Annotated in this window: 59 protein-coding genes and 1 pseudogene (2 of these 60 running past the window's edge); 20 read left to right on the forward strand and 40 right to left on the reverse strand. The window is 70.2% G+C overall.

Translation table 11 applies throughout. From position 1 onward, the window contains the following. From STARVERO_RS14000 to STARVERO_RS14015, 4 genes are all read right to left on the reverse strand, one after another. Positions 1 to 744: the beginning of an EAL domain-containing protein gene (locus STARVERO_RS14000; protein ID WP_159599527.1), read on the reverse strand. The gene continues 987 nt to the left of window position 1, outside the view; the window shows 744 of its 1,731 coding nt (coding positions 1-744); it begins with the start codon at positions 742 to 744; the stop codon falls past the left edge of the window. Positions 745 to 872: 128 nt separating this feature from the next. After that, positions 873 to 2,090, reverse strand: coding sequence for an alpha/beta hydrolase (locus STARVERO_RS14005; RefSeq protein WP_244616767.1), 1,218 nt, complete (start codon positions 2,088 to 2,090; stop codon positions 873 to 875). Between the two features lie 290 nt (positions 2,091 to 2,380). After that, entirely contained in the window at positions 2,381 to 2,566 is a 186-nt protein-coding gene (rpmF, locus tag STARVERO_RS14010) for a 50S ribosomal protein L32 (protein WP_144344354.1), read from the reverse strand. Between the two features lie 158 nt (positions 2,567 to 2,724). Then, entirely contained in the window at positions 2,725 to 3,393 is a 669-nt protein-coding gene (locus STARVERO_RS14015) for a transglycosylase domain-containing protein (protein WP_159599531.1), read from the reverse strand. Positions 3,394 to 3,565: 172 nt separating this feature from the next. Between STARVERO_RS14015 and STARVERO_RS14020 the strand changes: the two genes are divergently transcribed. Then, the gene (locus STARVERO_RS14020) at positions 3,566 to 4,498 is read left to right on the forward strand and encodes a polyprenyl synthetase family protein (protein WP_144344352.1); all 933 of its coding nucleotides are present in this window, start codon (positions 3,566 to 3,568) and stop codon (positions 4,496 to 4,498) included. Positions 4,499 to 4,597: 99 nt separating this feature from the next. Further along, positions 4,598 to 4,873, forward strand: coding sequence for a hypothetical protein (locus STARVERO_RS14025; protein ID WP_144344351.1), 276 nt, complete (start codon positions 4,598 to 4,600; stop codon positions 4,871 to 4,873). 234 nt (positions 4,874 to 5,107) lie between these two features. On the opposite strand, the gene leuB is transcribed toward STARVERO_RS14025, so the two are convergent. The 10 genes from leuB to leuC form a co-directional block, all read right to left on the reverse strand. Further along, positions 5,108 to 6,217 (reverse strand): 3-isopropylmalate dehydrogenase, encoded by a 1,110-nt coding sequence (gene leuB / locus STARVERO_RS14030; protein WP_144344350.1) that lies wholly within the window; start codon positions 6,215 to 6,217, stop codon positions 5,108 to 5,110. A 218-nt stretch (positions 6,218 to 6,435) separates the two neighbouring features. Then, entirely contained in the window at positions 6,436 to 8,007 is a 1,572-nt protein-coding gene (locus tag STARVERO_RS14035; protein WP_144344349.1) for a GMC family oxidoreductase, read from the reverse strand. Between the two features lie 15 nt (positions 8,008 to 8,022). Further along, positions 8,023 to 8,559, reverse strand: a complete 537-nt coding sequence (locus tag STARVERO_RS14040; RefSeq protein WP_159599533.1) for a Twin-arginine translocation pathway signal — start codon at positions 8,557 to 8,559, stop codon at positions 8,023 to 8,025. A 57-nt stretch (positions 8,560 to 8,616) separates the two neighbouring features. Beyond that, complete coding sequence (locus STARVERO_RS14045; RefSeq protein WP_144344347.1) at positions 8,617 to 9,012, reverse strand: VOC family protein; 396 nt, start codon at positions 9,010 to 9,012, stop codon at positions 8,617 to 8,619. Between the two features lie 336 nt (positions 9,013 to 9,348). Then, positions 9,349 to 9,690 carry a ribbon-helix-helix domain-containing protein gene (locus STARVERO_RS14050; RefSeq protein WP_144344345.1) on the reverse strand — a complete coding sequence of 114 codons (342 nt, stop codon included), beginning with the start codon at positions 9,688 to 9,690 and terminating at the stop codon, positions 9,349 to 9,351. Between the two features lie 90 nt (positions 9,691 to 9,780). Next, complete coding sequence (locus STARVERO_RS14055; protein WP_144344344.1) at positions 9,781 to 10,167, reverse strand: RidA family protein; 387 nt, start codon at positions 10,165 to 10,167, stop codon at positions 9,781 to 9,783. Beyond that, entirely contained in the window at positions 10,164 to 10,769 is a 606-nt protein-coding gene (gene leuD, locus STARVERO_RS14060; protein ID WP_144344343.1) for a 3-isopropylmalate dehydratase small subunit, read from the reverse strand. The genes STARVERO_RS14055 and leuD overlap by 4 nt, the downstream gene beginning before the upstream one ends. A 66-nt stretch (positions 10,770 to 10,835) precedes the next feature. Continuing rightward, positions 10,836 to 11,255 carry a metallopeptidase family protein gene (locus tag STARVERO_RS14065; protein WP_159599535.1) on the reverse strand — a complete coding sequence of 140 codons (420 nt, stop codon included), beginning with the start codon at positions 11,253 to 11,255 and terminating at the stop codon, positions 10,836 to 10,838. 4 nt (positions 11,256 to 11,259) lie between these two features. Further along, the gene (locus tag STARVERO_RS14070; protein WP_159599537.1) at positions 11,260 to 11,400 is read right to left on the reverse strand and encodes a hypothetical protein; all 141 of its coding nucleotides are present in this window, start codon (positions 11,398 to 11,400) and stop codon (positions 11,260 to 11,262) included. A 70-nt stretch (positions 11,401 to 11,470) separates the two neighbouring features. Continuing rightward, positions 11,471 to 12,892 (reverse strand): 3-isopropylmalate dehydratase large subunit, encoded by a 1,422-nt coding sequence (gene leuC, locus STARVERO_RS14075; RefSeq protein ID WP_144344341.1) that lies wholly within the window; start codon positions 12,890 to 12,892, stop codon positions 11,471 to 11,473. A 499-nt stretch (positions 12,893 to 13,391) separates the two neighbouring features. Here leuC and STARVERO_RS14085 point away from each other — a divergent pair, with 499 nt between their 5' ends. Then, on the forward strand, positions 13,392 to 13,637 hold the full coding sequence (locus STARVERO_RS14085; protein ID WP_144344339.1) for a hypothetical protein: 246 nt from the start codon (positions 13,392 to 13,394) through the stop codon (positions 13,635 to 13,637). A 93-nt stretch (positions 13,638 to 13,730) separates the two neighbouring features. Here the strand turns inward: STARVERO_RS14085 and rplS are convergent, their stop codons facing one another. The 5 genes from rplS to ffh form a co-directional block, all read right to left on the reverse strand. Next, on the reverse strand, positions 13,731 to 14,138 hold the full coding sequence (gene rplS / locus STARVERO_RS14090; RefSeq protein ID WP_144344338.1) for a 50S ribosomal protein L19: 408 nt from the start codon (positions 14,136 to 14,138) through the stop codon (positions 13,731 to 13,733). Positions 14,139 to 14,232: 94 nt separating this feature from the next. After that, positions 14,233 to 14,949, reverse strand: coding sequence for a tRNA (guanosine(37)-N1)-methyltransferase TrmD (gene trmD, locus STARVERO_RS14095; protein ID WP_159599539.1), 717 nt, complete (start codon positions 14,947 to 14,949; stop codon positions 14,233 to 14,235). An 11-nt stretch (positions 14,950 to 14,960) separates the two neighbouring features. Then, positions 14,961 to 15,515: a ribosome maturation factor RimM gene (gene rimM / locus STARVERO_RS14100; protein ID WP_159599541.1), complete on the reverse strand. Its 555-nt coding sequence runs from the start codon at positions 15,513 to 15,515 to the stop codon at positions 14,961 to 14,963. A 345-nt stretch (positions 15,516 to 15,860) separates the two neighbouring features. Then, positions 15,861 to 16,238 carry a 30S ribosomal protein S16 gene (rpsP, locus tag STARVERO_RS14105; RefSeq protein WP_144344335.1) on the reverse strand — a complete coding sequence of 126 codons (378 nt, stop codon included), beginning with the start codon at positions 16,236 to 16,238 and terminating at the stop codon, positions 15,861 to 15,863. Between the two features lie 163 nt (positions 16,239 to 16,401). Then, positions 16,402 to 17,967, reverse strand: a complete 1,566-nt coding sequence (gene ffh, locus STARVERO_RS14110; RefSeq protein WP_159599543.1) for a signal recognition particle protein — start codon at positions 17,965 to 17,967, stop codon at positions 16,402 to 16,404. Positions 17,968 to 18,227: 260 nt separating this feature from the next. Between ffh and STARVERO_RS14115 the strand changes: the two genes are divergently transcribed. Then, positions 18,228 to 19,736 carry a pyruvate kinase gene (locus tag STARVERO_RS14115; RefSeq protein ID WP_159599545.1) on the forward strand — a complete coding sequence of 503 codons (1,509 nt, stop codon included), beginning with the start codon at positions 18,228 to 18,230 and terminating at the stop codon, positions 19,734 to 19,736. Between the two features lie 179 nt (positions 19,737 to 19,915). On the opposite strand, the gene STARVERO_RS14120 is transcribed toward STARVERO_RS14115, so the two are convergent. Further along, entirely contained in the window at positions 19,916 to 20,335 is a 420-nt protein-coding gene (locus STARVERO_RS14120) for a DUF930 domain-containing protein (protein WP_244616768.1), read from the reverse strand. A gap of 132 nt (positions 20,336 to 20,467) precedes the next feature. Between STARVERO_RS14120 and STARVERO_RS14125 the strand changes: the two genes are divergently transcribed. From STARVERO_RS14125 to STARVERO_RS14135, 3 genes are read left to right on the forward strand one after another with little or no spacing between them, the layout of a single operon-like run. Continuing rightward, the gene (locus STARVERO_RS14125) at positions 20,468 to 21,202 is read left to right on the forward strand and encodes a heme ABC transporter permease (RefSeq protein ID WP_159599547.1); all 735 of its coding nucleotides are present in this window, start codon (positions 20,468 to 20,470) and stop codon (positions 21,200 to 21,202) included. Positions 21,203 to 21,212: 10 nt separating this feature from the next. Next, positions 21,213 to 21,383: a heme exporter protein CcmD gene (gene ccmD / locus STARVERO_RS14130; protein ID WP_159599549.1), complete on the forward strand. Its 171-nt coding sequence runs from the start codon at positions 21,213 to 21,215 to the stop codon at positions 21,381 to 21,383. A 10-nt stretch (positions 21,384 to 21,393) separates the two neighbouring features. Further along, positions 21,394 to 21,996, forward strand: a complete 603-nt coding sequence (locus STARVERO_RS14135; RefSeq protein WP_159599551.1) for a DsbE family thiol:disulfide interchange protein — start codon at positions 21,394 to 21,396, stop codon at positions 21,994 to 21,996. Between the two features lie 3 nt (positions 21,997 to 21,999). Here the strand turns inward: STARVERO_RS14135 and STARVERO_RS14140 are convergent, their stop codons facing one another. The 5 genes from STARVERO_RS14140 to STARVERO_RS14160 form a co-directional block, all read right to left on the reverse strand. Continuing rightward, entirely contained in the window at positions 22,000 to 22,392 is a 393-nt protein-coding gene (locus STARVERO_RS14140) for an Ivy family c-type lysozyme inhibitor (protein WP_159599553.1), read from the reverse strand. A 17-nt stretch (positions 22,393 to 22,409) separates the two neighbouring features. Then, the gene (locus STARVERO_RS14145; RefSeq protein ID WP_159599555.1) at positions 22,410 to 22,877 is read right to left on the reverse strand and encodes a DUF1178 family protein; all 468 of its coding nucleotides are present in this window, start codon (positions 22,875 to 22,877) and stop codon (positions 22,410 to 22,412) included. Further along, complete coding sequence (locus STARVERO_RS14150) at positions 22,874 to 23,800, reverse strand: carbon-nitrogen hydrolase family protein (protein ID WP_159599557.1); 927 nt, start codon at positions 23,798 to 23,800, stop codon at positions 22,874 to 22,876. Before STARVERO_RS14150 ends, STARVERO_RS14145 begins: the two co-directional genes overlap by 4 nt. Before the next feature lie 13 nt (positions 23,801 to 23,813). After that, entirely contained in the window at positions 23,814 to 24,071 is a 258-nt protein-coding gene (gene grxC / locus STARVERO_RS14155; protein ID WP_144344326.1) for a glutaredoxin 3, read from the reverse strand. Between the two features lie 61 nt (positions 24,072 to 24,132). Then, the gene (locus STARVERO_RS14160; protein WP_159599559.1) at positions 24,133 to 24,969 is read right to left on the reverse strand and encodes a ComF family protein; all 837 of its coding nucleotides are present in this window, start codon (positions 24,967 to 24,969) and stop codon (positions 24,133 to 24,135) included. A gap of 97 nt (positions 24,970 to 25,066) precedes the next feature. On the opposite strand from STARVERO_RS14160, the gene STARVERO_RS14165 reads away from it, so the two are divergent. Next, on the forward strand, positions 25,067 to 25,960 hold the full coding sequence (locus tag STARVERO_RS14165) for a methyltransferase domain-containing protein (protein ID WP_159599561.1): 894 nt from the start codon (positions 25,067 to 25,069) through the stop codon (positions 25,958 to 25,960). 11 nt (positions 25,961 to 25,971) lie between these two features. On the opposite strand, the gene STARVERO_RS14170 is transcribed toward STARVERO_RS14165, so the two are convergent. The 5 genes from STARVERO_RS14170 to STARVERO_RS14190 all read right to left on the reverse strand — a co-directional run bounded on the left by STARVERO_RS14170 (position 25,972) and on the right by STARVERO_RS14190 (position 29,355). Continuing rightward, positions 25,972 to 26,460 carry a hypothetical protein gene (locus STARVERO_RS14170; RefSeq protein WP_159599563.1) on the reverse strand — a complete coding sequence of 163 codons (489 nt, stop codon included), beginning with the start codon at positions 26,458 to 26,460 and terminating at the stop codon, positions 25,972 to 25,974. Positions 26,461 to 26,557: 97 nt separating this feature from the next. Next, positions 26,558 to 27,136, reverse strand: a complete 579-nt coding sequence (locus tag STARVERO_RS14175; protein ID WP_159599565.1) for a TetR/AcrR family transcriptional regulator — start codon at positions 27,134 to 27,136, stop codon at positions 26,558 to 26,560. A 101-nt stretch (positions 27,137 to 27,237) separates the two neighbouring features. Beyond that, positions 27,238 to 27,648 carry an 8-oxo-dGTP diphosphatase MutT gene (mutT, locus tag STARVERO_RS14180; protein ID WP_144344321.1) on the reverse strand — a complete coding sequence of 137 codons (411 nt, stop codon included), beginning with the start codon at positions 27,646 to 27,648 and terminating at the stop codon, positions 27,238 to 27,240. Positions 27,649 to 27,739: 91 nt separating this feature from the next. Next, the gene (argJ, locus tag STARVERO_RS14185; protein WP_159599567.1) at positions 27,740 to 28,978 is read right to left on the reverse strand and encodes a bifunctional glutamate N-acetyltransferase/amino-acid acetyltransferase ArgJ; all 1,239 of its coding nucleotides are present in this window, start codon (positions 28,976 to 28,978) and stop codon (positions 27,740 to 27,742) included. 86 nt (positions 28,979 to 29,064) lie between these two features. Continuing rightward, positions 29,065 to 29,355 carry a putative antibiotic biosynthesis monooxygenase gene (locus tag STARVERO_RS14190; RefSeq protein WP_200837811.1) on the reverse strand — a complete coding sequence of 97 codons (291 nt, stop codon included), beginning with the start codon at positions 29,353 to 29,355 and terminating at the stop codon, positions 29,065 to 29,067. Between the two features lie 127 nt (positions 29,356 to 29,482). On the opposite strand from STARVERO_RS14190, the gene STARVERO_RS14195 reads away from it, so the two are divergent. Beyond that, a complete protein-coding gene (locus STARVERO_RS14195; protein ID WP_144344319.1) occupies positions 29,483 to 30,130 on the forward strand; it encodes a TetR/AcrR family transcriptional regulator in 648 nt (215 codons plus the stop codon). A gap of 55 nt (positions 30,131 to 30,185) precedes the next feature. Here the strand turns inward: STARVERO_RS14195 and STARVERO_RS14200 are convergent, their stop codons facing one another. Continuing rightward, a complete protein-coding gene (locus STARVERO_RS14200) occupies positions 30,186 to 31,172 on the reverse strand; it encodes a peptidylprolyl isomerase (protein ID WP_159599569.1) in 987 nt (328 codons plus the stop codon). 425 nt (positions 31,173 to 31,597) lie between these two features. Here STARVERO_RS14200 and secA point away from each other — a divergent pair, with 425 nt between their 5' ends. Beyond that, positions 31,598 to 34,393 (forward strand): preprotein translocase subunit SecA, encoded by a 2,796-nt coding sequence (gene secA, locus STARVERO_RS14205; protein WP_159599571.1) that lies wholly within the window; start codon positions 31,598 to 31,600, stop codon positions 34,391 to 34,393. Then, the gene (locus tag STARVERO_RS14210) at positions 34,390 to 34,782 is read left to right on the forward strand and encodes a nuclear transport factor 2 family protein (protein WP_159599573.1); all 393 of its coding nucleotides are present in this window, start codon (positions 34,390 to 34,392) and stop codon (positions 34,780 to 34,782) included. Before secA ends, STARVERO_RS14210 begins: the two co-directional genes overlap by 4 nt. A 25-nt stretch (positions 34,783 to 34,807) precedes the next feature. On the opposite strand, the gene STARVERO_RS14215 is transcribed toward STARVERO_RS14210, so the two are convergent. The 4 genes from STARVERO_RS14215 to STARVERO_RS23380 form a co-directional block, all read right to left on the reverse strand. Beyond that, positions 34,808 to 36,595 carry a L,D-transpeptidase family protein gene (locus STARVERO_RS14215; RefSeq protein WP_244616769.1) on the reverse strand — a complete coding sequence of 596 codons (1,788 nt, stop codon included), beginning with the start codon at positions 36,593 to 36,595 and terminating at the stop codon, positions 34,808 to 34,810. A 138-nt stretch (positions 36,596 to 36,733) separates the two neighbouring features. Then, positions 36,734 to 37,687 (reverse strand): acetyl-CoA carboxylase carboxyltransferase subunit alpha, encoded by a 954-nt coding sequence (locus tag STARVERO_RS14220; RefSeq protein WP_144344314.1) that lies wholly within the window; start codon positions 37,685 to 37,687, stop codon positions 36,734 to 36,736. A gap of 115 nt (positions 37,688 to 37,802) precedes the next feature. Next, positions 37,803 to 38,789 (reverse strand): site-specific tyrosine recombinase XerD, encoded by a 987-nt coding sequence (locus tag STARVERO_RS14225; protein ID WP_159599577.1) that lies wholly within the window; start codon positions 38,787 to 38,789, stop codon positions 37,803 to 37,805. Beyond that, complete coding sequence (locus STARVERO_RS23380; RefSeq protein WP_200837813.1) at positions 38,786 to 38,929, reverse strand: hypothetical protein; 144 nt, start codon at positions 38,927 to 38,929, stop codon at positions 38,786 to 38,788. Before STARVERO_RS23380 ends, STARVERO_RS14225 begins: the two co-directional genes overlap by 4 nt. Positions 38,930 to 39,123: 194 nt before the next feature. Between STARVERO_RS23380 and STARVERO_RS14230 the strand changes: the two genes are divergently transcribed. The 3 genes and pseudogenes from STARVERO_RS14230 to STARVERO_RS14240 form a co-directional block, all read left to right on the forward strand. Next, complete coding sequence (locus STARVERO_RS14230) at positions 39,124 to 39,717, forward strand: shikimate kinase (RefSeq protein ID WP_144344417.1); 594 nt, start codon at positions 39,124 to 39,126, stop codon at positions 39,715 to 39,717. An 11-nt stretch (positions 39,718 to 39,728) separates the two neighbouring features. After that, positions 39,729 to 40,880, forward strand: a complete 1,152-nt coding sequence (gene aroB, locus STARVERO_RS14235) for a 3-dehydroquinate synthase (protein WP_159601784.1) — start codon at positions 39,729 to 39,731, stop codon at positions 40,878 to 40,880. Positions 40,881 to 40,978: 98 nt separating this feature from the next. Then, positions 40,979 to 41,746, forward strand: a pseudogene (locus STARVERO_RS14240) (transporter associated domain-containing protein); the annotation flags it as partial. A 74-nt stretch (positions 41,747 to 41,820) separates the two neighbouring features. Here STARVERO_RS14240 and STARVERO_RS14245 read toward each other — a convergent pair. After that, positions 41,821 to 42,120: a BolA family protein gene (locus STARVERO_RS14245; RefSeq protein WP_144344311.1), complete on the reverse strand. Its 300-nt coding sequence runs from the start codon at positions 42,118 to 42,120 to the stop codon at positions 41,821 to 41,823. A gap of 110 nt (positions 42,121 to 42,230) precedes the next feature. Between STARVERO_RS14245 and STARVERO_RS14250 the strand changes: the two genes are divergently transcribed. The 3 genes from STARVERO_RS14250 to cobT all read left to right on the forward strand — a co-directional run bounded on the left by STARVERO_RS14250 (position 42,231) and on the right by cobT (position 45,914). After that, the gene (locus STARVERO_RS14250; RefSeq protein WP_144344310.1) at positions 42,231 to 42,851 is read left to right on the forward strand and encodes a J domain-containing protein; all 621 of its coding nucleotides are present in this window, start codon (positions 42,231 to 42,233) and stop codon (positions 42,849 to 42,851) included. 53 nt (positions 42,852 to 42,904) lie between these two features. Beyond that, positions 42,905 to 43,891, forward strand: coding sequence for a cobaltochelatase subunit CobS (gene cobS, locus STARVERO_RS14255; protein ID WP_159599579.1), 987 nt, complete (start codon positions 42,905 to 42,907; stop codon positions 43,889 to 43,891). A 76-nt stretch (positions 43,892 to 43,967) separates the two neighbouring features. Next, positions 43,968 to 45,914 (forward strand): cobaltochelatase subunit CobT, encoded by a 1,947-nt coding sequence (gene cobT / locus STARVERO_RS14260; RefSeq protein WP_144344308.1) that lies wholly within the window; start codon positions 43,968 to 43,970, stop codon positions 45,912 to 45,914. A gap of 588 nt (positions 45,915 to 46,502) precedes the next feature. Here cobT and STARVERO_RS14265 read toward each other — a convergent pair. The 4 genes from STARVERO_RS14265 to hemC form a co-directional block, all read right to left on the reverse strand. Next, positions 46,503 to 48,125 (reverse strand): heme biosynthesis protein HemY, encoded by a 1,623-nt coding sequence (locus STARVERO_RS14265; RefSeq protein WP_159599581.1) that lies wholly within the window; start codon positions 48,123 to 48,125, stop codon positions 46,503 to 46,505. Beyond that, a complete protein-coding gene (locus STARVERO_RS14270) occupies positions 48,122 to 49,477 on the reverse strand; it encodes a COG4223 family protein (RefSeq protein ID WP_159599583.1) in 1,356 nt (451 codons plus the stop codon). The genes STARVERO_RS14265 and STARVERO_RS14270 overlap by 4 nt, the downstream gene beginning before the upstream one ends. A 95-nt stretch (positions 49,478 to 49,572) precedes the next feature. After that, positions 49,573 to 50,295 (reverse strand): uroporphyrinogen-III synthase, encoded by a 723-nt coding sequence (locus STARVERO_RS14275; RefSeq protein ID WP_244616770.1) that lies wholly within the window; start codon positions 50,293 to 50,295, stop codon positions 49,573 to 49,575. 10 nt (positions 50,296 to 50,305) lie between these two features. After that, the gene (gene hemC, locus STARVERO_RS14280) at positions 50,306 to 51,241 is read right to left on the reverse strand and encodes a hydroxymethylbilane synthase (protein WP_144344305.1); all 936 of its coding nucleotides are present in this window, start codon (positions 51,239 to 51,241) and stop codon (positions 50,306 to 50,308) included. A gap of 62 nt (positions 51,242 to 51,303) precedes the next feature. Here hemC and tsaD point away from each other — a divergent pair, with 62 nt between their 5' ends. From tsaD to STARVERO_RS14295, 3 genes are all read left to right on the forward strand, one after another. Continuing rightward, the gene (tsaD, locus tag STARVERO_RS14285) at positions 51,304 to 52,410 is read left to right on the forward strand and encodes a tRNA (adenosine(37)-N6)-threonylcarbamoyltransferase complex transferase subunit TsaD (protein ID WP_244616771.1); all 1,107 of its coding nucleotides are present in this window, start codon (positions 51,304 to 51,306) and stop codon (positions 52,408 to 52,410) included. Further along, entirely contained in the window at positions 52,410 to 53,399 is a 990-nt protein-coding gene (locus STARVERO_RS14290) for an NAD(P)H-dependent glycerol-3-phosphate dehydrogenase (protein ID WP_144344304.1), read from the forward strand. Before tsaD ends, STARVERO_RS14290 begins: the two co-directional genes overlap by 1 nt. 220 nt (positions 53,400 to 53,619) lie before the next feature. Continuing rightward, a protein-coding gene (locus STARVERO_RS14295) for an EVE domain-containing protein (protein ID WP_159599585.1) crosses the window boundary here: on the forward strand, positions 53,620 to 53,828 show its 5' portion. It continues 211 nt past the right edge of the window; the window shows 209 of its 420 coding nt (coding positions 1-209); it begins with the start codon at positions 53,620 to 53,622; its stop codon lies beyond the right edge, outside the window.

Raw genomic sequence — 53,828 nt, forward strand, 5'->3', positions numbered from 1 at the left:
GCCCGGCCGGGCATGGAGCACGAGGCCGAACTTGCTGCCGGAGAAGCGGGCGATCTCCTCGCCCTCCGCGAGCTGGGCACGCAGGCGCAGCCAGATGACGTCGATCACCTCGTCGGCGACGAGGAAGCCATAGGCATCGTTGAGATCGCCCAGATGGTCGACGCCGACCAGCATGAAACCGAACTCGCCGCCCTCGCGATAGGCCTGCGCGAGCCTCTCCTCGATCAGTCCGGCCAGCCTCTGGCGATCGGTCCGCGGCTCGATGCTGCCCGTGGCCAGCCGGCCCGGACATCCGGCCGACAAGCGGCGCACGAATCCCTCCACCCGCCGGACCCGGCCCGCGGGATCGAAATAGACCACACCACGGTCCTCGACCCACAGGCACCTCCGGTCGCTGCCCGACGGCGAGGCAAGGCAGTAAACGGTCTGAAAGAAGCGCGCGCCTTCCTCGTTCCCCGGAAACGCATCGGTATCCGCGCTCGTCTCCTTGGCGGCGAGAGCGGCCTCGAGACGCGACAGGCCCGAGCCGGGTTCGATCAGCCGCGCATAGTCCGCGCCCCGGCGGGCGAGCGGCAGGCGCTCGCGGCCGAGCACGGCCTCCGAGGCGGCGCTCCAGCGCACGAGGTCGTCATCCGGTGTCCAGCGATAAGCTGCGGCGCCAAAGGTGCGAGCGACGCCGGCGACCGCTTCGGGCGGAAGCTCGGTTTCGGGATCAAAATCATCGCTCCCCTCATGCCCGGGCATGAGAGGCCTTCGGCGGAATATTGCAGCAACGCAGCATGATCGTCACGCTTATGGGCTAAGGACCCACTTAATCGTTAAGGGCCACGCAAATCCACAAGCGAACCAAAGCGCTATCGGCATAAGCGCGCTTATTGCGCAGCCGCGGCGTCCGCTCGAACGAGTTGCGTCGCCGCATCAGCAGTCCCGGCCGGTTCGGCGCCCTCACCCGCCGGTCCGGATGCGGCGGCTTCCGCGGTCCCCGGCGCTGCCCCGTCGCGCCGCGAAGACGCGACAGCGGTCGGCGCGCTGCCGCGCCCGATGGGGAACAGCCTGTCGAGACCGAAGAAATGAACTCCGGCGACCTCGACGGCAGCGTTGGCCGTGCCCTTGCCCCGCGCATGGGCGATCATGCCGTTCAGCTCCGGCGCCAACTCGGCAAGCTGGGCGAACTTGCTGTGGTTCATTTCGTCGGGCGACTTCACGTCGCTCATATCGACAACGACCGCGCCGAGCTCCACCAGTTCCTTGTCGTTGGTGTAGGCGCCGAGCCGCGGCTTGTCACCGGCGATGAAGTCGGAGAAGGCCAGCGCCTTGTCGTCCCGCGACACCACGATCAGGAACGGCTTCTCGGGCTTGCCGAAGCGCTTGAGCTGGGTCTTGAACACGTCGACGTCGATGTCGGGCGCCGCGAGGATGATGTTGCCGATCTTGCTGGACGGCAGGCGCTTGCCGGAAATCTGGATCTGCCGCAGCGCCTCCACCGTCACCCAGTTCCCCATCGAGTGGGCGAGAATGGTCACCTGGTCCGCGCCGCTGTCGAAGACGAGGCGGATGGTGTCCTCCAGCCGGTCGCGGGCCGCGGTGGCGCTGTTGTTGTCGTAGACGTAGTCGCTGAGATTGCCGCGCGAGGCCCAGGTGAACAGGACCGGGACGGCGGGCGACTTCGAGTCCTCCGCCAGCTGCGTCAGGCGGTACAGCGCCTCGGAATAAAGCGTGTTGTAGCCGTGCACGAAGATCACGGCCTGCCGCTTGCCGGCCGGACGCCGGGCCAGCTCGGCCTTCAGATCGTGGGTGAATTCCTGCTTCGTGTCGCGATAGACCGCCTCGCGCACCACCATATCCGTCGCCGGGTTGGGCTGCGCCTTCGGCCACTCGACCATGCCCGCCTTGTGCGTCGGCGGCACCGTCATCTCGACCCGCGCGAAGTTCAGCGCCGAGGTCCGCTCGCCGCTGAAGAAGACGCCGGGGCGCTCGTCGCGGGCCCGCGAGGAGGCCACGAGGATGACGTGCTTCGTCGTGTCGGGCGCCTCGTCCTGCACGGCGGCCAGCGCATCCGGCCCCGGACGCGAGGCGCAACCGGCGAGCACCGGACCCGCCAAAACCGCCAGAAAGAGCCATGTCGTGGCCCGGCGCACTCGACCGTTCGCGTTACGCAACACCACGGATCCCCAGTCTCACACGCGAGAGATGTAGCATCATTCCCGCGCACTGATAAGCGGCCGGAGCGCTGCCGGCACCTCGCTCCACCCGATACCGTCGTTACGGTTACCGGCACATGACAGCCCGCCGGCGGAAGCGGCGCGCAGACGCAAAAAAGCCGGCCCGTGGGCCGGCTCCTGCAGGCGGCGGAGTGCTTCCGCCGCGCATCGGGGCCTGATCAGGCCTCGGCCTTCACCTTGAGAACCTGACGGCCCTTGTACATGCCAGTCTTCAGGTCGAGGTGGTGCGGGCGGCGCAGCTCGCCGGAATCCTTGTCCTCGACATAGGTCGGCTTGGCGAGGGCATCGGCGGAACGGCGCATGCCGCGGCGCGACGGGCTGGTTTTCTTCTTCGGAACGGCCATAGTCTTCTCCTGTACCGGCATGGCTCACGCCCAGTCGGAGGGGCCGGCGCCGGATCGTGCGTATTTCGAGTGGCGGCTTATACAGACTCATGCGCGCGAGCGAAAGGGGCTGACGCAATTCTGTTGCGTAACGTGCTGACGCGCCCCGCTGCCCGGTTTCAGAGGCAGGAGGTCAGCTCGGCCCCCTCGCGCGGCAGCCGGGCCTGCAGGTTGCTGGCGAGCCGGTTCAGCCCGCGCCCCGGCTTGGCGGCATCGCGCTTGTGCGGATTGGGCAGCATCACCGCGAGCAGCGCCGCCTGCCTCGGCGACAGGTCGCCCGCCCCGCGCCCGAAGGCCCGGCGCGCGCCGGCCTCCACGCCGAACTCCCCGGTCGGCCCCCACTCGGCGATGTTGAGATAGATCTCCAGCTGCCGGTGCTTCGGCATCACCGCGTTGAGATAGAGCGCCAGCGGCAGCTCCAGCCCCTTGCGGATGACGCTGCGCCCGTTCCACAGGAACAGGTTCTTCACGATCTGCATGGTGATGGTCGAGGCGCCGCGCGGCGCGCTCAGGCCGTCCGATTCGTCGATCACCCCCTGCAGCTCGACGAGGTCGATGCCGGAATGGGTGCAGAAGCGCGCATCCTCCGAGGCCAGCACCGAGCGCACGAGATTCGGCGAGATGGCGGTCAGCGGCACCCAGTTGCGCACCACCGGCTGGTTGCTCGCCCAGCGCGCCAGCATCAGCGTCGAAGGCGCCGGAATGACGTTATAGAGAAGGCCGAGCGCGAACGGCGCCAGCACCACGATCAGCGCCGCCTTCCACAGCCAGCCCCACACTATGCCCATTCCGACGACAACCCGCGCTCCCCCGACCCGGCTACATTAGCGGGCGGTGCGGCGCGGGTCGACCGAGCGGCATGCGGTCGCCCATCTGCGGGCTTCCCCTCGCTTGACCCCGCCCGCCGCCTCGGGCACGGAAGCCTCGTCATCTTCCCACGCTCCGCGCCAGGTCCGTGCCATGCCCGCCGCCGACGCCCGCCCCCTCCTCCCGCTGCCCGACGCCCTCGCCCGCACCGCGGAGGCCGTCGCCGCCTATATCGATGGAGCGATCGCGGCCAGCGGAGCGCCGGGCGAGCGCCTTGCCGCGGCCATGCGCCACGCCACCCTCGCCGGCGGCAAGCGGCTGCGTCCCTTCCTCGTCGTCGAGACCGCTGCCCTCTTCGGCGTGCCGGCGAACCGGGCGATGCCGGCGGCGGCGGCGCTCGAATGCATCCACTGCTATTCGCTCGTGCATGACGACCTGCCGGCCATGGACGACGACGACCTGCGGCGCGGCCAGCCGACCGTCCACCGCGCCTATGACGAGGCCACCGCGATCCTTGCCGGCGACGGGCTGCTCACGCTCGCCTTCGAGATTCTCGCCCGCGAGGAGGCCGGCCCCGATGCCGGCGTGCGCATCGCCCTCGTCGCCAGCCTCGCGCGCGCCGCCGGCGTGGCGGGCATGATCGGCGGCCAGATGCTGGACCTCGCCGCCGAGGGCCGCTTCGGCGGCGGCGCTCCGCTGGACCTGCCGGCTGATGAGATCATCCGCCTGCAGGCGATGAAGACCGGCGCCCTGCTGCGCCAGGCCTGCGAGGCCGGCGCCCTGCTCGGCGGGGCGACGCCGGACGAGCGCGAGAGCCTCGACCGCTACGCCCGCGCCGTCGGGCGTGCCTTCCAGATCGCCGACGACCTGCTCGACGTCGAGGGCGAGGCCGGCACCGTCGGCAAGGCCGTCGGCAAGGATGCCGCCGCCGGCAAGGCGACATTGGTCGGCAAGCTCGGGGTGGAAGGCGCCCGTGCAGAGCTCGCGTGTCTCGTAGCCGAGGCCGAATCGGCGCTCGAGAGGTTCGGCAAGGCTGCAACACTCCTTGTGGAAGCAGCGCATTTCGTCGCCGAACGGCGGAATTAGGACTTTCCTCATCTCGACGGCACGATAAGTTGCGCGCATGCTTATCGTGACGTAATCGTCTGCACCGTCGTGCGACGTGATCGTCGCTGGGAGGTTTAGATGCGTGTCGCCCTGTTCGCCCTCGCCGCGCTGATCGCCGGTACTGCCATGATCGCCACGGCTCCGGCCGAAGCGCAGGAGAGCACCCGCATCATCATCCGCAAGCTGCCGCCGCGTTCGTTCCTGGATCCCGGTCCGGTGGTGAAGCCCGGCACCGCGCGCGACCTGAACTACATCTACGCCGCGCAGCCCTTCTATCCGCAGTATGGCGGTCAGGGTGGCATCACCGGCTCGCGCTGGCCGCTGCCGAGCCGCTTCGAGCTGCCGGGCTACTGATTCTCCGGCTCAGCGTCGCACCGCATGAAAAAGCCCGGCTCGCGCCGGGCTTTTGTTTTTGGCCGAAGCTCCCGCTCCAAGCTTGTTCAGAAAGCGCCGTCATCCTGAGGTGCTCGCGCAGCGAGCCACGAAGCATGGTCGCTACGGCACGCCAGGACGGGCATCCTTCGAGGCCCGGCAACGCCGGGCACCTCGGGATAACATCCATCGCAGGGGGATTGGCAGGCCGCCCGCTCAGGCCGCCCGCTCCAGCTCCGCGAGCAGGGCGTCGCCCATGCCGGAGGTGCCGACGCGCGTCATGCCCTCCGAGTAGATGTCGTTGGTGCGGAAGCCCGCCGCCAGCACCGCCGCGATCGCCGCCTCGACGCGATCGGCCGCCTCGATCTGGCCGAAGGAATAGCGCAGCGCCATGGCGAGCGAGCCGACCATGGCGATCGGGTTGGCGAGGCCCTTGCCGGCAATGTCCGGCGCCGCGCCATGCACCGGCTCGTAGAGCGCGCGGCGCTTGCCGGAAATCTCCTCCACCGCGCCGAGCGAGGCGGAGGGCAGCATGCCCAGCGAGCCGGTGAGCATGGCGGCCACGTCCGACAGGATGTCGCCGAACAGATTGTCGGTGACGATGACGTCGAACTGCTTGGGCGCGCGCACCAGCTGCATGCCGCAGGAATCGGCGAGCTGGTGCTCCAGCGTCACGTCCGCGTAGTCAGCGCCGTGGACGGTGCTCACGACCTCCTTCCACAGCACGCCGGTCTTCATGACGTTGTGCTTCTCGGTGGAGACCACCTTGTTACGGCGGGTGCGGGCGAGTTCGAAGGCGACACGGGCGATGCGCTCGATCTCGTAGGATTCATAGACCTGCGTGTCGACGGCGCGCTTCTGCCCGTCGAGCAGATTGGTGATGGTCTTCGGCTCGCCGAAATAGACGCCGCCGGTCAGCTCGCGCACGATCAGCACGTCGAGCCCCTCGACCAGCTCACGCTTCAGGCTGGAGGCGTCGGCGAGCGCCGGATAGCACACGGCGGGGCGCAGATTGGCGAAGAGCTGCAGGTCCTTGCGCAGGCGCAGCAGGCCGGCTTCCGGGCGCGCCTCATAGGGCACGTTGGCCCATTTCGGGCCGCCCACCGCGCCGAGCAGGATGGCGTCGGCGGCGAACGCCTTGGCCATCGCCTCCTCGGAGATCGGCTGGCCGCAGGAATCATAGGCCGCGCCGCCGACGAGGTCCTCCTCGATGGCGAAGGAAGCGAGGCCGCGCCGGTCGAGCCAATCGACCACCCGCTTCACCTCGGCCATCACTTCGGTGCCGATGCCGTCGCCGGGAAGGAGGAGAAGCTTGTGGGTGGCCATGGGATTCCTCGCGTGCGCCTGTTCGAAAAGCGTCTTTGCCGAGCCTCCGGCCCGGCGAGCGTGTCCCTAAAGGCTGGCGCGCGGGCTGGCAAGCCTTCAGGCGGCGCCGGGCCCGGGAGAGCCGGCGGCAAAGAAAAGCCGCCGGCACGCGAGGCCGGCGGCGGGAGGGAGCGGCAGGGCGCTTCTCTCTCCCCACGGGGAGAAAGCCGGAAGGACCGTCAGATCGTCCCCTTGCCCATCTCGGCGGCGATGAACTCCGCCTGACGGATGGCCAGCGCCACGATGGTCAGCGTCGGGTTCTCCGCGCCGCCGCTGGTGAACTGGCTGCCGTCGGAGACGAACAGGTTGGGAATGTCGTGCGTCTGCCCATGCTTGTTCACCACGCCGTCGCGCGGCTTCTCGCTCATCCGGTTGGTGCCGAGATTGTGCGTGGAGGGATAGGGCGGCGTCGGCAGGGTCCGCGTCGCGCCCACCGCCTCGTAGATCGCCGCGCCCTGCGCATAGGCGTGGTTGCGCATGGCGACGTCGTTGGGGTGATCGTCGAAATGCACGTTGGCCACCGGCATGCCGTGCTTGTCCTTGACCTCGGTGTTGAGGGTGACGCGGTTGGTCTCCTGCGCCATGTCCTCGCCCACCAGCCACATGCCGGCCATGTTGACGTAGCCGTCCATCGCCGAGGTGAAGGAGCGTCCCCAGCCGCCGGGATCGAGGAAGGCGGCCATGAAGGGCACGCCGAGCGACAGCGTCTCCATCTCATAGCCGCCGACGAAGCCGCGCTTGGTGTCGAAGCCCGCCTCGTCGCGGACGATGCCGGCCATGGTGGTGCCGCGATACATGTGCACCGGCTTCTCGAACACGCCGTACACCGAGCCGGTCATGTGGCGCATGTAGTTGCGGCCCACCTGGCCGGAGGAGTTGGCGAGGCCGTCCGGGAACATGTTGCTGGCGGAGTTCAGCAGGAGGCGCGGGCTCTCGATGGAGTTGCCGGCGACCGCGACGATGCGCGCCTTCTGGCGCTGCATCTTGCCGTCCTTGTCGACATAGACGACGCCGCTCGCCTTGCCGGAGGCGTCATGCTCGATCTTGACCACCATGCATTGCGGCCGCACCTCGAGATTGCCGGTCTCCTCGCCGCGCGGGATCTCGGCGATCAGCGTCGACCATTTGGCGCCGGACTTGCAGCCCTGGAAACAGAAGCCGATCTGCTGGCAGGAGCCACGGTCGTTGCGCGCCTCGCTGTTGATCGCCATGCGCCCGGTCGAGACCTCCTTGTAGCCGATCTTCTTGGCCCCGGCTTCGAACACCTTGAAGTTGTTGTTGCCCGGCAACCCCGGAATGCCGTTGGTCCGGGTCACGCCCATGCGGTCCTCGGCGCGGGCGTAATAGGGCTCCAGCTCCTTCAGGGTGATCGGCCAGTCCAGCAGGTTGGCGCCGTCGAGGTCGCCATAGGTGGTGCGGGTCTTGAACTCGTGCTCCTGGAAGCGCAGCGAGGCGCCGGCCCAGTGCACGGAGGAGCCGCCGACCGACTTGACGATCCAGGCCGGCAGGTTGGGAAAGTTCTTGTGCACGCGCCAGGAACCCGACGTCGTGCGCATGTCGGTCCAGGCGAGCTGGGCGAAGCTTTCCCACTCGTTGTTGACGAAGTCTTCCATGTTGTGGCGCGCGCCGGCTTCCAGCATCACCACCTTCACGCCCTTGAGCGCGAGGTCCGTGCCGAGCGTGCCGCCGCCGGCGCCCGAGCCGACGATGACGACGACGGAATCGTCATTGAGATCGAAGGGTGCAGCCATGTTTCCGTCCTCCCCTCACAGCCAGGCGATGTCGTCGAAGCCGCGGTCGATGTAACCGCCCTTGTCGGCCGAGGAGCCCTCGTAGCCGAAGATCGGCCAGACATCCTCCTGGTTGTAGAGGCCCACCACCAGGCCCGAGCGCACCTTCTCGAAGAAGGCCCCGCCCTCGATCTCGCGCAGCAGCGCGACGCGCTGGTCCTCCCAGCCGACATCGGCGTAGGGCACGCCGTAGCGGGCCTTGGCGAGCGTATCGAGGGTGATGACCCCCTCCTCCACCAGCGCCTTCAGCGCCGGGTCCTTCGCCGCATCGGCCTCGTAGGGCTTCATGGCGACGGCGTAGAAGCGGTCGGGGATGCGGTCGTGTGGGTAGACGTCGCGCGCCATGACGATCAGCGTGCGCATGGTCTCGGGCTTGAGGGCCGAGACTTCCAGCCCCCATGCCTCGCGCGGGTTGAGCACGGCGGCGCCGCTCACCATGAGTGCGCCGGCCGCTCCAATGCCGGCGAGCAGGGCGCGGCGTGACGGACCGCGCCTGTCGATCAGTGTTGTCATCGTTACCTCCCGGGGTATTTTTATGTTGTTTTTAAGTCTACGCGCCTGCTGGTCACGTCATCGATAGCGCCCGTGCTTCTGCAGGACCTCGATCTTGTAGCCGTCAGGATCGGTTACGAAGAAGAACTTCGCGAGCAGCGCGCCGTCGTGGAAGAATTCCTTGACGGGATTCGGATTGAGGCCCGCATCGGTGAAGCGCGCATGCTCCGCGTCGAGATCGTCCACCACGAAGGCGATGTGCCCGTAGCCGTCGCCCAGCGCATAGGGCTCGGTCCGGCCGTGATTGACGGTGAGTTCGACCTCGAAATCGGCCTCGGGGTTGCGCAGATAGACCAGCGTGAAGCCGTCGAACGGCAGCCGCTGCGCAACGTCCAGCCCGAAGGCGCGCTTGTAGAAATCAACCGAGCGCGCCTCGTCGAGCACGCGGATCATCGAATGTATGGCCTTCGCCACCTGTTCCTCCGGCCTTGAACCTCGTCATGGCGGGAATCCCGCCGATAACGAGGATGCTAGGCCGCTTGGCGAACGGTAGGTGGTAGGCAGCTAGCACATCACCCGGATGTGCTTTAGGTCCCGGCGGAAGCGCGGGAACGGGCGCGCCTCGACCGCCCCTCTCGTCGAGCCGATCTTTATCCGGCCGTCTCTGCTTGCCCCGCCGTCATCCCCGGGCCCGGCCCCGGGAATCCATGTCTTGAACCGCACGTCCCCAAACGTGGATGGCCGGGACAAGCCCGGCCATGACGCACTCAATTCGGCACCCCGGAGGAGCCAAGGCAAGGCGTGCGCAGCCTACTCCGCCGCTTCCAGATGCAGGCGGGAGCTCTCGCACAGATAGCGCTCGCGGGCGACCGCAGGCGCCGTGCCGGCCGGGCGGACCTCGGCGAGGTAGATCAGGCAGGAGCAGCGCAGCAGCGAGGCGAAGTTGCGCACCTCGCCATGCAGGTTGAGCACCTCGTCGTGCAGCTTGGTGACGAACTTGCCCAGGCTCATGCCCTGATGGGCAGCGACCTCCTCGAGAACGGTCCAGAAGGCGGCTTCCAGGCGGATCGAGGTCGAATGGCCGCCGATCCGCACCGAGCGCGTCTGGCTCTCATAGGTCTCGGGCGCCTGGCCCGCGAAGATGTGGCACATGAGGAGCGTCTCCCGGCATATTCTCGTTTTGAACGATTCCATCCCGGGAACGGGACGCTGTAAAGCGCAAAATGCGCGGCGCGGCGGCCGCTAGCCCCGGCGGCGGGCCGTCACCTCGATCTCGATCTTCATCTCCGGCTGCAGCAGGCCGGCGACGATCAGCGTCGCGGCCGGCCGCGCGGCGGCGAAGTAGCGGCCGAAGATCGGGAACACCACCTCGGCATATTCGGCGCGGGCCACGATGTAGCGCACCCGCACCACGTCATCGAGGCTGGCATCGGCCTGCGCCAGCGCGGCGGAGATGTTGCGGAAGCAGGCATGGGTCTGCTCGACCAGATCGTCGGGCAGCACCATGGCCTCGTAGTCGTAGCCGGTGGTGCCGGAAACGAAGATGTCGTTGCCGTCGACCACCGCGCGCGAATAGCCGGCCTCCGCCTCGAAATCGGAGCCGGAGGAAATCCGTCGGCGCCCGCTCATGCCCAGGGGCGTTCTTCGGCGAGCTTCGATTCGAAGGACTTGATCGCGTCCGCCTTCTCCTGGGTGAGACCGATGTCGTCCAGCCCGTTGAGCAGGCAGTGCTTGCGGAACGGGTCGATCTCGAAGCTGATGCTGCCGCCGTCCGGGCCGGTGATGGTCTGGCTCTCCAGATCGACGGTGAGCCTCGCATTGGCGCCGCGCTCGGCGTCGTCGAACAGCGCGGCGAGCTGTTCCGGCGTCACCTTGATCGGCAGGATGCCGTTCTTGAAGCAGTTATTGTAGAAGATGTCGGCGAAGGACGTGGAGATCACGCAGCGAATGCCGAAGTCGAGCAGCGCCCAGGGCGCGTGCTCGCGGCTCGATCCGCAGCCGAAATTGTCGCCCGCGACGAGGATCGGGGCGCCCTTGTAGGCCGGCTTGTTGAGCACGAAGTCGGGATTGTCCGAGCCGTCCTCCTTGTAGCGCAGCTCCGAGAACAGGCCCTTGCCGAGGCCGGTGCGCTTGATCGTCTTCAGATACTGCTTGGGAATGATCATGTCGGTGTCGACATTGACCAGGTGCAGCGGCGCGGCGACGCCCGTCAGCGTGGTGAACTTGTCCATCTCTTCCATCCATCTCCAGGACGCCGCCAGCGCCCGAAACCTTCATATCCCGCAGCGGGAACCCGCCTAGCCCGCTTCTTCCTCGATCCGCTCCATGTCCTCGTCGGACAGGCCGAAATGATGCCCGATCTCGTGCACCAGCACGTGGGTCACGATATCGCCCAGCGTGTCCTCGTGCTCCGCCCAGTAGTCGAGGATCGGGCGGCGGTAGAGAAAGATCATGTTCGGCAGCACGCCGGTCACGGTCTCGTAGCCCTGCGCCAACCCGATGCCCTGGAACAGGCCGAGCAGGTCGAACGGGCTCTCCGTCTCCATCTCCTCCTGCACCTCGTCGGTGGGGAAATCCTCGACCCGGATGACGAGGTTGCCGCACAGGGCGCGGAATTCCTCCGGCAGCCGGGCATAGGCCTCCTCCGCCATCACCTCCATCTGCGCGAGGCTGGGGGCGCTCCGCCGGAGCCAGGACGCATCGGTTTCGCCGCTCATCGCCTCACCTGAGATAGGTCGCGAACAGGTACCAGACGAGCACCAGCGCCACCGCAACGGCAAGCCCGCGCCCGATGCGCCGGCCCCAGACCTCCATCGGGTCGTCCTCCGGCGGGTCGGTGAAGGGGGAATGCGGCGAGGGCACGGGGATCACCTCCGGTGGCTGCGCCGGACGCCAGCCCGCCGGAGGGGCCGGCGCGCCGGTCGTCAGCGCCTCATGCCGCGTGCGGCCACTTGCGCACGTCGACGAAGCGACCGGCGATGGCCGCCGCCGCCGCCATGGCGGGGGAGACGAGATGCGTGCGGCCCTTGTAGCCCTGCCGCCCCTCGAAGTTGCGGTTCGAGGTGGAGGCGCAGCGCTCCTCCGGACCGAGCTTGTCGGCGTTCATGGCGAGGCACATGGAGCAGCCCGGCTCGCGCCAGTCGAAGCCGGCGGCCTTGAAGATCGCGTCCAGCCCCTCGGCCTCGGCCTGCAGCTTCACCAGCCCGGAACCCGGCACGATCATGCCGGACACGCCCTCGCGGACCGTGTGGCCGGCGACGATCTTCGCCGCCGCGCGCAGGTCCTCGATGCGGGCATTGGTGCAGGAGCCGATGAACACCTTGTCGATGGCGATGTCGGTGATCCTCGTGCCGGCGACGAGGCCCATATAGGCGAGCGCCCGCTTCTTGGCCTCGCGCTTGGCCTCGTCCTCGATCAGCTCGGGATCGGGCACCAGCCCCTCGACCGAGATCACGTCCTCCGGGCTCGTGCCCCAGGAGACGATCGGCGGCAGCGAGGCGCCGTCGAGGCGGATCTCCTTGTCGAAGAACGCGCCCTCGTCTGTGCGCAGCGTGTCCCAGTAGCGCAGCGCCGCGTCCCATGCCGCGCCCTTCGGCGCGCGCGGGCGGTCCTTCACATAGGCGAAGGTGGTCTCGTCCGGCGCCACCATGCCGGCGCGCGCGCCGCCCTCGATGGACATGTTGCAGACCGTCATGCGGCCTTCCATCGTCAGGTTGCGAAACACCTCGCCGGCATATTCGATGACGTAGCCAGTGCCCCCGGCGGTGCCGGTGGCGCCGATGATGGCGAGCGTCACGTCCTTGGCGGTCACGCCTTCGGGCAGCTTCCCGTCGACGCTGACGCGCATGTTCTTGCTCTTCTTCTGGATCAGCGTCTGGGTGGCGAGCACGTGCTCCACCTCCGAGGTGCCGATACCGTGGGCGAGCGCGCCGAAGGCGCCGTGCGTCGAGGTGTGGCTGTCGCCGCACACGATGGTCGTGCCCGGCAGGGTGAAGCCCTGCTCCGGGCCGATGACGTGGACGATGCCCTGCCGCTTGTCGAGCTCGTTGAAGTACTCGATGCCGAAGTCGCGGGCGTTCTCGGCCAGCGTCTCCACCTGCGTGCGGCTCTCGGGGTCGTCGATGCCGAAGCGGCGGTCGGAGGTCGGCACGTTGTGGTCGACCACGGCGAGCGTCTTCGTCGGCGCATGCACCTTGCGGCCGGCCACGCGCAGGCCCTCGAAGGCCTGCGGGCTCGTCACCTCATGCACCAGATGGCGGTCGATGTAGAGCAGGCAGGTGCCGTCCTCCTGCCGGTCGATGATGTGGTCGTCGAAAATCTTGTCGTACAGGGTACGGGGAGCGGACGTGCTCATTCTGGCGTCTCACTGATCAGGAAAGGAAAACAGGGGTTCGCGATGCGCGGCCGGGAGCGGGGAGGCTCCGGGCGGCGCTCAGCTAAGCCCTGCGACCGCGCAGGCGGTGAAACGGCCGAAGAAGCGCGCCGGCAGGCGGACATGGTCCGGCACGGCGGCGAAGCCGATCGTCGTCGGCAGGCGCACGCGGGCCTCCGGACGCGCGACATCAGGCGCGACAGGTGCTGCCGCGCCACGACGAACCGTCCTCATGGTTCCCGCCTTCATCATGGAACCCTTCTAGCAAGTCTCGGCCCGGCGAACAATCGCCCGCGGCCACCGCGTCCCGGCACCCGCCGCACGAGCGCGTGAGCCATCACGTCGCGCCCTCGCTGGAATAATGTATTACAAAGTAATATCTGACCCACCAACTGCGACAATTCACGTTTTCCGCTGCGTCATCTTGCTATGGCGTAATGGAAAACGCTGCGTTAGGCTACACGCGCAAATGGAGCGATCGATGCGCGTGACCGACATTGCCCTGATCGTCGCCGGCCTCGGCTGGCTGGCCGTGGTGGAGGCGGGCAATCGCGTCGAGGTGACGCCGCACGAGACGGCCGCTCCGGTCCAGCACGCCCAGCTCATCACCTGTCCGCTGCGCAAGCCCGACTTCGCCACGGTGATGCAGGCCGCCATGCTCGGCGACGGCACGCTGCTGGTCGAGCAGCAGACCAACACCCGCGTGCACCACATCAAGGATTGCTGACGCCGGGCGCGGCTCATCCGCGAAAAGGCATTCCCAAAAGCAGAAAGGCCGGGGAGAACCCCGGCCTTGCATCCGTGAAGCCTGCGCTGCCGATCACTCAGCGGCGACGGGGGCGTCCTTCTTGCCCTTGCCGGCGTTCTTGTCCTGGCGCTCGGCGATACGGGCCGACTTGCCGCGACGGTCGCGCAGGTAATAGAGCTTGGCGCGGCGCACCTTGCCGCGACGGACAACCTTCAGGCTGTCGATGTTCGGCGAGTAGAGCGGGAACACGCGCTCGACACCTTCGCCGTAGGAAATCTTGCGAACGGTGAAGCTCTCGTTGATGCCGCCGCCGTTGCGGGCGATCACCACGCCTTCATAGGCCTGAACGCGGGAGCGCTCGCCTTCCTTCACCTTCACGTTGACGATGACGGTATCGCCCGGCTGGAAATCGGGGATCGCGCGGATTTCGGCGAGCTTGGCAGCCTGCTCGGCATCGAGCTCTTTAATGATATCGACCATGTTATCACCTCAGGCGGAGCGGCCAGCGCCGTCCGCATCTTGCTGTTGTCAGTTCAAGTGACGGCGCGCCGTATACGCGAAGTCGCGCCGCTTGTCATTCCCCCTTCGTCGCAGAACCGTCATGCAGGCCGACATAGGCGGCCCAGAGGTCCGGCCGGCGGGCCTTCGTGGCCGCCTCCGCCTGCTCGCGGCGCCAGCGCGCTACCTTGGCGTGGTCGCCGCCGGTGAGGACGGCCGGGATCTCCCGTCCCTCGAACTCCTGCGGGCGGGTATATTGCGGATACTCCAGCAACCCGGCGGAAAAGCTCTCCTCGGTGCCGGATTCGGGATGCCCCATCACGCCCGGCAGCAGCCGCACGCAGGCGTCGAGCAGCACCAGCGCGCCGATCTCGCCGCCGGAGAGCACGACGTCGCCGACCGAGACCTCCTCCAGCCCGCGCGCCGCCACCAGCCGGTCGTCCACGCCCTCGAAGCGCCCGCAGACGATGAGCACTCCCTCGCCCGCCGCCAGCTCGCGCACGCGCTTCTGCGTCAGCGGCGCACCGCGCGGGGTCATCAGGAGGCGCGGGCGGGTGTCGCCTTCCGGCGCCGCCGCATCGATGGCGCGGGCCAGCACGTCGACGCGCATCACCATGCCCGGCCCGCCGCCCGCCGGCGTGTCGTCGACCGAGCGATGCCGGTCGGTTGCGTGGTCGCGGGGATCGACGGTCTCGACGTTCCACGCCTGCCCCAGCGCCCGGCCGGCGAGCGACAGGCCGAGCGGACCGGGGAACATGTCCGGGAAGATGGTGAGAACGGAGGCGCGCCACATGAGCCGCGCTCCTAGCCCCGGTCGGCTTCCGGCGGCGGGGCTTCCTCGCGCGCCCATTCCGCCGGATCGACCACGATACGCCCGCCCTTGATGTCGACGGTCGGCACCACCGCTCTGGTGAAGGGCAGCATCAGCGTCTTTGCGCCCCCTTTGCCGCCGTCCTCGGGCGCCACCTCGATGATGTCCCCGGCGCCGAAATCATGCACCGCCACGACCGTGCCGAAGGCCGCGCCCTCGGTGGTCACGGCGGCAAGGCCGATCAGGTCGGCGTGGTAGAAATCGTCCTCGTCCTCCGGCTCGGGCAGGAGGTCGCGGGTGACATAAAGGCCAGTATTCGTCAGCGCCTCGGCCGCCTCGCGCGTGTCGACGCCCTCGATCCGGGCGACGAAATGGTCCTTCGCCGGCCGCAGCGTCTTCACCTTGAACACGCGCTTGCCCGTCTCGTCGGTCAGCGGCTTGTAGCGTTTGAGCGAGTCGGGATCGTCGGCGAAGACGAACAGCCGCACGTCCCCCCTCACGCCATGCGGCGCGCCGATGCGGGCGAGGAGGATGCGGTCGTTCGACATTCAGTTCTCACAGAGAGAGAGGGGGCGGTGCGCCTCAAAGCGCGTGTCGCCCCCGGATCCCGGATCAGCGCTGTGCTGCGCACAGCTTGTCCGGGAAACGATGATGGTCCGCGCGTCTAGCGACGCCGCAGGCGGAGCGCAGCGCCGGAACCCAGCGCAAGACTCCGCCGCAGGTGCCGGCGTGGAACGCACGCCCTCTCCCCGTCAGGGAGAGGGCTGGGGTGAGGGGCCTCGCGCGGGCGCCAAACGAAGAACCACCCTCACCCGGCCCTGTGGGCCGACCTCTCCCCGACGGGGAGAGGTGGAGTGGAGATCGACGCCGGCCAGCCGCGAAGGGCCTCAGCCTCACTCGGTCGGCGCAGCGGCCTCGGCCGGGGCAGCCTCGGCCTCGGCCGCCTTGGCGGCAGCGGCGGCGCGCTCCTGGGCCTTCTTGCCGGGCACGGCCTTCTCCGGGTTGTTGCGCGGGGCGCGCTTCACCAGCTCGAGGCTGTCGAGGAAGCGGGCGACGCGGTCGGTCGGCTGGGCGCCCTTGGCGAGCCAGGCCTTGGCCTTCTCGACGTCGAGGACGAAGCGGTCGGCGGCGTCCTTGGCCTTCAGCGGATCGAAGGTGCCGATCTTCTCGATGAAGCGGCCATCGCGCGGGGAGCGCGAGTCGGCGACGACGATGCGGTAGTAGGGACGCTTCTTGGCGCCACCACGGGCGAGACGGATCTTGAGGGACATTCAGGTCTTCCTTTCAGGTACTTATGTGTGGTCGTCTAGTTCCTTCCGTCATCCCCGGGCTTGGCCCGGGGATCCACGTCTTGCGCGCGGCGGCAGTGCGCCGAGGCAGTCGTGGATGGCCGGGCCAAGCCCGGCCGTGACGGCGTGAGGTTTCATCGGGCCGTCATTTCTTCTTCGGCGGGAAACCCGGCAGGCCCGGAAGCCCGCCCGGCTTGTTTCCCAGTCCCGTCAGGCCGCCCGGCAAATTACCGGGGAAACCTCCGGGCATGTTGCCGGGGAAGTTCGGGGGCAGACCGCCGCCGCCGAGCCCGCCCGGCATCTTCTCGGCCATCTGCTTGAGCTGCTCGGGCGAAGGCATGCCGCCCATCCCGCCACCGCCGAGGCCAAACATGCTGGCGAGACCGGCCATCGGGCCGCGCTTGCCGCCGGCGGAAGCGCCCATGGCCTTCATCATGTCGGCCATCTGGCGGTGCATCTTCATCAGCCGGTTGACGTCCTCGACCTTGGTGCCGGAGCCGCTCGCGATGCGCTTGCGGCGCGAGCCGTCGAGCAGCTTGGGATTGCGCCGCTCCTTCTTCGTCATCGAGTCGATGATCGCCTTCTGGCGCTTGAGCACGCCGTCATTCATGCCGGAGGCGGCGAGCTGGTTCTTCATCTTGCCGACGCCGGGGAGCATGCCCATCAGCCCGCCGAGGCCGCCGAGCTTCTCCATCTGGTCGAGCTGCATGCGCAGGTCGTCGAGATCGAACTGCCCCTTGCGCATACGCTCGGCGGCGGCCATCGCCTTCTCGGCATCGATGTTCTCGACCGCCTTCTCGACCAGCGACACCACGTCGCCCATACCGAGGATGCGTCCGGCGACGCGGCGGGGATCGAAATCCTCCAGCGCGTCCATCTTCTCGCCGGTGCCGAGCAGCTTGATCGGCTTGCCGGTGACGGCGCGCATGGAAAGCGCGGCGCCGCCGCGCCCGTCGCCATCGGCGCGGGTCAGCACGATGCCGGTCAGGCCGACGCGCTCGTCGAAGGCCTTGGCGGTGTTCACCGCGTCCTGGCCGGTGAGGCTGTCGGCGACGAGCAGCACCTCGTGCGGGCGCGTCGCCGCCTTCACCTCGGCGACCTCGGCCATCAGCGCCTCGTCGAGCGTGACGCGGCCGGCGGTGTCGAGCATCACCACGTCGTAGCCGCCGAGCCGGGCGGCTTCCATGGCGCGCCGCGCGATCTGGACCGCGGACTGCCCGGCGACGATGGGCAGCGTCTCCACCCCCACCTGCTTGCCGAGCGTGGCCAGCTGCTCCATCGCCGCCGGACGGCGGGTATCGAGCGAGGCCATCAGCACCTTGCGGTTCGACCGGTCGGTGAGGCGCTTGGCGATCTTGGCAGTGGAGGTGGTCTTGCCCGAGCCCTGCAGGCCGACCATCAGCACCGGAACCGGGGGCGCGGCCTCGAGGTCGATCGGCTTGGCGTCCGAGCCGAGCATGGCGACGAGTTCGTCATTGACGATCTTCACCACCATCTGGCCGGGCGTGACCGACTTGATGACCTCCGCGCCGACGGCGCGCGTGCGCACCCGGTCGGTGAAGGAGCGCACTACGTCGAGGGCGACGTCGGCCTCGATCAGCGCCCGGCGCACCTCGCGCATGGCCTCGTTCACGTCGGCCTCGGTGAGGGCGCCGCGTCGCTTAAGCCGGTCGAGTATGCCGCCAAGGCGGTCGGTCAATGAATCGAACATGCGTTCGCTCGGCTCCCTTCTCGCACGGATGTACCCGCAAAGCCGTTTGGCGCCCGAGGGCGCATCGCGCTGTCGGGCGTTGACCTCCGGGCTCATGGCCCGGGCGGTGGGTCGGCTCGCGAGATATGCGAGGATGCGCCGCTAGTAAGCGCCGCCCACCGCAAAGTCAAGTTTTACGCGCCTTTCGTCCCGCCGGCGAAGGTCACAGCGGCGTAACAGCGCCGCCCTAGCCTCCGTCAGCGTAACGAGGAAACCGGGCAATGAACACGTCGAAGGCTATCCCTCACCCGCCGGCCAGCAGCGACGACCACGCGCTGTTCGAGACCCTTCTCTCCCTGCGCAGCGCCATCGTCGAGGAGGCCGCCCCGATCCGGGCGCGCTTCACTCGCGAGGCTGGCTGCGAGGACGCCGCGCTCGACAATCTCGCCCACTATCTGGCCCTGCGCCGCCACGAATTGCGACCGCTGCAGCGCCAGCTCATGTGGCGCGGCCTGTCCTCGCTCGGCCGGCTGGAGAGCCGCGTGCTGCCCACGCTCGACGCGGTGATCGCCGCGCTGGCGGCCCTCTCCGGCCGCCCCCTGCCCTTCCCGGCGCCGGAGCAGGACGCCTTCTTCGCCGGCGAGGAACGGCTCGACGCCGCCACCGCCGCCAACCTCGGCCCGGAGCCGGAGGGGCGCTACACCCGCATCATGGTCACGCTGCCCAGCGAGGCCGCCGGCGACGTCGACTTCATCCTGGCGCTGGCGAAGAGCGGCATGGACATCGCCCGCATCAACTGCGCCCATGACGACGCCGGCGCCTGGCGCGCCATGACGCAGCACGTGCGCGCGGCGGGCGAGGCGGTCGGCCGCCCCATCGCCGTGCTGATGGACATTGCCGGCCCGAAGATCCGCACCGGCGCCGTGCTGCCGATGCGCAAGGGCAAGCCCGCCGGGCGGCTGCTGCCGGGCGACACGCTGCGCCTCGTCGCCGATGGCGAGCCGCATGTCGACGAGGCCGCGCCCTTCAGCGCCGCCGTCTCGCTGCCCGAGATCGTCACCCGCCTCGCCGTCGGCCACCGCATCCGCTACGACGACGGCAAGGTCGAGGCGGTGGTCGAGAGCGTGCGCGAGGGCGAGGCGATCCTGCGCATCCTCCACACCCGCCCGGACGGCACCAAGCTCAAGTCGGAGAAGGGCATCAACCTGCCCGACACCGCGCTCGGCCTCTCCCCGCTCACCGCCAAGGACGACGCGGACCTCGCCACCGTCATCGAATGCGCCGACCTCATCGGCTATTCCTTCGTCAGCCGGCCCGAGGACCTCGACCTTCTCGACGACGCTATCGCCCGCCACGGCGCCGCGCGCGAGCGCCCGCTCGGCCTCATGGCCAAGATCGAGCGCCCCGAGGCGGTGAAGAACCTGCCGGACCTCATCGCCCGCGCCGCCCGCCGCGGACCCTTCAGCGTGATGATCGCGCGCGGCGACCTCGCCGCCGAGATCGGCTTCGAGCGCCTCGCCGAGATGCAGGAGGAACTGCTGTGGATCTGCGAGGCCGCCGCCGTGCCGGCGATCTGGGCGACGCAGGTGCTGGAGGACCTCGTGCGCGACGGCATCCCCTCGCGCGGCGAGATGACCGACGCCGCCATGGCCGCCCGCGCCGAATGCGTCATGCTCAACAAGGGCCCGGCGGTGCGTGAGGCGGTCGAGCTGCTCGACCGGCTGCTCGGGCGCATGTCCGATCACCTCGACAAGAAGACGCCGACCCTGCGCGCGCTCCGCTCCTGGTAGGGAGCGTCACCCGCGCCGCCGTTCCGTCCGAAGCCCCCCCCCACTCGGTACACTGTCATCCCCGGGACTTGACCCGGGGATCCACGACGTGGGCCGGGCGCACTGGAGGGTGCCGAAGACGTGGATGGCCGGGTCGAGCCCGGCCATGACCCCGCCCCAAAGGCGTGACGCCGAAGTGCCTACGGCGCGACGAGATAATGCGCCGACCATTCCGAGGTCGGGATCGCCGCGCCGAGCTTGTAGGAGAAGGCCGTCACCTCCAGCCCGTCATTGGCCGTCTCGCACTCATAGGCGATGTGGTACCAGGTGCTGCCGCTGCGGATGGCGCCCCCCGGAACCTTGATCTTCGCGCCCTTGATGACGGGATCGCGATAGGCATAGGCGACCAGTTCGTCCGGCTTCATGCCCTTGTTGCCGCGCCCCACCTCGCCCATGGCGCGGGCGTTGCAGCGCTGCTCGATCCGCTCGGAAGGCTCCAGCAGCAGCATCTGCTGGTCCGGCGAGCGCGCCGCCGCCGGCAGGGCGCCGGCGATCTGGACGAGCAGGACGACGGCAAGCGCGGGGCGCGCGGCGGGCATGGTACGCGGCAATGCGGGCATGGACGCTCGAATCCCTCTTTCGACTTCACCCGCTTGAATAGCGGAGTTTTGTCCTTCCTGTGGCTTCACATCCGCGTTGTGCCGCAGGCCACCCATGTTGCCGCTGCGACCGGGGCAGATTAGAACCGCGCCATGGCGCTGATGGATCTTGCCAACCCCACCCGTTTTCTCGCCCTCTCCGGGCGCGTTCTGCCATGGCTGGCGGGCCTCGCGCTGGCGACGCTGGCCTTCGGCTTCTTCCTCGCCTTCCGCGCGCCCGCCGACTACCAGCAGGGCGAGACGGTGCGGATCATGTACATCCACGTGCCCTTCGCCTGGCTCGCCATGTTCGGCTATTCGATGATGGCGCTGTCGGCCCTCGGCATCCTCGTCTGGCGCCATCCCCTCGCCGATGTCGCGCACAAGGCCATGGCCCCCATCGGGGCCGTGTTCGCCTTCCTGTGCCTCGTCACCGGCTCGCTGTGGGGCCGGCCCATGTGGGGCACCTACTGGGTCTGGGACGCGCGCCTCACCTCCATGCTGGTGCTGCTGCTGCTCTATCTCGGCCTGCTGGCGCTGCGCTCGGCCATCGAGGATCCGAACCAGGCCGGCCGCGCCGCCGCCGTGCTCAGCCTCGTCGGTTTCGTCAACGTGCCGATCGTGAAGTTCTCGGTCGACTGGTGGAACACGCTGCACCAGCCCGCCTCGGTGTTCCGCATGGACGGGCCGACCATCCATTCCAGCCTGCTCTGGCCGCTGCTGGTCTGCGCGATCGGCTTCACTTTGCTCATGCTGGCCCTGCACATGGCGGCGATGCGCACCGAGATCTTCCGCCGTCGCCTGCGCGTGCTGGAAGCGCGCGCCGCCGCCGAAGCAGCCTATGCGTGAGGCCCCCTGAATGTTCGGCGAGCACGGCTTCTTCATCCTCGCCTGCTACGGCGTGAGCGCCCTCGTCCTCGGCGCGCTGGCGCTGTGGATCGTGCTGGACGGGCGCACCGTGCGCCGGCGCCTCGACGAACTGGAAGCGCGCGGCGTGCGCCGCCGCTCCGCCAGCCGAGAGAACGGGTGAGCGAGAGCGCATGAGCGAGACGGCTCCTTCCAGCCCCGGCCGCCGCCGGCTGCTCGTCCTGCTGCCGCTGATCGCCTTCCTGGCGCTGGCGGCGCTGTTCTACGGGCGGCTGTTCACCGGCGATCCCTCCCGCGTGCCCTCGGCGCTGATCGGCCGCCCCGCCCCGGCGCTCGACCTGCCGCCGCTGGAAGGGCTGGCGCGCGAGGGCCAGCCGGTCGCCGGCCTCACCTCGGCCGACCTCAAGGGCGGCGTCACCGTGCTGAACGTCTTCGCCTCCTGGTGCGTGCCCTGCCGCGACGAGCACCCCTATCTCGTGGAGCTTTCGAAAATGCCGGGCTTCCGGCTCGTCGGCCTCAACTACAAGGACGACGCCGGCAATGCCCGCCGCTTCCTCGGGCGCTTCGGCAATCCCTATGCGGCGGTGGGGGTGGACGCGAACGGGCGCACCGCCATCGACTGGGGCGTCTACGGCGTGCCGGAGACCTTCGTCGTCGGCAAGGACGGGCGCATCGCCTACAAGTTCATCGGCCCCATCGACGCTCAGGGCCTGAAGGAACGCCTGCTGCCGGAGATCGAAAAGGCCATCGCGGCGCCCGCGCCGGGCGGCGGCTGAGGATCAGTCGAAGGCCTGAAGCAGCGCCTTGCCCTGCGTGGTGCTGACATGTCCCAGCATCCGGACGCCGTCCCGGGTGCGGAACGCTCCGTGGGCCTTCTGGCCGCCGTCGGAAAATAGAACCTGCATCTGGTTGTCCGCACAGTCGTGCGGCTTGCACAGCGAGAACACCTCGAAGCTCTGCCCGTCGACATTGATGGTCACGGACGGTCCGGCGACGCCCCGCGCGTCGATCATCCAGGGCTGGGACTTCGTCAGCGGCTCGACGAGCCGGTTCCACGCCGCGCCGAACGGCGGCTGCTTCACCACATCGAAGATGTAGCGGCCTTCCGACAAGGCCGGCATCGCGAGCAGGCCGAGGGCGGCCGCAACGGCGAAGGGGAGACCGGCGCGCATCCTCGTCCCCCTCCGCTTCAGTTTCGCTCGTCCGGCAGCACCGGCAGCGGCAGCACCTCGATCTCGTCCTCGATCAGCGCCCGCACCTCGTCGGGGCTGGCCTCGCCGCGAATGGCGCGCTTTTCCTCCTCGCCCTCGTGCATCCGGCGGGCGAGGCTGGCGAACTCGTCGCCCACATAGTCGGAATTGGCCTCCACATGCTCGCGCACGGCGCGCAGCATGGCGCGGACCTGCTGCTCCTTGTCGGACATCAGCGCCACCGGCTGTGGCGCGGCGGCGGGCGGCGGCGCTTCGGCCACCTCCACCGCGTCCTTGCGGGCGCCGCGCCCCAGCGCCGGAGCCATGATCGCCTTGTCGACATCCGGCGAGCCACAGACCGGGCAGGTCACCAGCCCCCGCCCCCGCTGCGCGTCATAGGCGGCGGAATCGCGGAACCAGCTCTCGAATTCGTGGTCCTTCGGGCAGTGCAGGCGATAGAGGATCATGGCGCGCCTCCCGGGGAGACCAGATGCAGCCGCCCCTCCTCGCCCGGCGTCACCATCTCGAAGCGCCGCCCGTTGGTCAGCGAGGGAATGCGCGCGCGCACCGCCGCCACCTTCGCCGGATCGATCTCGGCGGTAATCACGCCGGGCTCGGTGCCGCCCTCGGCGAGGATGCCGCCCCACGGATCGATGATCAGGCTGTGGCCGAAGGTCTTGCGGCCGTTCTCATGCGTGCCGCCCTGTGCCGCCGCCAGCACGAAGCAGCCGGTCTCGATCGCCCGGGCGCGCAGAAGCACGTGCCAGTGCGCCTCGCCGGTCGACTGGGTGAAGGCCGCCGGCACGGCGATCATCCCCGCCCCCGCCTCGGCGAGCGCGCGGAACAGCGCCGGGAAGCGCAGGTCGTAGCAGATGGCGAAGCCCAGCCGGATCGACGGCAGGTCCGCCGCCACGGCGAGCTCGCCCGGCCGGTAGGCGGCCGATTCGCGGTAGACGTCGCCGTTTGGCAGGTCGACGTCGAACATGTGGATCTTGTCGTAGCGCGCGGCGATGGAGCCGTCCGGCGCCAGCAGGAAGGAGCGGTTGGCGGCGCGGTGCTCGCTCGCCTTCACCGCCAGCGAGCCGATGTGCAGATGCACCTTCAACTCCGCCGCCAGCGCGCGGAACGCCGCCAGCGCCGGGTCGGTCTCCTCCGCGTGCAGCACGGCGAACAGCGCCTGCCGGCTCTCCTCCATCGTGCCGGTCATTTCCGGCGTCTGGATGTAGGTCGCCCCCTGCGCCGCCGCCTCGCGGATGAAGGCGGACGCGGTCTCGACATTGGCATCGACGCTCTTGGCGGTGCGCATCTGCACCAGCGCGGCGCGGAACGGCGCGCCGGAAGCCGAGGGAAGCGCGGGCGTGTGCGGCGAGGCGGTGTCGGCGGTGGTCATCGGCAATGTCCGTTCAGCTCTTCAGCAGCGTGTCGAGCTCGCCGGCCTCCTCCAGCGCATAGAGGTCGTCGCAGCCTCCGATATGCCGGCCGTCGATGAAGATCTGCGGCACGCTGGTGCGCCCGTTGGCGCGGCTCGACATGGTCGAGCGGGCAACGGGGTCGCCGGTCACGTTGATCTCGGAGAATTCGACGCCCTTGCGCTCCAGCAGGTCCTTGGCGGCATGGCAGTAGGGGCAGGTATAGGTGGTGTAGATCTCGATCTGCGACATCGTTTCCGACCTCTCCGAACCGGCCGCCACAAGGCTCGACGGGCCCCGGCGCCGGGGTCTCCTATGATATGGGCGCCCCCCGCCCGTCAACAACCCGCGCGAACACCAGCACGTCCACCCGTTTCGCCCCCGCGCGGGTGAGCGCCTTCACGCAGGCGTCGATGGTCGCCCCGGTGGTGAACACGTCGTCCACCAGCACCACGCGCCGTCCCCGCAGCTCCGCCCGCGCCGCCTCCGGCACGGCGAAGGCGCCGGCGACATTCCGCAACCGCGCCGTCCGGTCGAGCCCGACCTGCGGCGTGGTCGCCCGCCGCCGTTCCAGCCAGCCGGTGCGCAGCGGCACGCCCGTCCGCTTCCCGACGAACCGGGCCAGCGCCGCCGACTGGTTGAAGCGCCGCCGCCAGAGCCGGAGCCCGTGCAGCGGCACCGGCACCAGCGCGTCGGCCTCCGCGAGGATGTCCGCCCCGGCGCGCGCCATCATCCGCGCCATCGGCTCGGCGACGTCGAGCCGATCGGCATATTTCAGCGCGTGGATCAGGTCGCGCGCCACATCGCCGAACACCGCCACCGCGCGTGCCCGGCCATAGGCCGGCGGATCGGCCAGCGCCGCCGGCGAGAGCGGCGCGCCCTCGCCCGCGTCATGCGGCAGCGGCGTCCCGAGCCGGTCGCAGAAGGGCCGCTCGATGAAGCCCATCCGGCTCCAGCAACCCGCGCACAGGCAGCCCGGCTCGTTCACCGCCGTGCGGCAGGCCATGCAGGCCGGCGGCAGCGCGACATCCACCAGCCCGCGCGCCAGCCGGCGCCCGGCGCCATACGCCCGCGCCAGCAAGGCCGGGCGCGGCGCCTCCCGGAGGGAATCATGCGGCAGCTCGAAGGGAGGCTCGGAAGGCTTGTCCATCAGGTGGAGCCTACCATGTGTGCCGGGCCCGCGCCTCGCGCCTTTGACCCCGCGCGGCGGGCGTCCTATGCCTTCCCGCCCCGAGGAGCATGCCCCGATGTCCGGTCCCGTCGACGTCTTCGATCCGCGCGCGCTGGCCGCCCGCCGCCGCCGCGCCCTCGCGCTGGGACCGGAGACCTTCCTGCTCGACCGGGCGGTGGAGGATCTTCTCGACCGGCTCGGCGCGGTGAAGCGCCGTTTCGGTACCGTGGCCGATCTCGGCACGCCGACCGACGCGCTGCGCGCGGCGCTGGACGGCGCGGGCATGGTGGACCGCTATTTCGCCTTCGGCCCAGCGGAGCGGGCCGACGTCGACGCGGTCGTCGATCCGGAAATCCTGCCCTTCGCCCCGCAATCCCTCGATCTCGTGGTCTCCGCCCTCGCCCTCCAGACCGTCAACGATCTGCCCGGCGCGCTGGCGCAAATCCGCCGCGCGCTGCGGCCGGACGGGCTGCTGCTCGCCGGCTTCCTCGGCTCCGGCACCCTCCAGGAACTGCGCGAGGCCTTCGCCATCGCGGAGAGCGACACGCTGGGCGGCATCTCGCCGCGCGTCGCCCCCTTCGCCGATCTGCGCGATCTCGGCGGCCTGCTGCAGCGCGCCGGCTTCGCCCTGCCGGTCACCGATGTCGACCGCGTCGTGGTGCGCTATGGCAACCCGCTCGCGCTGCTGAACGACCTGCGCCGCATGGGCGCCGCCAACCCGCTCACCGACCGGCGACGCGCGCCGCTGCTGCGCCGGACGCTGGCGCGCCTGTTCGAAGTCTATACCGAGCGGTTCTCGGACCCGGACGGCCGCCTGCGCGCCACTTTCGAGATCGCCTGGGTGTCCGGCTGGGCGCCGCATGAGAGCCAGCAGAAGCCGCTGCGCCCCGGCTCTGCCAAGATGCGGCTGGCCGAGGCGCTGAAGGTGCCCGAGGGACGCCTGCCGGGCGGCGACGGCGAGGCGCAGTAGAGCCCCGCCCGTCAGAGCGGGATGCGCGCCGCCGACCGGCGCAGATGGACGATCTGCGCGCCGAGGCCGATGACGAGCGCGGCCAGCAGGCTCCCCTGCGCGCCCAGAAGCAGCGGCGCGTCGAGTTCCGTCACCAGCGGATGGCCGTCCGGCACGCGCCGCAGGATCTCGGTGACGGTGGGCAGCATCAGCAGGAACGCCGTCAGGCTCAGGCAGACGGTCTCGATATAGCGACCCGCCCGCCCGAGGCCGGGCACCCACCCCACCGCGTAGCCGGCGACCAGCAGCACGATCGTCACCGCGCCGATGACGTTGCCGACCGGCACGTGCGTGACCAGAAACACCGTGAAGGCGCCGATCAGCATCGACACCAGATAGATCGCCCCGGCGGTGGAACGGGGCACGATCCGGCCGTAGCGGGCGAACATGTAGAAGGCGACGGGGATGGCCGGCAGGCTGCCGAGCGTGTGCACCCAGCCGAGGGGGGAGATTCCGAACATGGGTCTGTCCTTTGGGTAGAGGGAGGAAATAGGACGCTATCTACTAGTTGGTAGGCATAATGGACGCCGTACGGCCCTCACCCGGATCATGAGCGGGTCAGGCGAGCAGGCGTTCCAGCAGGGGGCGGGTGATGGCGCCGAACATGCCGGGCTCGCCATAGGCGCGGGCCGACAGCATGGCGCCATGGACCGTCGCCATGAACAGTTCGGCCTCGGCGTCGGCGGCGCCGGAAAGGCGCAAGCGGCGCTGCCCGGCTCCGTCTTCCAGAACCGCCCTCAGCCACGCCGACAGCATGCGGAAATGCGCGCGCACCTCCACGGCGACCGGCTCGGGCAGGACGGGAAGCTGGCTCGCCAGCAGGGCGCAGATGCAGAAGGGCGCGCTCGCATCGGCGATGCAGGCTTCCCAATAGCCGATATAGGCGCGCAGCCGCTCCGCCGGATCGGCGATCTGCCGGTCCAGCTCCGCCAGCCCAGCCTCGGCCTCCTGCCGATAGCGGACCACCAGCGTGCGCACCAGATCCGCCTTGCCGGGGAAATGATGGTGAATGCTGGCGTTGCGGATGCCGACCACCTTGGAGATGTCGGCATAGCTGAAGCCGTTATACCCGCCCTCGACGATCAGCGAGCGCGCGCACAGCAGGATTTCATCGGCGGTGGTCGAAGCATGGCTCATGACGTGAACCTACCTTCTAGTAGGTAGATACGTCAAGCCGGGAGATTCCCACATGTTCCCGCGCCGCCGGCCGCCGCCTCGACCGTGGCCTTCCGAGGCGGCTACCGCCCCGGCCCGAGCAGGTCGAGCAGCACCGGGATCAGCGGCTCGTCGGCGGGCGGCATCGGGTAGTCGCGCAGCGCGCCCGCCTTCACCCAGGCGAGGCGCTGGCCCTCGCGGCCATGGGCGTGGCCTTCCCAGCGCCGGCAGATCCACAGCGGCATCAGCAGTTGGAAGGTCTCGTAGGTGTGGCTGGCGAAGGTGAGCGGGGCGAGGCAGGGCTCCTTCACCGTGATGCCCAGCTCCTCGGAAAGCTCGCGGATCAGGCATTCCTCCGGCCGCTCGCCGGGCTCCACCTTGCCGCCGGGGAATTCCCACAGGCCGGCCAGCGACTTGCCGGCGGGCCGCTCGGTCAGCAGCACCCGCCCGTCCGCATCGACGAGCGCGCAGGCGGCGACGAGAACGAGCTTCATCGATATCTCTCCAGAACCGGCCCGCTACCCGTCATGGCCGATGAAGGCGTGGATCCCCGGGCCGCGCCCGGGGATGACGGTACTCCGGTTCTCAGGACCGGTAGTCGCCGTTGATGGCGACATATTCCTTGGTGAGGTCGCAGGTCATCACCCGGTCGGCACCGCGCCCGAGGCCGAGATCGACGGAAAGGTCGATCACGTCGTTCTTCATGTAGGCCGAGACCTCCGCCTCGTCATAGGAGGGGTCGCGCGCGCCTTCATGCGCCACGCGGATCGCCCCGAAGGCGATGGAGAGCTTGTCGCGCTCGGCCGGCTCGCCCGCCTTGCCGACCGCCATCACCACGCGACCCCAGTTGGCGTCCTCGCCCGCCACCGCCGTCTTCACCAGCGGCGAGTTGGCGATCGCCATGGCGATCTTGCGCGCCGAGCGCTTGGAGACCGCGCCGGAGACGTGGATGCGCACCAGCTTGCGCGCGCCCTCGCCGTCCCGCGCCACCTGCTCGGCAAGGTTCGCCAGCACGCCCTGCAAGGCGCGGCGGAAGCGCATGAGGCGCGGGTCCTTCGCGTCGGCGATGCGCGGCGCGCCCGAGGCGCCGGTCGCGAACAGCAGCAGCGTGTCGGAGGTCGAGGTGTCGCCGTCGATGGTCACGGCGTTGAAGCTGTCGGTGACGCCCCTGGAGAGCAGCGCCTGCAGCGCCGGCGCCTCGATGGCGGCGTCGGTGAAGACGAAGGAGAGCATGGTCGCCATATCGGGGGCGATCATGCCCGCGCCCTTGGCGATGCCGGCGATGGTCACCGTCACGCCATCGATCTTCACCTTGGCGGTGGCCAGCTTGGGAAAGGTGTCGGTGGTCATGATCGCCCGCGCCGGGTCGATCCAGGGCAGGGAGCCGAGGCGCTTGGCGGTGGCGTCCAGCACGCCCTCGTACTTCCTCGCATCCAGCGGCTCGCCGATCACGCCGGTGGAGGCGAGGTAGATCTCGTCCTCGCGGCAATCCAGCGCCCTGGCGGCGATCTTCGCGGTCAGCGCGGTCGCCGCGCGGCCCTTGGCGCCGGTGAAGGCGTTGGCGTTGCCGGAGTTCACCACCAGCCCGCGCGCCGAGCCCTTGGAAAGGATGTCGCGGCACCACTCCACCGGCGCGGAAGGGCACTTGGACTTGGTGAACACGCCGGCCACCGTGGTGCCCTTGTCGAGCGCCAGCAGCAGCACGTCGGTGCGGCCCTTGTAGCGGATGCCCGCCTCGGCGGTGGCGAAGCGCACCCCGGCGACGGGGCCGACATCCGGCACGGTCTTGGGCGCGAGGGGGGAGACGGGAGAAGCGTGTGCCATCGGCGGGGACTCTGCGGCGGGAAAGGGCCGAACGGATGTGCCCGAAGGCAGGCCGCAGCGCAAGGCGGATACGCGAGCGAGGACTGTCACACTGTGTCGTGAACGCCAGCGTCGCCGCCGCGCGGCACCGGGTGCAGCCAATGGTGCAGCCGGGAATGGATGGCCGGGATCAGTCCCCACACCATGGTCGCCGCCACCGGCGGCACGATGAGCGCGGTCTTGAGGAACAGCGGCCAGCCGGCGGTGAGCGGAAACACCAGATAGAGCAGCGCGGTGACGAGCGGATAGACGCCGAGCATCACCGCCATGCAGAAGCGATGACGCGAGAAGCGGCCGGCAGGTTTGTCCTGAGCGGATGCTGTCGGGGTGGCGGACATCGGGATTGCCTCACAAAATGAAACGGAACGTTCCGTTAAATAAAACGACCCGTTTCGTTTTGTCAAGCAAGATCGGTGGCGCTAGTCTGCGCAACCACGCGCCCGCCCCGGGCCAAGGAACCGTCCGATGTCCGCCGAAACCCCGCCTCCCGACGTCTCGCCCGCAGACGGCGCCTCCCCGCCCCGCCGCGCATCGGCGGGGCCCCATCGCAGCAAGGCCTCGTCCGAGGCGATCCTCGATGCCGCCGAGGCGCTGCTGGCGGAGGCCGGCTATGGCGGATTTTCCATCGAGCAGGTCGCCCGGCGCGCGGGCGCGGGCAAGCCGACCATCTATCGCTGGTGGCCGAGCAAGGCGGCGCTGCTTCTGGACGTCTATGCCCGGCAGAAGCTCCAACTCGATCAAGACGACACCGGCGCGCTGGAGACCGACCTCGCCGCGCTGATCGGAGGCCTGTGGCGGTTCTGGCGCGAGACGGCGGCCGGCGGCGCCTTCCGCTCGATCATCGCCGAGGCGCAGTCCGATCCCGCCGCCATGGCGGCGCTGAACGGCTTCATGGCCGAGCGGCGGCACCATATCGCCGGCGCCTTCGAGCGCGCGGCGCGGCGCGGGGAGCTGGCGGACGACATCGATCTCGATGCCGTGATCGACATCATCTCGGGCTATGCCTGGAGCCGGCTGCTCACCGGCCGCATCGACGACGATCCCGCCGCCATCGCCCACGCCGCCCGGCAGATCGCGCGGGGCGTGGTGCGCCCCGGCTGGGCCCTCACATGAAAATGGCCGGGACGAACCCGGCCATTGCCATCTGATAGGTACGGAACCCGCGCAATCACTGCGCGGGCTTGGCGGCGTCCGGAGCGGCGGGCGCGTCGGCGGCGGGAACCTTCGGCGCGGCGTCGGTCTTCTCGACCTTGGCGGCCTCGCGGATCTTCTGCACCGTGTCGGCCTGCGCCTTCTGGGCGAGGAACTGCTCGATCTGCGGCTTCACCTCGTCGAAGGTCGGCACGGGCTTCTCGCGCTTCTCCTCCAGCTTGATGACGTGCCAGCCGAACTGCGTCTTCACCGGCTGCGACACCTCGCCCGGCTTCATCGCGAAGGCGGCCGTGGCGAATTCCGGCACCATCTGCTCCTTGGTGAAGAAGCCGAGATCGCCGCCGTCCTGCTTGCCCGAGGGGTCCTCGGTCAGCTCGCTGGCGAGCTTGGCGAAGTCCTCGCCCTTCTTCAGCCGCGCCTCGACGTCCTTGGCCTTCTTCTCGGCCGCGGCGGCGGCTTCCTTGTTGTCCGGGTCGGCGCGGAACAGGATGTGGCGGGCGCGCACCTCCTCCTCCGGCTTCTGCTGCTTCACCGCCTCCTCATAGGTCTGCTTCAGCGCCGCGTCGGTCATCGCGGCCTTGGTCGCCTTCTCCAGCGCCGCCTGCATCAGCACGCGCTTGCGGATGAAGTCCAGCTCGCGCTTGAAGGCGGGCGTCTGGTCGAGCTTGTCGGCCTCGGCGGCCTGCGCCATCGCGGTGAGGTCGATCAGGAAGCCGAGCACATATTCCTCGCGGGCCGGGCCCTGCAGCTGCGGCGGCAGGTTCGGCCCCAGCTCCTCGGCGGCCGCGGCGACGTCGCTGCGGCGGATTTCCGCGCCGTTGACGGTGGCCAGCACCGGGTCGTCGCCCTGCGCCGTCTTGGCCGCCGGGGCGTCCTGCGCCAGCGCCGGCAGGGCGGGAACGAGAGCCGTGCCGAGGAGGGCGGCGAGAAGTCCGGCGCGCACGATGCCGGCGGTGGGGCGAAGAGACGCCTTGAGCGCGGCGTGCGGGCGATGACGGGTCATGGGAGCGTTCCTCAAGTTGCGGTTGTCCGCGAATAGGCGGCGAAAGCTGGCCCAGCCGGGGCCGGGTTGCAAGCGGGTATGAACACCGACGCCACATAATTCGGCGTGGCGGCGGCGATGGCGACAACCGGCGCGACGCCTTGCCTGCGGGCAAAACTGTCGTCCGGCCCGCGATTGACAACCCCCAAACCCGTTCATAAGTGTGGCACGCGGTGCGAGCCCTCCCCGGCGCTCGCATTTATGTGACGCAAGAACCCGCAAGCCGTTCGCGGCCGTCCGGCCCTGAAGACCCATTTCGGCCGCAAATGGCGTCTCGATGAGGCTTTCGGCCCGCGCGCTCGCGTCAGCGGCTTGCACAGGAGGACGCGGCGGCCCGTCACCGCCCGTCCGACAACTGATCCTGGCGGACACGGATTGGAAGTCTCATGTTCGGCGCTCTCGCGCGAAAGCTCTTCGGATCGGCCAATGATCGCCGCGTGCGCGGCTACCAGCCCAAGGTGGCGGCCATCAACGCGCTCGAACCGGAGCTGAGGGCGCTCTCCGACGAGGAGCTGCGCGCGCGCACGCTCGCCTTCCGCGAGCAGCTCGCCAACGGCGCCACCCTCGACGACCTGCTCGTCCCGGCCTTCGCCACCGTGCGCGAGGCCTCCCGGCGCGCCCTCGGCCAGCGCCATTTCGACGTCCAGCTCATTGGCGGCATGGTGCTGCACGAGCGCGGCATAGCCGAGATGCGCACCGGCGAAGGCAAGACGCTGGTGGCGACCTCCCCCGTCTATCTCAACGCGCTGACCGGCAAGGGCGTGCACGTCGTCACCGTGAACGACTACCTCGCCAAGCGCGACGCCGAGTGGATGGGCCGCGTCTACCGCTTCCTCGGCCTGACGGTCGGCATCATCCACCACGGCATGGACGACGACGAGCGCCGCGCCGCCTATGCCTGCGACGTCACCTACGCCACCAACAACGAGCTCGGCTTCGACTATCTGCGCGACAACATGAAGTACGAGCTGAACCAGATGGTCCAGCGCCCGCACTTCTACGCCGTGGTCGACGAGGTCGACTCGATTCTGGTCGACGAGGCGCGCACCCCGCTCATCATCTCCGGCCCGCTCGACGACCGCTCGGACTTCTACAACACCATCGACACCTACATCCCCAAGCTGTCGAAGGAGGATTACGAAGTCGACGAGAAGCAGCGTTCCGTCGCCATGACCGAAGCCGGCATGGAGAAGATCGAGACCCTGCTGCGCGACGCCGGCCTGCTGAAGGGCGACAGCCTCTACGACATCGAGAACGTCTCGGTCGTCCACCACGTCAACCAGGCCCTGCGCGCCCACACGCTGTTCCAGCGCGACAAGGACTACATCGTGCGCAACGGCGAGGTCGTCATCATCGACGAGTTCACCGGCCGCATGATGCCGGGCCGCCGTTACTCGGAAGGCCTCCATCAGGCGCTGGAGGCGAAGGAGCGGGTGCAGGTCCAGCCGGAAAACCAGACGCTGGCCTCCATCACCTTCCAGAACTATTTCCGCATGTACGAGAAGCTGGCCGGCATGACCGGCACGGCGAACACCGAGGCGGCCGAGTTCCAGGACATCTACAATCTCGAGGTGGTCGAGATCCCGACCAACCTGCCCGTCCAGCGCATCGACGACGACGACGAGGTCTACCGCACCGCCGGCGAGAAGTACGACGCCATCATCGACCTCATCGCCGAGTGCAAGACGAGCGGCCAGCCGGTCCTCGTCGGCACCACCTCGATCGAGAAGTCCGAGCTGCTCGCCGAGCTGTTGAAGAAGCGCGGCTTCAAGCAGAAGGACTTCTCCGACCCGGACGCCTTCCGCGCCCTCTATGACGGCGACCAGGGCAAGGCCGACGAGAAGGTCTTCGCGGTGCTCAACGCCCGCCACCACGAGCAGGAATCCTACATCGTGGCGCAGGCCGGCGTTCCCGGCGCCATCACCATCGCCACCAACATGGCCGGCCGCGGCACCGACATCCAGCTCGGCGGCAACGCCGAGATGCGCATCCAGCACGAGCTCGCCGACATGCCCGAGGGCGAGCAGCGCGCCGCCGCCGAAGCCCGCATCCGCGAGGAGGTCGCCGCCCTCAAGCAGAAGGCGCTCGCCGCCGGCGGCCTGTTCGTGCTCGGCACCGAGCGCCACGAGAGCCGGCGCATCGACAACCAGCTGCGCGGCCGCTCCGGCCGTCAGGGCGACCCCGGCCACTCCAAGTTCTTCCTGTCGCTGGAAGACGACCTGATGCGCATCTTCGGGTCGGACCGGCTCGACGGCATGCTGCAGAAGCTCGGCCTCAAGGAGGGCGAGGCGATCGTCCATCCCTGGATCAACCGCGCGCTGGAGAAGGCGCAGCAGAAGGTCGAGGCCCGCAACTACGACATCCGCAAGAACCTGCTGAAATACGACGACGTGATGAACGACCAGCGCAAGGTGGTGTTCGAGCAGCGCGTCGAGCTGATGCAGGACGAGGACGTCGCCGACACGGTCGTCGAGATGCGCCACGGCGTCATCGAGGACATCGTGACCAAGCACGTTCCGCCGAACGCCTATCCCGAGCAGTGGGATACGGAAGGGCTCGGCGAGGAGCTGAACCGCGCTCTCGGCCTCGACCTGCCGGTCAAGGAATGGGCGGCCGAGGAGGGCATCGCCGACGAGGAGATGCGTGAGCGCGTCCAGCAGCGCGCCGACGAGTTCATGGCCTCCAAGGTCGCCAAATACGGCCCGGAGATCATGCGCTATGTCGAGAAGTCGATCCTGCTGCAGACGCTCGATCATCTCTGGCGCGAGCACCTCGTCACGCTCGATCACCTGCGCCAGGTCATCGGCCTGCGCGGCTACGCCCAGCGCGACCCGCTGAACGAGTACAAGTCCGAGGCGTTCCAGCTCTTCGAGGCCATGCTCTCGAACCTGCGCGAGGCGGTGACCGCCCAGCTCATGCGCGTCGAGGTGATGACCGCCCCGCCGACCGAACCGCTGCCGGAGATGAGCGCCCACCACGTCGACGCCCTCACCGGCGACGACGAGTTCGCCTATGCCGACGCCGAGATCGCCGCCGAGGCGACGCTGGCGCCGGACGCGGATGCCGGCGCGCCCAGCCGTGATCCCAACGATCCGGCGACCTGGGGCCGGGTCGGGCGCAACGAGCCCTGCCCCTGCGGCTCGGGCCTCAAGTACAAGCACTGCCACGGCAAGTTCGTATGAGCGAGGCCGCCTCGGCGGCCGAAGATCCGGCGGGTGATCTCGCCGGCGTCGAGGCGGCCGAGCGGCGCCTGCGGGATGCCGCCCTTCATGGCGACGTGGCGACGCTCGACGCCCTGCTGGCCGACGATCTGATCTTCGTCGACCAGACCGGGCGCTTCCTCTCCAAGGCGGACGATCTGGAGCTGCACCGCAGCGGCGCGCTCACGCTCGACACGCTGCGCTTTTCCGACTACCGGCTGCGCGCGCTGGTGCTGGCGGTGCTCAGGGCCGATGCCACCGGCCGCGCGGCCGGGGAGGCCTTCACCGTCGCGTTGCGCTTCTCGCGCCTGTGGCGGCGCGAGCCGACGGGCTGGCGGGTCGCCAGCGCCCATTCGACCGCCATTTCCTAGAAAACCGCGCGCTCCGCGAACGCGCCTACTGCACCGACGAGAAGCTCCCGGGCGTCAGGATGTTGGCACCGGGCAGCGCCTGCGTCCCGTAGAGCGCCTCGCTGCTGGACGCCGCCACCGACGGACGCAGCGCCGGGGCGCCCGTCGAACCCGTCTGGGCCTGCGCCGTGGTCGAGGTCGCGGCGGCAGTGCTGGAGGTGTCGCCATAGCCCGGATGGGTCGGGCGCGGCACGACCGACGTCGAGGCAGCCTGCGGCGGCGCGGCAGGAGCCGACGAAGCCGAATTGGTCCGGCGGCTGGTGGACGTCGCGGACGACGCTTGCGGCCCGCCCGCCGTCTGGCGCTGCGCGGAAGGCTTGGCCGGCGGCACCGGAACATCGGCCGGAGCCGCGGCCGCTTCCGTCGCCGGAGCGGGCGCCGGCTCTGGGCTGCCGCCGAACCAGTTCTTGAGCCCGCTGAGGAATCCCATGCTGCCGGAATCGACCGAGGCGACACGCGTCGGCGCGGGAGCGGGAGCGCTTGCGGGTGCGGACGTGGCGGCGGCCCCCGTCGTGGCAGCCGGGGCCGTCCCGGGGCTGGCGGCGGCCGAAGCGGGCGCAGCGGCCGGGGACGGGGACGAGAAGAAGCCGAACAGACCGCCGCTCGCGGCCGGCGGCGCCGCCGCCACCTGCGTGGCCGCGCCCGGCGCATCGGTGGGACGCGGCGTCGGCAGCGGCACGTTGGCCGCCTGCGGCACTGCGTCGGCATTGGCCAGCGCGATGCTCTCGGCCGGCGCCGGCTCGTTGGTGGCGACGCCGTAGTCGCTGCCCGGCGGCTTCACCACCGCCGGCAGCGAACCCGGCGCGGAAAGCTCGGGGTTCTCCAGCTTGGCGAGGAACACCTTGTGCATCCCGCCGTCCTTGCCGGTCTTGACCGGCGCGGAAGGCTGCGCGCCGGCGCTGGCGATGCGGGTGCTGACCTCGCGCTGGCGCGTGGCAATCGCTTCGCCCAGCCCGCCCGGCTGGGTGTATTCGGGGCACGCGGCCGCGGCCTGGAAGCGCTGGCTCGGGTCGGCGGGGGTGGCGTTGAAGACGTAGCGCTTGCCGCAGAAATCGACCTTCGGCGGCGCCTTGGTCAACTCGAACACGTCGCTGCCTTCCTTCAGCATCTTCCAGAAGGCGAGGTTCGGGTTGTTGCGGTGGCGCACCAGATTCGCGGTGGTCATGCGGAACGGATAGGCCTGCACCTGGAAGGAGCGCTGCCCGCCCATGAAGCTCTCGCGGCCGAGCGCGAAGACCTCCTGCACCTGCTCGTCGGTCATGGCGTAGCAGCCGCGCGAGGTGCAGTCGCCATGCACCATCAGATTGGCGCCGGTACGGCCGAGCGAGCGGTCGAAGGCGTTGGGATAGCCGAGATCGAAGGACAGATAATACTGCGAGTTCGGATTCATCTGGCCGGGGGTGACGGTGTAGAAGCCTTCCGGCGCCTGCCGGTCGCCTTCCTTCACCTTCGGCCCCAATTCGCCGGACCAGCGGCAGATCGGATAGGTCTTCAGCAGCGCGTAGCCGCCGCTGGTCGTCTGCTTCCAGACCTCCAGCTCGGATTCTTCCTTGAAGATGCGCACCACGATGGGGCTGGTCTTCGCCATGCCCTTCTCCTGGAGAAGGGCGAGCGTCTGCGGCGAGAGAGTCCTGCTCGCCTTGGACATCGGCGAGGGGCCGTCATTGGCGTTGCAGCCGGCAAGGATCAGCGCCGCGCTTCCCGCGAGCAGGGCAGCGCGCCACCCGGTGCCGGGCCTCCGGTTGCGCCCTTGGCGCAGGAGGCTCGAAAACACTGGAACCCTCACCCCGAGACTCCCCAACAGCACCCGCCCGAAGGCGGTTCCGATGCTAAAGCGTTATACGCCGACCGGGACGGATCGCAATCCCGCCCCCCGATACCGGAATTACCGCCGGCGTCGTAAACGGCGCCCTTACAGGTTCCGCCCGATGGCGAGGAACTTTTCCCGGCGCGCCCGGCGCAGCGCCGCCGCGTCCAGCCCCTCCAGCTCGCCCAGCGCCGCCTCGATGGCGTCGCCGGTCGCGGTGATCGCCGCCTGCGGGTCGCGATGCGCGCCGCCGGCCGGCTCGGGAATCACCGAATCGATGATGTGGAAGCGCAGCAGGTCCTGCGCGGTGATCTTCATGTTGACGGCCGCTTCCTGCGCCTTGGCGGTGTCGCGCCACAGGATCGAGGCCGCGCCTTCCGGCGAGATCACGCTGTAGATGGAGTGCTCGAGCATCAGCACCCGGTTCGCCGTGGCGATGGCGATGGCGCCGCCGGAACCGCCCTCGCCGATGACCACGGCGACGTTCGGGGCGCCGAGCGAGAGGCACGCATCGGTCGAGCGGGCGATCGCCTCGGCCTGCCCGCGCTCCTCCGCGTCGAGGCCGGGAAAGGCGCCGGCGGTGTCGACGAGCGAGATCACCGGCAGCGCGAAGCGGTCGGCCAGCTCCATCAGCCGCGCCGCCTTGCGGTAGCCCTCGGGGCGGGCCATGCCGAAATTGTGCTTGATGCGGGTCTCGGTAGTCGAGCCCTTCTCCTGCCCGATCAGGCAGACCGGGCGTCCGCGAAAGCGCGCGAAGCCGCCGAGGATGGCGTGGTCGTCGCCGAACTTGCGGTCGCCCGCCAGCGGGTCGAATTCCTCGAACAGCGTGCGGGCGTAGTCGGTGAAGTGCGGGCGCAGCGGATGGCGCGCCACCTGCGTCTTCTGCCAGGGCGAGAGGTTGGAATAGAGCTGGACCAGCGCCTCCCGCGCCTTGCCTTCCAGGCGCGTGATGTCGTCGCCGATGGCAACCGCGTCGCCCTGCGCGGCCATGGCGCGCAATTCTTCCAGCTTGGCCTCGAGTTCGGCCACGGGCTTTTCAAAGTCGAGGTAGCTGCGCATCGGAAACGGTGAACCGGCTCTCAGGAGGGAAGGCCGACCCGGACGGGCGGCCCGCGAGGACGCGCGGAAGCTGCCCCGACAGGGTGGCGACGTCAAGGCAAGCTGGCGAATAGGTTCAGTCGCCGCCCGCATCGCTCAGGGGATGAAGGTCGCGCACGAGGCTTTTCAGCCGCTCGTCGAGCACGTGGGTGTAGATCTGCGTGGTCGAGATGTCGCTGTGGCCGAGCAGCGTCTGCACGATGCGCAGGTCCGCCCCGTGCGCCAGCAGATGGCTGGCGAAGGCATGGCGCAGCACGTGCGGCGACAACTTGCCGGGGTCGAGCCCGGCGGCGAGCGCGAGGTCCTTCAGGTCGAGCGCCACCTGCTGGCGGGTGATGTGGCCGCTTGCCGCGCCCGAGGGAAACAGCCAGCGCCCCGCCGCCTCCTCCTTCGCCGCGCCCTTCGCCTTCGCGCCCGCCTTGGCCGCCCGCTCCGCCGCGAGCCGCTCCAGCGCGGCCCGCCAGACGCGCATCGCCCCCTTCGCCGCCTCGCCGAGCGGCACGAGGCGCTCCTTGTTGCCCTTGCCGCGCACGATGATGGCGTCGCCCTTCGCGTTCGCCGCCGAGGCCGGCAGCGCCGCCAGCTCGGACACGCGCAGCCCCGTCGCGTAGAGCAGCTCGACGAAGCAGGCGGTGCGCGCCCGCCGCGCCTGTTCGCCGAGGCCCGGCGCCGGCTCGGCCGCGCGGGCATGGGCGGTCTCGATCAGCCGCGTCACCTCGTCGAGCGTCAGCACCTTGGGCAGCGGCCGGCCCCGGCGCGGACCTTCCAGCACCGCCGCCGGATCGTCGCCGCGATAATTCTCGACATAGAGGAAGCGGTGGAACTGCCGCACCGCCGACAGCCGGCGCGCCACGCTGGCGCTGGCGAGCCCCCGGCCCGACAATTCCGCGAGATAGGCGCGGATATGGGAGGTCTGCGCCTCGCCGGCGCCGACCCCCTGGGTCAGGAGAAAGCCCTCATAGTCGTCGAGGTCGCGCCCATAGGCGCCGAGCGTGTTGGCGCTCGCCCCGCGCTCGGCGGCCATCATGTCGAGGAACAGCCGCGCCGCGTTCCCCGCGCTCATTTGGCGAACCGGTCGGGCGGCACGGCGACGCTCATCTCGCGCGTCTGCGGCTGCACGAGATTGGCGAAGGCCCACAGCGTGCCGTAGCCGATGCCGCCGAGCACGCCGAGAACGATGAGAAGACGGATGAGGCTCGGCATGGAGAGGCAGGCCCTGCGCGATTCGAACGTCGGAATTGTTGCGATCTTACCGCCTTTCGCCGTCCGGGCGGAAGCAAGCCCCCGTGCCGGACGGCCGGAGCGGCATTACATTGCGTCTCCACGTCGCGGATGATAGTCCGCCCTGCGATGAGCGAGCATGTGCCCCGGCGGGGGAAATCATGACGGCGGAGACCATGACGGCCGAGATCGAGCAGGACGAGAGGGCGTCGGCGCTGCGTGAGCTTCTGGGCACGCGCTCCATCGTGCTCGTCGGCATGATGGGCGCCGGCAAGTCCTCGGTCGGCAAGCGCCTCGCCCGGCGCCTCGCCTTGCCCTTCGCCGATGCCGACACCGAGATCGAGCAGGCGGCGGGCATGACGATCCCGGAGATCTTCGAGCATCACGGCGAGCCCGCCTTCCGCGACGGCGAGAAGAAGGTCATCGCCCGGCTCATCGAGAGCGGCCCGATGGTGCTCGCCACCGGCGGCGGCGCCTTCATGAGCGAGGACACCCGCTCGGCGGTCGCCCGCCACGGTGTCGCCGTGTGGCTGAAGGCCGAACTCGACGTGCTGCTGCGCCGGGTGCGCCGGCGCGACGACCGGCCGCTGCTGAAGACCGCCGACCCGGAAGCCACGCTGGCGCGGCTGATCGACCAGCGCTATCCGGTCTATGCCCTGGCCGACGTCACCGTGACGTCGCGCGACGTTCCGCAGGAAACCATGGTCGACGAGGTGATCGAGGCGCTCGCGTGCCATCTCGCCCCGCCGCGTTCAGGAGACGAGACGTGACCGAGGCCGCCATGCCCCTTCCCGCAGCGACGACCCTTCCCAGCGACGTGACGCAGCTGCGCGTCGGCCTCGGCGATCGTTCCTACGACATCGTCATCGGGCCGGGCCTGCTGGCGCAGGCGGGCGCGCGCATCGCCGCGCTGCGTCCGGGCGCGCGGGTCGGCATCGTCACCGACCGCAACGTCGCCGAACGCCATCTCAGCACGGTCGAGGAATCCCTGCGCGCCGCCGGCCTCGTTCCCACCCCGGTCATCGTCGAGCCCGGCGAGAAGTCGAAGAGCTTCGCGGTGCTGGAGCAGGTGCTCGACGGCCTGCTGGCCGCCCGCATCGAGCGGCGCGACCTCGTGCTGGCGCTGGGCGGCGGCGTGGTCGGCGATCTCGCCGGCTTCGCGGCGGCGGCGCTGCGGCGCGGCGTCGATTTCGTGCAGGTTCCCACCAGCCTGCTGGCGCAGGTCGATTCCTCGGTCGGCGGCAAGACCGGCATCAATTCGCGCCACGGCAAGAACCTCATCGGCGCCTTCCACCAGCCCATCCTCGTGCTGGCCGACACCGGGGTGCTCGACACGCTGCCGCTGCGCGAGTTCCGCTCCGGCTATGCCGAGGTGGCGAAATACGGGCTCATCGACAACGCCCCCTTCTTCACCTGGCTGGAACGCAAGTGGCAGGACGTGTTCGGCGGCGGGCCGGCGCGCATCGAGGCCATCGCCACCAGCTGCGCCTCCAAGGCCGCCGTGGTCAGCCGCGACGAGAAGGAAACCGGCGACCGCGCCTTGCTCAATCTCGGCCACACCTTCGGCCATGCGCTGGAAGCCGGCGCCGGCTTCTCCCAGCGCCTGCTGCACGGCGAGGCCGTCGCCATCGGCATGGCGCAGGCCTTCCGCTTCTCGGCCGCGCAGGGCCTGTGCGCGGCGACCGACGCCGAGCGGGTGGCGGCGCACCTCAAGGCGGTCGGCCTGCCGACCCGCATCGCCGACATTCCCGGCGAGCTGCCCGACACGGACGGGCTGATGGACCTCATCGCGCAGGACAAGAAGGTCTCGCGCGGCGCCCTCACCTTCATCCTCGCCCGCGGCATCGGCCAGAGCTTCATCGCCCGCGACGTCGACCCGGCCGCGGTGCGCAGCTTCCTGGAGGCGGAGCGCGCCGGGGGCGCCCATCCATGAGCCGGGCCCCGGCGCTCAACGGCCTGAAGCACTGGCTCAAGGGCCGTCCACCCGCTCGGCCGGCGCAGCAGCCGCCGCCCGCGGAGCCGCCGGAGAACGATGAACTGAAGCAGGCGCTCGACGCGCTGCGCCGCGCCGCCGGCATCGTGGGCGACGACCTCGCCATGGTGGAGGGCCTGCTGAACCTGCGCGAGCTGGAAGTCAGCGACGTCATGGTCCACCGCACCAAGATGGCGACGCTCGACGCCGGCGAGCCACCCGTGGACCTCGTGCGCGAGGTACTCGCCTCGCCCTACACCCGCCTGCCGCTGTGGCGCGACACGCCGGACAACATCGTCGGCGTGCTGCACGCCAAGGACCTGCTGCGCGAGCTGCAGACGCTCGGCAACGACATCGCCAGGCTCGATGTCGAGAAGATCGCCCGCCCGCCCTGGTTCGTGCCGGACGTCACCCTGCTCACCGACCAGCTCAAGGCCTTCCGCCGCCGCAAGCAGCACTTCGCCCTCGTCGTCGACGAGTATGGCGAGGTGATGGGTCTGGTGACGCTGGAGGATATTCTCGAAGAGATCGTCGGCGACATCACCGACGAGCACGACAAGGCGTTCACCGGCGCCCGCCGCCATCCCGACGGCTCGGTCAGCGTCGAGGGCTCAGTGGCGATCCGCGATCTCAACCGCGCCATGGGCTGGGACCTGCCGGACGAGGAGGCGACGACCATCGCCGGCCTCGTCATCCACGAGGCCCGCATCATCCCCGAGCCGGGGCAGGCCTTCCTGTTCCACGGCTTCCGCTTCCAGGTGATGCGCAAGCAGCGCAACCGCGTCACCCTGCTGCGGGTGGCGCCCCTGCGCCGCGCCGGGGTGTGAGGCGGCCCGCCCCGCATCTCCCTCTCTGGAATTCCGGCCGTCCGCTCCCATATTGGGGAGGCTTCCCCGGACGGCTATTCCCCCGGTGCCTTGGCCTCAATCGCCAGAGCGTGCAGGCCGCGGGCGATCTCGTCCGCGAGCAGGCCGTTCACCGCGCGATGGCGGGCCAGCCGGCCCTGTCCGCGGAACGCCTCCGACACGATGCGCACGCGCAGATGCGTGAGCTGACCCGCACGGTGCCCGCCATGGCCTTCATGCCGATGACTTTCGTCCTCCAGCTCCAGCACCGTGGGGGAGAGTTCGGCCAGCGCGACGCGCACGCGGGCGAGAGCCTGCGCCACGGCGTCGTCGGAGGGGGCGGCGTTCGCGTTCATGAGCGATGCGGTACGCCGACGCATCACCCCCGTCAATATCGTCCGGGAGGACGGTGACGGGTCTCTGGTTTCTTGTATACCTGTGCCAGCCCTAGCATAATCGCCGGATCATGAAGCTCGACTCCCCGATATTCGATCGCATCCGCGTCAAGCCGGACCGTGATCGCCGCGTGAAGGCGGAAGGCCCGGCCTGCGAATGGGCGGGCTGCTGCAACGCCGCGACTCATCGCGCGCCGAAGGGCCGGCAGCAGGAGGGGCAGTTCTGGCGCTTCTGCTTCGACCATGTGCGCGAGTACAACCAGTCCTACAATTATTTCTCCGGCATGGCGGACGATGCCGTCGCCGCCTACCAGAAGGACGCGCTGACCGGCCATCGCCCCACCTGGAAGATGGGCTCGCGCGGCGGCGGCGCCCAGGCCTCGGCGCAGGCCAGCCAGCACTCGGCGGACGGCTTCGGCGATCCGTTCGGCATGTTCGGCGAGGTGGGGGGCCGCGCCCGTCCCGAGCCGGAGCCGGCACGCGAGAGCCGGATGATCCGCAACGCGGAGCGCCGCGCCTTCGAGTCGCTGGGCGTCGAGGTCTCCGCCACGGCGGAAGAGATCAAGGCCCGCTTCAAGGTGCTGGTGAAGAAGTACCATCCGGACGCCAATGGCGGCGACAATTCGACCGAGGACCGTCTGCGCGACGTCATCCAGGCCTATAATCACCTCAAGAGCGCGGGCTTCTGCTAGGAAGCGCGTGTGCCAGACCAGTCCGCGACGATCAGTGCGGCAACGGAGGAAGAATGACTGCCCCGCTCACGCAAGCGCCCGCTCTGCCGGACATGAAGGTCTCCGTCCGTCAGGTGTTCGGCATCGATGTGGATCTCGAGGTTCCGGCCTATGCCGAACCGGACGAGTACGTGCCGGAGGTCGATCCGGACTATCTGTTCGACCGTCCGACCACCCTCGCCATCCTCGCCGGCTTCGCCCATAACCGCCGCGTGATGGTCACCGGCTATCACGGCACCGGCAAGTCGAGCCACATCGAGCAGGTCGCAGCCCGCCTCAACTGGCCCTGCGTGCGCGTCAACCTCGACAGCCACATCAGCCGCATCGACCTGATCGGCAAGGACGCCATCGTGGTGAAGGACGGCCTGCAGGTCACCGAGTTCCGCGACGGCATCCTGCCCTGGGCCTACCAGAACAACGTCGCGCTGGTGTTCGACGAATACGACGCCGGCCGCCCGGACGTGATGTTCGTGATCCAGCGCGTGCTGGAGAGCGCCGGCCGCCTGACGCTGCTCGACCAGAACCGCGTCATCCGCCCGCACGGCGCCTTCCGCCTGTTCGCCACCGCCAACACCATCGGCCTCGGCGACACGACGGGCCTCTATCACGGCACCCAGCAGATCAACCAGGCGCAGATGGACCGCTGGTCCATCGTCACCACGCTGAACTATCTGGCCCACGACAAGGAAGTCGACATCGTCCTCTCCAAGGCGAAGCACTTCCAGACCGAGGGCGGCCGCGACACCGTCGCCCGCATGGTGCGCCTCGCCGACCTCACCCGCCAGGCGTTCATCAACGGCGACCTGTCGACGGTCATGAGCCCGCGCACGGTGATCACCTGGGCGGAGAACGCCGAGATCTTCCAGGACCTCGCCTTCTCCTTCCGCGTGACCTTCCTCAACAAGTGCGACGAGCTGGAGCGCCCGCTGGTGGCCGAGTTCTACCAGCGCTGCTTCGGCAAGGAGCTGACCGAGTCGGCCGTCAACGTCGTGCTTTCCTGAGCGACGTCCCCCTCTCTCCGCCCGACCGGCCGCGCCGGATCGGGCGGGGGAGCGATGCCAACATTCAAGGCTTGCCATGTCCACCTCGAACCGCACCACCCGCACCCCGCCGAAGGAAGCCCCGACCGAGCCGCTCAAGCGCGCCGTCACCGGCTGCCTGCGCGCCATCGCGGGCAATCGCGAGATCGACGTGACCTTCGGCGCCGAGAAGCCCGGTTATGCGGACGGGCGCGCGCGCCTGCCCGAGCCCTCGCGCCGCATGTCGAAGCAGGACGCCGCCATCATGCGCGGCCACGCCGATTCCATGGCGCTGCGCATGGCCTGCCACGACCCCAAGGTGCACCAGCGCCTCGTGCCCATGGGCCAGCAGGCCCGCGCCGCCTTCGACGCCGCCGAGCAGACCCGCTGCGAGTCGCTCGGCGCGCTGCGCATGGACGGCGTGGCGCTCAACCTGTCGGCCATGCTGGAGGACCGCTACCAGAAGGCCAATTTCGCCAATCTCGCCGACCGCTCGGACGCCCCGCTGGAGCACGCGCTCTCGCTCATCCTGCGCGAGCGCATGACCGGCATGGCCCCGCCCGCCGCCGCCCGCGAGATGGTCAATCTCTGGCGCGGCTTCATCGAGGAGCACGGCTCCTCGGCGCTGGACGAGCTCTCCCATTCCGCCGACGACCAGTCGCGCTTCGCAGAAGCCATGCGCGACCTGCTCTCCTCGCTCGGCATGGGCGAGGACATCGCCCCCTTCGACGAGAACAACGACCCCTCCACCGAGGCCGACGACACCCGCGACGACGATTCCGGCAAGGGCAGCGACGCCGAGGAGGAGGAGAACGCCGAGGGCCAGACCGAGGTCGACACCGACCTCTCCTCCGACCAGAACCCGGAGGAATCCGAGGAGCAGCAGGAGCAGCCCAATTCCGAGCTCTCCGACGATGCGGAGCTGGGCGAATCCGACGACAGCTCCGAGCCCTGGCGCCCGCAGAACGCCGTTCCCGCCGAGCCGCGCCCGCCGGAGTACCACCCCTTCACCCCGCGCTTCGACGAGACGGTGAACGCCGACGAATTGTGCGACCCGGAGGAGCTGGCGCGGCTGCGCGCCTATCTCGACAAGCAGCTCGTGCATCTGTCCGGCGTCGTCGCGCGCCTCGCCAACCGGCTGCAGCGCCGCCTGATGGCGCAGCAGAACCGCGGCTGGGAGTTCGACCTCGAGGAGGGCATGCTCGATCCCGCGCGCCTGCACCGCATCATCACCGACCCGATGCAGCCGCTCTCCTTCAAGCGCGAGCGCGACACCGACTTCCGCGACACGGTGGTGACGCTGCTGCTGGACAATTCCGGCTCAATGCGCGGCCGGCCCATCACCGTCGCCGCCGCCTGCGCCGACATCCTCGCCCGGACGCTGGAGCGCTGCGGCGTGAAGGTCGAGATCCTCGGCTTCACCACCAAGGCGTGGAAGGGCGGGCAGGCGCGCGAGGCGTGGCTCTCCGCTGGCAAGCCGGGCGCCCCCGGCCGGCTGAACGACCTGCGCCACATCATCTACAAGGCCGCCGACGCGCCGTGGCGGCGCGCCCGGCGCAATCTCGGCCTGATGATGCGCGAGGGCCTGCTGAAGGAGAACATCGACGGCGAGGCGCTCGACTGGGCGCACAACCGGCTGCTGGCGCGCAATGAATCGCGCCGCATCCTGATGATGATCTCTGACGGCGCGCCGGTGGACGATTCCACCCTGTCGGTGAACCCCGGCAACTATCTGGAGCGCCATCTGCGCTGGGTGATCCAGCAGATCGAGGACAAGTCCCCGGTCGAGCTGATCGCCATCGGCATCGGCCACGACGTGACCCGCTACTACAAGCGCGCCGTCACCATCGTAGACGCCGAGGAGCTGGGCGGCGCCATGACCGAGAAGCTGGCCGAGCTGTTCGACGAGCGCCCCCCGCGGGCGCCCGCCGGTCATCCCGGCGCCCGCACCCGCGCCGCCTCCCGCCCCGCCCCCGTCGCCCTGCCGACCCGGCAGGTGCATTGAGGGAACGACCCCGCTCCCTCTCCCCATCGGGGAAAGGGCTGGGGGTGAGGGGCCTTCGACGCCTCGTGAGAAGCCTGCGTCGCCCCATGAGGAGCCTTCGACCGCTCCCCCACGGGGAGAGATCGAAGGGCCGCACTCGTCATCCCGGATCCGCCGCCGACCGTCCCGAAATCGCCATCCGAACGGCACCGCCGTCATGGCCGGGTTCGTCATGGCCGGGCTCGTCATGGCCGGGCTCGTCCCGGCCATCCACGTCTTCCACCCCGGCCGTGAACACGATGCCACCGCGCGCCCGGAATGACGTCGCGGCGGCAAAATCCGCACCCGCCCCTTGAAATGCCGTTCCGGCTGCCTAGATATGCTTCAACCCAGCTAGAACAGGGCTTCCGGTATGTTGGCGCTTCGTCAGCGCCTCGCCGGACGGAACGCGGTCAGGACGGATGTACTCCGACCGTGTTCTTTCCCTCCGGCCGCCTGACGAGCGGCCGGCCTCTGGCGGGGACCCGAACCTGGAAGCAGCGCGCCGTCACGGCGCGCTTTTTTTTTGCGCCCGCCGCCGCGCGCCCCAACGCCGCGCGCGGCCGCCCTTCAGATGCCGAAGGGCGGGCGCGAGCGGCCGATGGTCTCGTCCGGATAGGCGTCCTCGGGGCCGGGGTCGTCCGGCAGATGCGGCATCGCCACCACCGGCGTCACGATGGCCGCCGTCGCGGGCCTCGGCCGCACCGGCTCCGGCTTCACGAAGTCAGCCTTCGGAAGATCGCCCTTGGGGGGCTCGCCCCTCTCGGCTTCCGGCGCGAGGCTCGGGGCATGCTCCGGCTCGGTCAGGTCGACCACCGGCCCGGAGGCCGGCTCCGCCGCCGGGCGGCTCTCGATGGCGGCGGCGATCGCCGCCTTCACTCGCTCGGCCTCGTTCTCCAGCATCGGCGTCGTCGCGACGCCGGGCGGCAGCTTCCATTCGAAGGCGTCGAGCCGGCCCGTCACCGGCGAGACCGGCGCCCAGCGGTCGGCGACCACGCCGTCCGCCACCCAGGCCGGGTCGCGCTGCGCCCGCACCGCGCGGGCGGTCCATTCGCGCGCCTTGCCCACATCGCCGTTCTCGGCGGCTTCCAGCTCCGCCATCAGCAGGCAGGCACGCTGCGTCGGGTCGCCCAGCAGCGGCGCCAGCGCCGTGCGCGCCACGTCGAAATCCTGCGCGTCGATCGCCGCCCGGGCGAGCGCCATGGCGCTTTCCGGGTGGCCCGGCATGCGCGCGGTCAGGGGGCGGATGCGCTTCAGCCGCTCGCGCGAGGCATCGCCCGGCCGCAGGTGCAGATAGGCGTCGGCAAGGTCGGGGTGCGGGGTGGCGGCATAGGCCGCCTCGATGATCTTGGCGGCCTTGCGCGCGTCGCCCGCCGCGCCGAGCAGCCGGCCGGCGACCTCGGCGGCCGGCACCAGCGTCGGCGCGAGGCGGGTCGCTTCCACCGCCTTCTCGCGTGCGGTCACAGGGTCGGAAAGTTCCACCGCCTGCGCCTGCGCGGCGAGCAGCACCGCCCGCCGGCGGCGATGCGCCGCCCGGTCGAGCCCGCCATGCGCGGCCTCGCGCTCCAGCATGGCCAGCGCCCCGGCGAAATCGCCGTTGAGGCAGCGCGCCTCGATCACCGCGTCCGCCGCCCAGGCAAGGCCGGGCTCGTGGCGCGCGGCTTCCTCCGCCGCCAGCAGGGCGGCGCCGGCATCGCCGCGCCGGCGCGCCTCCACATGCAGGCCGCGCAGGCCCAGCAGGCGCGTGCCGGGCGTCTCGGTCATCGAGCGGAAGGCCGCTTCCGCGCCCACCGCGTCGCCGGAAAGCTGCGCCGCCTGCGCGGCGAGAAGCTGGGTCAGCGGCTCGCGGCCGAGCAGCCGCTCGGCGTCGTTGGCCGCCCGGCGGGCGCCCACCGCGTCGCCGGAGCCGACCGCCACGAGGCCGCGCGACACCGCCGTCCAGCCCCGGTTGCGGCGCCGGGCGCGCCAGGAAAAGGCGATCAGGTCGGGCGAGCGGACGATCATCCGCAGCAGCGTCCAGATCAGGATGGTTGCCGCCAGCAGCGCCAGCAGCGCACTCGCCGCGACGAGGATGCTGGTCTCGATCTGCCAGCCCTGCCAGTCGATCGTCACCGAGCCGGGACGGTCCGCCAGCCAGGCGACGCCGAAGGCGATGAGGGAAAGGACGAGCAGATAGACGACGAGCCGTATCACTGGGCGCCTCCCCCGAGCGTGGCGAGCACATGCTGGTCGATCCCGGCGATGGCGTCGAGCGCCGCCTGCCGGGCGTCGAGAACGGCGATCACCGGCTGGGCCGCCGCGCGCTCCGTCTCCGGCAGCGCCGCGAGTGCCGCCTTGGCGCCGGCGAAATCGCCCCGCGCCAGCGCGGCTTCCGCCCGGGCGAGGCCGGGCGAGGCCGCCGCGTCGTCCGAGCGCCGCACGCTGACGAGACCCTGCGCGCTGCGCATCAGCCGCTCGACCACGCCGCCCTCCGCCGTGGCGGGAGCGGGAGCGGTCTCTGCGGGAGCGGTCGCCGTCTTCAGCCGCGCGGCCAGAGCCGACGCGGACGGAAAGCCTTCCGCCGCCGCCGGCTCAAGCGTCGCGAGCGGCGCCCCCTCGGCGCCGAGCAGCGCCCGCGAGGCCTTGAGTTCCATGGCGAAGGGCCGCCCACTCGCCACCGCGTCGCGCAGCGCGCGCAGGGCCACGAGCTGGGCCGCGCCCTGTCCGCTCGCCTTCTGGGCGGTGGCGACGGCGTCGAGCCTCTCCTCCAGCGCGGCGATGCGCGAACGGGCGGCGTCGAGATCGGCCGGAGACGCGGCCGGCGGCGGCACGACCGGCGCGGGGATCGCCGTCACCCGGCCTTCCAGCGCGCCGACGCGGTTCGCCAGCCCCGCCACATCCTCCACCGAGACGGCGGCGGTCGGCGCCGCGCCCTCGGCGAGCGCCGGGGCGGGCAGCGTCTCGACCTTGCGGCCGAGCGCGTCGAGCCCGCTCTCCAGCGCATCGAGCCGCGTCGCCAGTTCCTGCGGGGCGGAAGCGTCCAGCGCCGAGGCCTCCCCGGCACGGGACTCCAGCACCTCGACGCGCTGGCGCAGATCGAGCGCGCGCGCCTCCAGCTCGGTGATGGCATCGACATTCTGATCGGCGCCGTAAAAGGCGGAGACGAGGGCGAAGGCCACCGCCCCGCCGATCACGCCCGAGACCAGCCCGGCGACGATGCCGCCGATCAGCCCGAGCCGGCGCTCCGGCCGGGACTCCGGCGCGGCGTCGCCAGGTCGGCCGTTCTCCGTCTCCGGCGCGGCTTCCACATCCAGCACCGGCACGTCCCCGGCGGCGGAAGCCGCGTCACCCGGGGTGCTTTCGGCGGAGGCGCTTTCAGCGGGCACACCGCCATCATCAGCCGGCTTGGCGTTCTCGCCGGGCAGCGGCTCGGCGGTGGCCGCGTCGTCGGAGACCGGCGTCACATCCTTGGCGGAAAGGTCGAGGGTCGGCGGCGCGCGGCGCGAGGGCTTGCCGCCGGTTCCCGCCTTGTCCTTCGCGCCGCTGGTCGGATCGTCTTTCGCCACGTGCTTACCTCTGCCGTCATAAAGCGCCGGGCCGCCCCTGGTTCCCGGATAGACCGCCTGTCCCCCGCCCGCAACCTCGGGAGAGCCCCCATGGTTTACCGGCCGAGCAGCGCGAACAAGCCCTCTTCGGTCGGCTCGGCGGCGACCCGCGTCGGCCAGCCGGCCGCCTTCAGCGGCGCCGCCACATTGGCCGAGAAGCACAGATGCTCGATATGGCGGAAATGCGCCGCCGCCCCGGCCTCGTTCGCCCGCGCGGCGAGCGTCGCGGCGGTGCGCGGGGAGAAATGGAAGGCAGCGTCGATCCGCCCCCCCGCCGCCGCCGCGAGGGTGTCCGCCGCCAGTCCCGCCGCCGGTACCGCGCGGTAGATCACGAAGAGTTCGGTGGAAATGCTGTCGCCCGCCAGCGCCGCGCCGAGATCGATGGCCCGGTCCTCGCTGGCCACGTAGAGCAGGCGCGCCCCGCGCGGCAGCTCGGTCCGCAGCAGCGCCGCCAGCGACACGCCGTCCCCGCCGGCCACATGCACATCGGCGAAGCCTCCCGGCGCCGCCGCCGCCGTGCGCCGCCCGACCGCGTAGAGCGGCAGGCCGGCGAGCGCCGTCCGCTCCGGCCGAGCCTCCAGCAACCGAGCCCCCAGCAGCCGCGCGCCGTTCACGCTGGTCAGCGCCACCGCGTCGAAACGCCCCTCCGGCAGGCGGGCGTCAGGGATCGGCTCGACGGCCAGCATCGGATCGACGATCGCCTGATGCCCCGCGGCGGCGAGCCGCGCGGCGGTGGCCTCGGCGTCCGGCCGCGGCCGCGTCACCAGAACCCGCATCATCGCACCCGCATCACGTCCCGCTCGGGATCAGCTCGGGCGGCACCATGGCGCGCATCTCCTGCCCGGCGGCGATGCCGAGCTCCAGCGCCCGCGAGGTCGAGCCGTAGCGCACGATCTCGTAATAGCGCGTGCCGTCCGGCGACAGCACCGCGCCGCGGAAGCGGATCTCGTCGCCGATCACCTCCGCCAGCCCGCCGATCGGCGTGCGGCAGGAGCCGTCGAGCTCGCCGAGATAGGCGCGCTCCACCCGCACCGCGAGCCCGGTCGCCGGGCACACCACGGGCACGATCAGCGCGTCGACGGCGATGTCGCCGAAGCGGGTCTCGATGGCGACCGCCCCCTGCCCCACCGCCGGCAGGAAGTCGGTCACGTCCAGCACCGCGCTCGCCTTGTCCGCGAGGCCCAGCCGGGTCAGCCCGGCGAGCGCCAGCAGCGTGCCGTCGAATTCGCCGCTCTCCACCTTGCCGAGCCGCGTGTGCACATTGCCGCGCAGCAGCGATACCTGGAGGTCCGGCCGCACCCGGCGCAGCTGCGCTTCCCGGCGCAGCGAGGCGGTGCCGATCTTCGCGCCCGGCGGCAGGTCGCGCAGCGAGGAGCCCTCGCGCAGGATCAGCGCGTCGCGCACATCCGCGCGCGGCAGGTAGCCGACGAGGTGCAGCCCGTCGGGCAGGCGCGTCGCCATGTCCTTGGCCGAATGCACGGCGAGATCGATTCGCCGGTCCAGCAGCGCCTCTTCCAGCTCCTTGGTGAAAAGCCCCTTGCCGCCGGCCTGCGCCAGCGCGCGATCGGTGATGGCGTCGCCGGTGGTGCGGATCACCTGCACCTCGACCGCCTCCTGCGGCCAGCCATGCGCCTTCACGAGGGCATCGCGCACCGCATGGGCCTGCCACAGCGCCAGCGGGCTGCCGCGCGTGCCGAGCCGGAGTTTGGGAAGCGATTGCGTCATGCGGTCCTGCGGTGCTAGCGGTTCGGTGCAGGTTCAGATCACCGTCCAACCATATAAAGTCAATGAGCGATCTTCTCCTCCTCGGCATCGAGACCACCTGCGACGAAACCGCCGCCGCGGTCGTGCGCCGGCGTGGGGACGGCACGGGCACCATCCTGTCCAACGTGGTGCACTCGCAGACCCAGGACCATGCCGAGTATGGCGGCGTGGTGCCGGAGATCGCCGCCCGCGCCCATGTCGAAATTCTCGATCATGTGATCGAGCGGGCGCTGCGCGCGGCCGGCCTCGGCCTGCCGGAGCTCAGCGGCATCGCCGCCGCCGCCGGCCCGGGGCTCATCGGCGGGGTCATCGTCGGCCTCACCACGGCCAAGGCGCTGGCGCTCGCCGCCCACAAGCCGCTGGTCGCCGTCAACCATCTGGAAGCGCACGCGCTGACCGCCCGGCTGACCGACAAGGTGCCCTTCCCCTTCCTGCTGCTGCTCGTCTCAGGCGGGCACACCCAGCTCGTCGCCGTCACCGGGGTCGGCGAATACACCAAGCTCGGCGGCACCATCGACGACGCCATCGGCGAGGCCTTCGACAAGACCGCGAAGATGCTCGGCCTGCCCTATCCCGGCGGGCCGGCGGTGGAGCGCGCGGCGCTCAAGGGCGATGCCAGCCGCTTCGCCCTGCCGCGCCCATTGCACGGCAAGCCGGTGCCGGATTTCTCGCTGTCCGGCCTCAAGACCGCCGTGCGGCTGGAGGCGCTGAAGATCGCACCGCTGGGCGAGGAGGACGTGAACGACCTGTGCGCCTCCTTCCAGGCCGCCGTCGTCGACATTCTCGCCGACCGCGTGCGCTGCGCCCTGCGGGTGATGCGCGAGCGCGGGCTGAAGCCCCACGCCCTCGTGCTCGCCGGCGGCGTCGGCGCCAATCAGGCGGTGCGCCGCGTGCTGCACAAGGTGGCGGCCGATGGCGGCACGCGCCTCGCCGTGCCTCCGCCGGAGCTGTGCACCGACAACGGCGCCATGATCGCCTGGGCGGGCGCCGAGCGCATGGCGCGCGGCCTCGTCGACGGGCTCGACGTCTCCCCCCGCGCCCGCTGGCCGCTGGGCGAGATCGAGAGCGCGGAACGCGGCGCCACGGAGCGCGGTGCCACGGGACCCGGTGCCACGGGGCCGGCCGACTGATGCCGGCACGCTTCTCCACCATCGGCGTGGTCGGCGCCGGCGCCTGGGGCACGGCGCTCGCCAACGCCGCCGCCCGCGCCGGGCGCGAGGTCGTGCTGTGGGGCCGCGACGCCGAAGCCGTCGAGGCCATGGCCCGCAGCCGCACCAACCCGGCGCATCTTCCCGGCGTCCGGCTGGCCGATTCCATCACCCTCTCCGCCTCGCTCGCCGCCCTGTCGGGCTGCGACGCGGTGCTGCTGGTCGTGCCGGCTCAGGCGAGCCGCGAGGTCGCCCACGCGCTGGCCCCGCATCTGGCGGCCGGTACCCCGGTCGTCACCTGCGCCAAGGGCATCGAGCGCGGCACCTCGCTGTTCATGACGCAGGTGCTGGCCGAGGCGTGCCCCGGCGCGACGCCCGCCATCCTCTCCGGCCCGAGCTTCGCGGCGGACGTCGCCGCCGGCCTGCCGACCGCCGTCACCCTGGCGGCGCGGGACCTCGGCGTGGCGGAAGGTCTGGCCACCGCCCTCGGCTCGTCCTCGTTCCGGCTCTACCACAGCGACGATGTGCGCGGCGTCGAGATCGGCGGCGCGGCCAAGAACGTGCTCGCCATCGCCGCCGGCATCGTCGGCGGGCGGCAGCTCGGCGCCTCGGCGGGCGCGGCGCTCATCGCGCGCGGCTTCGCCGAGCTGATGCGCTTCGGCAAGGCGTTCGGCGCCCGCACGGAAACGCTGACCGGCCTCTCCGGCCTCGGTGACCTCATCCTCACCTGCTCGACCGCGCAGTCCCGCAACTACGCCCTCGGCCTCAGCCTCGGCCGCAACGAGGGCCTCCACCCCACCGGCAAGCTGGCCGAGGGGGCGCTGACCGCCGCCGTGCTGGTGGCGATGGCGCAGGCGCGGGGCGTCGACATGCCCATCGCCCGCGCCGTCGAGGCGGTGCTGGCCGGGCGCAGCGATATCGAACAGGCGATCGGGTCGCTGCTGGCCCGCCCCCAGAAAGCGGAAGCGTGAGATCAAGATCAGCCTCGTCCTGAGTGCCTGACCCGTAATTCACGACCGGGATGCTTGGAAGTTCGTCATGGCCGGGCTTGTCCCGGCCATCCACGCCTTCGGTTCAGCCGGGCACGCGGCAAGTCGCGGTTTCCCGACCCGCGCCCGGGGATGACGGCGATGCCGGGGTAAAATAGGAATGCGAGTGGGCTCCTCACGATGAGGTTCACGAGGATTGGAAATGGCGCACTGGCTCTATAAGTCCGAACCCTTCAAATGGTCCTGGGACCAGCAGGTCGCCGCCGGGGCGAAGGGCACCCACTGGGACGGCGTGCGCAACCATCTCGCCAAGCAGCAGCTTCTCGCCATGAAGACCGGCGACCGTGGTTTCTTCTACCATTCGAACGAGGGCAAGGAGATCGTCGGCATCGTCGAGGTGATCAAGGAAGC

This window comes from Starkeya nomas (assembly GCF_902703545.1).
Lineage (GTDB): Bacteria > Pseudomonadota > Alphaproteobacteria > Rhizobiales > Xanthobacteraceae > Ancylobacter > Ancylobacter moscoviensis.

Coding starts and splice junctions, on each gene's coding strand:
- rpmF (WP_144344354.1), bottom strand. CDS start 2,566: ATGGCCGTTCCGAAGAAGAAAACCAGCCCGTCGCGCCGCGGCATGCGC.
- STARVERO_RS14015 (WP_159599531.1), bottom strand. CDS start 3,393: ATGGGCATAGTGTGGGGCTGGCTGTGGAAGGCGGCGCTGATCGTGGTG.
- STARVERO_RS14020 (WP_144344352.1), top strand. CDS start 3,566: ATGCCCGCCGCCGACGCCCGCCCCCTCCTCCCGCTGCCCGACGCCCTC.
- STARVERO_RS14025 (WP_144344351.1), top strand. CDS start 4,598: ATGCGTGTCGCCCTGTTCGCCCTCGCCGCGCTGATCGCCGGTACTGCC.
- leuB (WP_144344350.1), bottom strand. CDS start 6,217: ATGGCCACCCACAAGCTTCTCCTCCTTCCCGGCGACGGCATCGGCACC.
- STARVERO_RS14035 (WP_144344349.1), bottom strand. CDS start 8,007: ATGGCTGCACCCTTCGATCTCAATGACGATTCCGTCGTCGTCATCGTC.
- STARVERO_RS14040 (WP_159599533.1), bottom strand. CDS start 8,559: ATGACAACACTGATCGACAGGCGCGGTCCGTCACGCCGCGCCCTGCTC.
- STARVERO_RS14050 (WP_144344345.1), bottom strand. CDS start 9,690: ATGTGCCACATCTTCGCGGGCCAGGCGCCCGAGACCTATGAGAGCCAG.
- STARVERO_RS14055 (WP_144344344.1), bottom strand. CDS start 10,167: ATGAGCGGGCGCCGACGGATTTCCTCCGGCTCCGATTTCGAGGCGGAG.
- leuD (WP_144344343.1), bottom strand. CDS start 10,769: ATGGACAAGTTCACCACGCTGACGGGCGTCGCCGCGCCGCTGCACCTG.
- STARVERO_RS14065 (WP_159599535.1), bottom strand. CDS start 11,255: ATGAGCGGCGAAACCGATGCGTCCTGGCTCCGGCGGAGCGCCCCCAGC.
- leuC (WP_144344341.1), bottom strand. CDS start 12,892: ATGAGCACGTCCGCTCCCCGTACCCTGTACGACAAGATTTTCGACGAC.
- STARVERO_RS14085 (WP_144344339.1), top strand. CDS start 13,392: ATGCGCGTGACCGACATTGCCCTGATCGTCGCCGGCCTCGGCTGGCTG.
- rplS (WP_144344338.1), bottom strand. CDS start 14,138: ATGGTCGATATCATTAAAGAGCTCGATGCCGAGCAGGCTGCCAAGCTC.
- trmD (WP_159599539.1), bottom strand. CDS start 14,949: ATGTGGCGCGCCTCCGTTCTCACCATCTTCCCGGACATGTTCCCCGGT.
- rimM (WP_159599541.1), bottom strand. CDS start 15,515: ATGTCGAACGACCGCATCCTCCTCGCCCGCATCGGCGCGCCGCATGGC.
- rpsP (WP_144344335.1), bottom strand. CDS start 16,238: ATGTCCCTCAAGATCCGTCTCGCCCGTGGTGGCGCCAAGAAGCGTCCC.
- ffh (WP_159599543.1), bottom strand. CDS start 17,967: ATGTTCGATTCATTGACCGACCGCCTTGGCGGCATACTCGACCGGCTT.
- STARVERO_RS14115 (WP_159599545.1), top strand. CDS start 18,228: ATGAACACGTCGAAGGCTATCCCTCACCCGCCGGCCAGCAGCGACGAC.
- STARVERO_RS14120 (WP_244616768.1), bottom strand. CDS start 20,335: ATGCCCGCATTGCCGCGTACCATGCCCGCCGCGCGCCCCGCGCTTGCC.
- STARVERO_RS14125 (WP_159599547.1), top strand. CDS start 20,468: ATGGCGCTGATGGATCTTGCCAACCCCACCCGTTTTCTCGCCCTCTCC.
- ccmD (WP_159599549.1), top strand. CDS start 21,213: ATGTTCGGCGAGCACGGCTTCTTCATCCTCGCCTGCTACGGCGTGAGC.
- STARVERO_RS14135 (WP_159599551.1), top strand. CDS start 21,394: ATGAGCGAGACGGCTCCTTCCAGCCCCGGCCGCCGCCGGCTGCTCGTC.
- STARVERO_RS14140 (WP_159599553.1), bottom strand. CDS start 22,392: ATGCGCGCCGGTCTCCCCTTCGCCGTTGCGGCCGCCCTCGGCCTGCTC.
- STARVERO_RS14145 (WP_159599555.1), bottom strand. CDS start 22,877: ATGATCCTCTATCGCCTGCACTGCCCGAAGGACCACGAATTCGAGAGC.
- STARVERO_RS14150 (WP_159599557.1), bottom strand. CDS start 23,800: ATGACCACCGCCGACACCGCCTCGCCGCACACGCCCGCGCTTCCCTCG.
- grxC (WP_144344326.1), bottom strand. CDS start 24,071: ATGTCGCAGATCGAGATCTACACCACCTATACCTGCCCCTACTGCCAT.
- STARVERO_RS14160 (WP_159599559.1), bottom strand. CDS start 24,969: ATGGACAAGCCTTCCGAGCCTCCCTTCGAGCTGCCGCATGATTCCCTC.
- STARVERO_RS14165 (WP_159599561.1), top strand. CDS start 25,067: ATGTCCGGTCCCGTCGACGTCTTCGATCCGCGCGCGCTGGCCGCCCGC.
- STARVERO_RS14170 (WP_159599563.1), bottom strand. CDS start 26,460: ATGTTCGGAATCTCCCCCCTCGGCTGGGTGCACACGCTCGGCAGCCTG.
- STARVERO_RS14175 (WP_159599565.1), bottom strand. CDS start 27,136: ATGAGCCATGCTTCGACCACCGCCGATGAAATCCTGCTGTGCGCGCGC.
- mutT (WP_144344321.1), bottom strand. CDS start 27,648: ATGAAGCTCGTTCTCGTCGCCGCCTGCGCGCTCGTCGATGCGGACGGG.
- argJ (WP_159599567.1), bottom strand. CDS start 28,978: ATGGCACACGCTTCTCCCGTCTCCCCCCTCGCGCCCAAGACCGTGCCG.
- STARVERO_RS14190 (WP_200837811.1), bottom strand. CDS start 29,355: ATGTCCGCCACCCCGACAGCATCCGCTCAGGACAAACCTGCCGGCCGC.
- STARVERO_RS14195 (WP_144344319.1), top strand. CDS start 29,483: ATGTCCGCCGAAACCCCGCCTCCCGACGTCTCGCCCGCAGACGGCGCC.
- STARVERO_RS14200 (WP_159599569.1), bottom strand. CDS start 31,172: ATGACCCGTCATCGCCCGCACGCCGCGCTCAAGGCGTCTCTTCGCCCC.
- secA (WP_159599571.1), top strand. CDS start 31,598: ATGTTCGGCGCTCTCGCGCGAAAGCTCTTCGGATCGGCCAATGATCGC.
- STARVERO_RS14210 (WP_159599573.1), top strand. CDS start 34,390: ATGAGCGAGGCCGCCTCGGCGGCCGAAGATCCGGCGGGTGATCTCGCC.
- STARVERO_RS14220 (WP_144344314.1), bottom strand. CDS start 37,687: ATGCGCAGCTACCTCGACTTTGAAAAGCCCGTGGCCGAACTCGAGGCC.
- STARVERO_RS14225 (WP_159599577.1), bottom strand. CDS start 38,789: ATGAGCGCGGGGAACGCGGCGCGGCTGTTCCTCGACATGATGGCCGCC.
- STARVERO_RS23380 (WP_200837813.1), bottom strand. CDS start 38,929: ATGCCGAGCCTCATCCGTCTTCTCATCGTTCTCGGCGTGCTCGGCGGC.
- STARVERO_RS14230 (WP_144344417.1), top strand. CDS start 39,124: ATGACGGCCGAGATCGAGCAGGACGAGAGGGCGTCGGCGCTGCGTGAG.
- aroB (WP_159601784.1), top strand. CDS start 39,729: ATGCCCCTTCCCGCAGCGACGACCCTTCCCAGCGACGTGACGCAGCTG.
- STARVERO_RS14245 (WP_144344311.1), bottom strand. CDS start 42,120: ATGAACGCGAACGCCGCCCCCTCCGACGACGCCGTGGCGCAGGCTCTC.
- STARVERO_RS14250 (WP_144344310.1), top strand. CDS start 42,231: ATGAAGCTCGACTCCCCGATATTCGATCGCATCCGCGTCAAGCCGGAC.
- cobS (WP_159599579.1), top strand. CDS start 42,905: ATGACTGCCCCGCTCACGCAAGCGCCCGCTCTGCCGGACATGAAGGTC.
- cobT (WP_144344308.1), top strand. CDS start 43,968: ATGTCCACCTCGAACCGCACCACCCGCACCCCGCCGAAGGAAGCCCCG.
- STARVERO_RS14275 (WP_244616770.1), bottom strand. CDS start 50,295: ATGATGCGGGTTCTGGTGACGCGGCCGCGGCCGGACGCCGAGGCCACC.
- hemC (WP_144344305.1), bottom strand. CDS start 51,241: ATGACGCAATCGCTTCCCAAACTCCGGCTCGGCACGCGCGGCAGCCCG.
- tsaD (WP_244616771.1), top strand. CDS start 51,304: ATGAGCGATCTTCTCCTCCTCGGCATCGAGACCACCTGCGACGAAACC.
- STARVERO_RS14290 (WP_144344304.1), top strand. CDS start 52,410: ATGCCGGCACGCTTCTCCACCATCGGCGTGGTCGGCGCCGGCGCCTGG.